This is a genomic window from Acinetobacter sp. YH12069 (assembly GCF_013419675.1).
Taxonomy (GTDB): domain Bacteria; phylum Pseudomonadota; class Gammaproteobacteria; order Pseudomonadales; family Moraxellaceae; genus Acinetobacter; species Acinetobacter amyesii.
In genome coordinates this window covers 1-57,671 of record NZ_VOZS01000009.1, presented here as the reverse complement: position 1 = coordinate 57,671, position 57,671 = coordinate 1, and the positions used below count along the sequence as shown (strand labels likewise).

At 42.0% G+C, this 57,671-nt stretch carries 48 protein-coding genes and 1 riboswitch (1 of these 49 running past the window's edge); of the genes, 31 read left to right on the top strand and 17 right to left on the bottom strand.

Annotated features, from left to right (window positions below):
* Both aceE and FTU16_RS08230 read left to right on the top strand, forming a co-directional pair.
* Positions 1–631, top strand: partial view of a pyruvate dehydrogenase (acetyl-transferring), homodimeric type gene (gene aceE, locus FTU16_RS08235; protein ID WP_180163070.1) — the 3' end only. 2,072 nt of this gene lie to the left of the window's left edge; the window shows 631 of its 2,703 coding nt (coding positions 2,073–2,703); its start codon lies off the left edge, out of view; it ends in the stop codon at positions 629–631.
* Between the two features lie 2 nt (positions 632–633).
* Positions 634–2,631 (top strand): 2-oxo acid dehydrogenase subunit E2, encoded by a 1,998-nt coding sequence (locus FTU16_RS08230; RefSeq protein WP_180163069.1) that lies wholly within the window; start codon positions 634–636, stop codon positions 2,629–2,631.
* Between the two features lie 48 nt (positions 2,632–2,679).
* On the opposite strand, the gene FTU16_RS08225 is transcribed toward FTU16_RS08230, so the two are convergent.
* The gene (locus FTU16_RS08225) at positions 2,680–3,390 is read right to left on the bottom strand and encodes a methyltransferase type 11 (protein WP_180163068.1); all 711 of its coding nucleotides are present in this window, start codon (positions 3,388–3,390) and stop codon (positions 2,680–2,682) included.
* A 58-nt stretch (positions 3,391–3,448) separates the two neighbouring features.
* Positions 3,449–3,591: riboswitch (yybP-ykoY riboswitch) on the top strand.
* A 74-nt stretch (positions 3,592–3,665) separates the two neighbouring features.
* On the opposite strand from FTU16_RS08225, the gene FTU16_RS08220 reads away from it, so the two are divergent.
* The 7 genes from FTU16_RS08220 (at position 3,666) to recJ (ending at position 11,216) form a co-directional block, all read left to right on the top strand.
* The gene (locus FTU16_RS08220; protein WP_078190565.1) at positions 3,666–4,244 is read left to right on the top strand and encodes a TMEM165/GDT1 family protein; all 579 of its coding nucleotides are present in this window, start codon (positions 3,666–3,668) and stop codon (positions 4,242–4,244) included.
* A gap of 194 nt (positions 4,245–4,438) precedes the next feature.
* Positions 4,439–5,236 (top strand): MBL fold metallo-hydrolase, encoded by a 798-nt coding sequence (locus FTU16_RS08215; protein WP_078190564.1) that lies wholly within the window; start codon positions 4,439–4,441, stop codon positions 5,234–5,236.
* A gap of 99 nt (positions 5,237–5,335) precedes the next feature.
* Positions 5,336–5,701: a YkgJ family cysteine cluster protein gene (locus tag FTU16_RS08210; protein WP_168379406.1), complete on the top strand. Its 366-nt coding sequence runs from the start codon at positions 5,336–5,338 to the stop codon at positions 5,699–5,701.
* Positions 5,702–5,920: 219 nt separating this feature from the next.
* Positions 5,921–7,387 (top strand): IMP dehydrogenase, encoded by a 1,467-nt coding sequence (gene guaB, locus FTU16_RS08205; protein ID WP_078190562.1) that lies wholly within the window; start codon positions 5,921–5,923, stop codon positions 7,385–7,387.
* A gap of 118 nt (positions 7,388–7,505) precedes the next feature.
* Entirely contained in the window at positions 7,506–8,837 is a 1,332-nt protein-coding gene (glmM, locus tag FTU16_RS08200) for a phosphoglucosamine mutase (RefSeq protein ID WP_180163067.1), read from the top strand.
* A gap of 18 nt (positions 8,838–8,855) precedes the next feature.
* Positions 8,856–9,512, top strand: a complete 657-nt coding sequence (gene pdxH, locus FTU16_RS08195) for a pyridoxamine 5'-phosphate oxidase (RefSeq protein WP_180163066.1) — start codon at positions 8,856–8,858, stop codon at positions 9,510–9,512.
* The gene (gene recJ / locus FTU16_RS08190; RefSeq protein WP_180163065.1) at positions 9,513–11,216 is read left to right on the top strand and encodes a single-stranded-DNA-specific exonuclease RecJ; all 1,704 of its coding nucleotides are present in this window, start codon (positions 9,513–9,515) and stop codon (positions 11,214–11,216) included.
* Positions 11,217–11,287: 71 nt separating this feature from the next.
* Here recJ and FTU16_RS08185 read toward each other — a convergent pair whose 3' ends face one another.
* Both FTU16_RS08185 and FTU16_RS08180 read right to left on the bottom strand, forming a co-directional pair.
* Complete coding sequence (locus FTU16_RS08185) at positions 11,288–12,073, bottom strand: putative porin (protein ID WP_168379409.1); 786 nt, start codon at positions 12,071–12,073, stop codon at positions 11,288–11,290.
* A gap of 326 nt (positions 12,074–12,399) precedes the next feature.
* Positions 12,400–13,254 (bottom strand): putative porin, encoded by an 855-nt coding sequence (locus tag FTU16_RS08180; protein WP_180163064.1) that lies wholly within the window; start codon positions 13,252–13,254, stop codon positions 12,400–12,402.
* A gap of 181 nt (positions 13,255–13,435) precedes the next feature.
* Here FTU16_RS08180 and prfB point away from each other — a divergent pair.
* From prfB to FTU16_RS08155, 5 genes are all read left to right on the top strand, one after another.
* A protein-coding gene (gene prfB / locus FTU16_RS08175; RefSeq protein ID WP_111884474.1) for a peptide chain release factor 2 occupies positions 13,436–14,531 on the top strand; the annotation gives its coding sequence in 2 pieces (ribosomal slippage) (positions 13,436–13,507 and positions 13,509–14,531; 1,095 coding nt in all).
* Between the two features lie 154 nt (positions 14,532–14,685).
* On the top strand, positions 14,686–14,985 hold the full coding sequence (locus FTU16_RS08170; protein WP_078190555.1) for a helix-turn-helix transcriptional regulator: 300 nt from the start codon (positions 14,686–14,688) through the stop codon (positions 14,983–14,985).
* 37 nt (positions 14,986–15,022) lie between these two features.
* The gene (locus FTU16_RS08165; RefSeq protein WP_111884475.1) at positions 15,023–16,111 is read left to right on the top strand and encodes an alkene reductase; all 1,089 of its coding nucleotides are present in this window, start codon (positions 15,023–15,025) and stop codon (positions 16,109–16,111) included.
* A gap of 87 nt (positions 16,112–16,198) precedes the next feature.
* On the top strand, positions 16,199–17,479 hold the full coding sequence (locus FTU16_RS08160; protein ID WP_180041698.1) for a 3-deoxy-D-manno-octulosonic acid transferase: 1,281 nt from the start codon (positions 16,199–16,201) through the stop codon (positions 17,477–17,479).
* A gap of 324 nt (positions 17,480–17,803) precedes the next feature.
* Positions 17,804–18,514 (top strand): 16S rRNA (uracil(1498)-N(3))-methyltransferase, encoded by a 711-nt coding sequence (locus FTU16_RS08155; protein WP_180008785.1) that lies wholly within the window; start codon positions 17,804–17,806, stop codon positions 18,512–18,514.
* Here the strand turns inward: FTU16_RS08155 and FTU16_RS08150 are convergent.
* Positions 18,500–19,471, bottom strand: coding sequence for a mechanosensitive ion channel family protein (locus FTU16_RS08150; RefSeq protein WP_078190551.1), 972 nt, complete (start codon positions 19,469–19,471; stop codon positions 18,500–18,502). The genes FTU16_RS08155 and FTU16_RS08150 overlap by 15 nt on opposite strands.
* Before the next feature lie 123 nt (positions 19,472–19,594).
* Positions 19,595–20,173 (bottom strand): DUF805 domain-containing protein, encoded by a 579-nt coding sequence (locus FTU16_RS08145; protein WP_180163063.1) that lies wholly within the window; start codon positions 20,171–20,173, stop codon positions 19,595–19,597.
* A gap of 284 nt (positions 20,174–20,457) precedes the next feature.
* Between FTU16_RS08145 and acs the strand changes: the two genes are divergently transcribed.
* A complete protein-coding gene (gene acs / locus FTU16_RS08140; protein ID WP_180163062.1) occupies positions 20,458–22,401 on the top strand; it encodes an acetate--CoA ligase in 1,944 nt (647 codons plus the stop codon).
* 305 nt (positions 22,402–22,706) lie between these two features.
* Entirely contained in the window at positions 22,707–23,885 is a 1,179-nt protein-coding gene (locus tag FTU16_RS08135; protein ID WP_180163061.1) for an acyl-CoA dehydrogenase family protein, read from the top strand.
* Between the two features lie 72 nt (positions 23,886–23,957).
* Here FTU16_RS08135 and FTU16_RS08130 read toward each other — a convergent pair whose 3' ends face one another.
* The 4 genes from FTU16_RS08130 to msuE form a co-directional block, all read right to left on the bottom strand.
* The gene (locus tag FTU16_RS08130) at positions 23,958–24,572 is read right to left on the bottom strand and encodes a riboflavin synthase subunit alpha (RefSeq protein ID WP_180022763.1); all 615 of its coding nucleotides are present in this window, start codon (positions 24,570–24,572) and stop codon (positions 23,958–23,960) included.
* A gap of 125 nt (positions 24,573–24,697) precedes the next feature.
* On the bottom strand, positions 24,698–26,116 hold the full coding sequence (locus tag FTU16_RS08125; protein ID WP_180163060.1) for a deoxyribodipyrimidine photo-lyase: 1,419 nt from the start codon (positions 26,114–26,116) through the stop codon (positions 24,698–24,700).
* A 493-nt stretch (positions 26,117–26,609) separates the two neighbouring features.
* Positions 26,610–27,716 (bottom strand): dimethylsulfone monooxygenase SfnG, encoded by a 1,107-nt coding sequence (gene sfnG / locus FTU16_RS08120; RefSeq protein WP_180163059.1) that lies wholly within the window; start codon positions 27,714–27,716, stop codon positions 26,610–26,612.
* Positions 27,717–27,755: 39 nt separating this feature from the next.
* A complete protein-coding gene (gene msuE, locus FTU16_RS08115) occupies positions 27,756–28,487 on the bottom strand; it encodes an FMN reductase (RefSeq protein ID WP_180163058.1) in 732 nt (243 codons plus the stop codon).
* 374 nt (positions 28,488–28,861) lie between these two features.
* On the opposite strand from msuE, the gene FTU16_RS08110 reads away from it, so the two are divergent.
* Positions 28,862–29,512: a response regulator transcription factor gene (locus FTU16_RS08110; RefSeq protein ID WP_078190543.1), complete on the top strand. Its 651-nt coding sequence runs from the start codon at positions 28,862–28,864 to the stop codon at positions 29,510–29,512.
* A 425-nt stretch (positions 29,513–29,937) separates the two neighbouring features.
* Here FTU16_RS08110 and FTU16_RS08105 read toward each other — a convergent pair whose 3' ends face one another.
* Both FTU16_RS08105 and FTU16_RS08100 read right to left on the bottom strand, forming a co-directional pair.
* A complete protein-coding gene (locus FTU16_RS08105) occupies positions 29,938–30,687 on the bottom strand; it encodes a hypothetical protein (protein ID WP_218955634.1) in 750 nt (249 codons plus the stop codon).
* Between the two features lie 447 nt (positions 30,688–31,134).
* The gene (locus tag FTU16_RS08100; protein ID WP_180022766.1) at positions 31,135–34,623 is read right to left on the bottom strand and encodes a PAS domain-containing hybrid sensor histidine kinase/response regulator; all 3,489 of its coding nucleotides are present in this window, start codon (positions 34,621–34,623) and stop codon (positions 31,135–31,137) included.
* Positions 34,624–34,804: 181 nt separating this feature from the next.
* Between FTU16_RS08100 and FTU16_RS08095 the strand changes: the two genes are divergently transcribed.
* Positions 34,805–35,137: a DUF485 domain-containing protein gene (locus FTU16_RS08095; protein WP_078190540.1), complete on the top strand. Its 333-nt coding sequence runs from the start codon at positions 34,805–34,807 to the stop codon at positions 35,135–35,137.
* A gap of 1 nt (position 35,138) precedes the next feature.
* On the top strand, positions 35,139–36,854 hold the full coding sequence (locus tag FTU16_RS08090) for a cation acetate symporter (protein ID WP_180002715.1): 1,716 nt from the start codon (positions 35,139–35,141) through the stop codon (positions 36,852–36,854).
* A gap of 88 nt (positions 36,855–36,942) precedes the next feature.
* On the opposite strand, the gene FTU16_RS08085 is transcribed toward FTU16_RS08090, so the two are convergent.
* A complete protein-coding gene (locus FTU16_RS08085) occupies positions 36,943–37,317 on the bottom strand; it encodes a hypothetical protein (protein ID WP_180008801.1) in 375 nt (124 codons plus the stop codon).
* Between the two features lie 254 nt (positions 37,318–37,571).
* Here FTU16_RS08085 and FTU16_RS08080 point away from each other — a divergent pair, with 254 nt between their 5' ends.
* A complete protein-coding gene (locus FTU16_RS08080) occupies positions 37,572–38,267 on the top strand; it encodes an ion channel (RefSeq protein ID WP_180008803.1) in 696 nt (231 codons plus the stop codon).
* 58 nt (positions 38,268–38,325) lie between these two features.
* Here FTU16_RS08080 and omp33-36 read toward each other — a convergent pair whose 3' ends face one another.
* The gene (omp33-36, locus tag FTU16_RS08075) at positions 38,326–39,222 is read right to left on the bottom strand and encodes a porin Omp33-36 (RefSeq protein WP_180049776.1); all 897 of its coding nucleotides are present in this window, start codon (positions 39,220–39,222) and stop codon (positions 38,326–38,328) included.
* A gap of 1,099 nt (positions 39,223–40,321) precedes the next feature.
* On the opposite strand from omp33-36, the gene FTU16_RS08070 reads away from it, so the two are divergent.
* A complete protein-coding gene (locus tag FTU16_RS08070; protein WP_180163056.1) occupies positions 40,322–42,028 on the top strand; it encodes a diguanylate cyclase in 1,707 nt (568 codons plus the stop codon).
* A gap of 41 nt (positions 42,029–42,069) precedes the next feature.
* Here FTU16_RS08070 and FTU16_RS08065 read toward each other — a convergent pair whose 3' ends face one another.
* Entirely contained in the window at positions 42,070–42,879 is an 810-nt protein-coding gene (locus FTU16_RS08065) for a toxin-antitoxin system YwqK family antitoxin (RefSeq protein WP_180063013.1), read from the bottom strand.
* A gap of 202 nt (positions 42,880–43,081) precedes the next feature.
* On the opposite strand from FTU16_RS08065, the gene blaOXA reads away from it, so the two are divergent.
* Entirely contained in the window at positions 43,082–43,933 is an 852-nt protein-coding gene (blaOXA, locus tag FTU16_RS08060; protein WP_373683895.1) for a class D beta-lactamase, read from the top strand.
* Positions 43,934–44,898: 965 nt separating this feature from the next.
* On the opposite strand, the gene FTU16_RS08055 is transcribed toward blaOXA, so the two are convergent.
* Positions 44,899–45,411, bottom strand: a complete 513-nt coding sequence (locus FTU16_RS08055) for a hypothetical protein (RefSeq protein ID WP_180163055.1) — start codon at positions 45,409–45,411, stop codon at positions 44,899–44,901.
* Positions 45,412–45,470: 59 nt separating this feature from the next.
* Positions 45,471–48,302: an excinuclease ABC subunit UvrA gene (uvrA, locus tag FTU16_RS08050; RefSeq protein WP_180101625.1), complete on the bottom strand. Its 2,832-nt coding sequence runs from the start codon at positions 48,300–48,302 to the stop codon at positions 45,471–45,473.
* Positions 48,303–48,481: 179 nt separating this feature from the next.
* On the opposite strand from uvrA, the gene FTU16_RS08045 reads away from it, so the two are divergent.
* The 3 genes from FTU16_RS08045 to FTU16_RS08035 all read left to right on the top strand — a co-directional run bounded on the left by FTU16_RS08045 (position 48,482) and on the right by FTU16_RS08035 (position 50,249).
* Positions 48,482–48,865: a hypothetical protein gene (locus tag FTU16_RS08045; RefSeq protein WP_180035452.1), complete on the top strand. Its 384-nt coding sequence runs from the start codon at positions 48,482–48,484 to the stop codon at positions 48,863–48,865.
* 134 nt (positions 48,866–48,999) lie between these two features.
* Positions 49,000–49,338, top strand: coding sequence for a GlpM family protein (locus FTU16_RS08040; RefSeq protein WP_111884495.1), 339 nt, complete (start codon positions 49,000–49,002; stop codon positions 49,336–49,338).
* Between the two features lie 188 nt (positions 49,339–49,526).
* Entirely contained in the window at positions 49,527–50,249 is a 723-nt protein-coding gene (locus tag FTU16_RS08035) for a hypothetical protein (RefSeq protein WP_180163054.1), read from the top strand.
* Positions 50,250–50,360: 111 nt separating this feature from the next.
* Here the strand turns inward: FTU16_RS08035 and tenA are convergent, their stop codons facing one another.
* Positions 50,361–51,026, bottom strand: a complete 666-nt coding sequence (gene tenA / locus FTU16_RS08030; RefSeq protein WP_078193179.1) for a thiaminase II — start codon at positions 51,024–51,026, stop codon at positions 50,361–50,363.
* Positions 51,027–51,233: 207 nt separating this feature from the next.
* Between tenA and FTU16_RS08025 the strand changes: the two genes are divergently transcribed.
* From FTU16_RS08025 to FTU16_RS08000, 6 genes are all read left to right on the top strand, one after another.
* Positions 51,234–52,319 (top strand): DUF475 domain-containing protein, encoded by a 1,086-nt coding sequence (locus FTU16_RS08025; protein WP_078190525.1) that lies wholly within the window; start codon positions 51,234–51,236, stop codon positions 52,317–52,319.
* 155 nt (positions 52,320–52,474) lie between these two features.
* Positions 52,475–53,839 (top strand): MFS transporter, encoded by a 1,365-nt coding sequence (locus FTU16_RS08020; protein WP_180002751.1) that lies wholly within the window; start codon positions 52,475–52,477, stop codon positions 53,837–53,839.
* Positions 53,840–53,890: 51 nt separating this feature from the next.
* Complete coding sequence (gene ssb / locus FTU16_RS08015) at positions 53,891–54,478, top strand: single-stranded DNA-binding protein (RefSeq protein ID WP_078193176.1); 588 nt, start codon at positions 53,891–53,893, stop codon at positions 54,476–54,478.
* 152 nt (positions 54,479–54,630) lie between these two features.
* Positions 54,631–55,851, top strand: a complete 1,221-nt coding sequence (locus tag FTU16_RS08010) for a site-specific integrase (RefSeq protein WP_180163053.1) — start codon at positions 54,631–54,633, stop codon at positions 55,849–55,851.
* A complete protein-coding gene (locus tag FTU16_RS08005) occupies positions 55,844–57,397 on the top strand; it encodes a site-specific integrase (RefSeq protein WP_180163052.1) in 1,554 nt (517 codons plus the stop codon). Before FTU16_RS08010 ends, FTU16_RS08005 begins: the two co-directional genes overlap by 8 nt.
* Positions 57,390–57,557, top strand: a complete 168-nt coding sequence (locus tag FTU16_RS08000; protein ID WP_180163051.1) for a hypothetical protein — start codon at positions 57,390–57,392, stop codon at positions 57,555–57,557. The genes FTU16_RS08005 and FTU16_RS08000 overlap by 8 nt, the downstream gene beginning before the upstream one ends.
* The last annotated feature ends 114 nt before the right edge of the window (positions 57,558–57,671 follow it).

Genomic DNA, 57,671 nt, shown 5'->3' with positions numbered 1-57,671 from the left:
CTACGAACACCCTGCTATTCCTGAAGGTGCTGAAGAAGGCATTAAACGTGGTATGTATCTCTTCGAAGAAGATGAGAAAGCAACGGTTCAGTTGATGGGTTCAGGTGTGATTCTGCGTGAAGTGATTAAAGCGGCGAAAATCCTTCGTGATGAATATCAAATTCATTCAAACGTGTGGAGCGTCACTAGCTTTAACGAATTAGCTCGTGATGGTATGGCGTGTGAAGAATACAACCGCCTACATCCATTGGCTGAAGATACGAAAGAAGCTTGGATCTCTCAATTACTTCGTGAAAAAGACGGTATTGTGGTATCGGCAACCGATCACATGCGTGCTTATAGCGAACAAATCCGTGCTTATCTTCCAGACAATCGTCCGTTCGTTGCATTAGGTACAGATGGTTATGGTCGTTCAGATACACGTGGCAACTTACGTAGCTACTTTGGTGTCGATGCCGCACATATTGTGGTAGCAACATTGAAAAAACTCGCGGATGAAGGCGAAGTTGATGCGCGTTTAGTCAAAGATGCTATCTCAAGCTTTGAACTAGATACTGACCGTCCAGTGGCATGGGCTCCGCAGGAAACGCCGGAACTGCATGCTGTGGCTGACTACAAAGAGGAGAACTAATCATGCAAATTACGACTCCTGATATTGGTGTAGATAAAGCAACGGTCGCTGAGATTTTAGTGAAAGTCGGCGACAGCATTAGCGTCGATGACAGCATTGTGTTGTTAGAGTCTGATAAAGCCTCTGTTGAAGTGCCCAGCACTTCGGCAGGCGTGGTGAAAAGCATTGCAGTTAATCTGGGTGACAGTGTTGCTGAAGGTGCTGTGCTGATCGAGTTGGAAGCAGAAGGTCAAAGTACTGCTACAGCTGAGCCAGTACAAAATGCAAGTGAAGACGAAGCAGCAGAACCAACTCCGGTTGTGGAAGCAGAACAAGCTGCAGCAGCACCTGTTGCAGCCAATGCTACTCAGTCGCAAAGTATCGATGTGCAAGTCCCTGATATTGGCGTAGAGAAAGCTACGGTGAGTGAGATTTTGGTCTCTGTTGGTGATGAGATTGATGTCGATCAAAGTATTATCGTGGTGGAATCAGACAAAGCGACAGTCGAAGTTCCAAGTACTGTATCAGGCCGTATCGAATCGATCACGATCAGTGCTGGCGATGTAGTGAAAGAAGGCGTAGTGATTTTAACTGTGAAAACGGCGGCTTCGTCTGCTGCGGTTGCATCGGCTGCTGTGCAAGAAACTGCACAGCCTGTTGCTGCACCCATTGTCGCAGAAGCAACACCAACGCCGTCTACGGCTGCGGCGTCTGGGCCTGTAGAAATTGCAGTGCCTGACTTAGGTGTTGATAAAGCAGCAGTGGCTGAAATTTTAGTCGCTGTGGGTGATGTGGTTGAAAAAGACCAAAGTATCATCGTGGTGGAATCAGACAAAGCAACGGTAGAAGTACCAAGCTCTACCGCTGGTAAAATCACCGCGATTCATGTTCAGTTAGGGCAAAGTGTCTCTGAAGGCGTCGCTTTAGTGACGATTGAAGCCGAAGGTCAAGCTGTTGCAGCACCTGCACCTGCACCAGCGCCAGCAGCGAAACCTGCACCAGCTGTAGCACAGCCTGCGACAGTTGCACCTAAAGCTGAAAGCAAAGTTGAAGCAGCAGCACCGCAACCACAAGGCGCAGATAAGCTCACCAAAGAGCAAAATGCTGCCAATGCCAAAGTGTATGCAGGTCCGGCCGTTCGTAAGCTTGCACGTGAATTAGGTGTGGTTTTGGCAGAAGTCAAAGCATCTGGCCCGCATGAGCGTTTAATGAAAGAAGATTTATTCGCTTATGTAAAAACCCGTTTGACCACTCCGCAAGTTGCACCTGCAGCGCAAGCTGTGGCACAGGTTTCAGGCTTACCGAAATTGCCAAGCTTTGATGCTTTTGGTGGTGTCGAAGAGAAAGTTTTGACACGTTTACAACAAGTGTCGATTCCGCAATTGTCTTTAAACAATTTTATCCCGCAAGTGACGCAGTTCGATGCTGCGGATATTACCGATCTTGAAGCTTGGCGTAATGACTTAAAAGCCAACTTTAAGAAAGAAGGTATTGGCTTAACCATTATGGCCTTCATCATCAAAGCAGTGGCTTACTTGTTGAAAGAAGAGCGTGAATTTGCAGGTCATTTGTCTGATGATGGCAAGTCAGTATTGTTACGCAATGAAATCCACATGGGGATTGCCGTGGCAACGCCTGATGGTTTGACCGTACCTGTACTGCGTAATCCAGATCAAAAATCGATTAAGCAGATTGCAATTGAGCTGGGTGAACTGAGTCAAAAAGCACGTGACAAAAAACTGTCGCCGAAAGATCTACAAGGTGCGAACTTTACCATTACCAGTCTGGGTTCAATTGGTGGTACGGCATTTACACCGCTGGTTAATTGGCCACAGGTGGCGATTTTAGGTATTTCACCTGCAACTATGCAGCCGGTGTGGAATGGTGAAGGCTTTGATCCACGTTTGATGCTGCCGCTGTCATTGTCATACGATCACCGTGTAATTAATGGTGCGGATGCTGCACGTTTTGCCAATAAGCTGACGAAGCTGCTCAAAGATATCCGAACTTTATTGATCTAATCTGACCTGTTTAAGTTTCAAAATGAACCCTGCTTTGGCAGGGTTTTTTTATGGCGTCGTGGTGGTGGACTGACAAAGCCAATCAGGAAGTTCAATGGGTGAAGGGTAGAGCTTTAATGCTGAGTTTGCATTGAGGTTATAAGTGAGTGGAAGCGTACGATGTGGGTGCGCCGTCGACCAAAGCTTATGTCGTAAATGTTCAAAGCGTTGGAAGTCTTTTAAAAATAAACCCCAAAACTTTTCATAATGCCCCAGTTCTTGCACATGTTGATGTTGATACGCATGTGTTTGGCCCTGTTGGTGCTGGAAGTCATAGCCCATCAGCCAAATACGCTGCGGTTGAAAGAGATGTGCGAGTGAATAGGCTTGAAGGCCGCAATTATTACCATACACAAAGTACGGTGAATGAAATAAATCCGCTTGCGTATCGATGCGCACGGTTTTGAAGTTAATCACTTCATGTTCAGGATATGGGCGGTTGTGACCTAAACCACATCCGCTAATGATGTCACCTTGAAAGCAGGCTTTGAGCATGGGTTGATAGTGTAACCACCACGCATAATCTGAATGATGGGCAATTTGAGCCTGAGGAAGTTGAAGAAAACTTTGATTACAGCAAATGATTAGCAGCTTTTTTGAGGGCTGAATGGTGGTTAAGTCAAAACTGAGCTGAGACGGGCCGCCTGCAATGATTAATACATCCTGCACATGCATATAGTGTTGAATAAATTCTTGAAATTTTTGATTATTGTTTTGCATATCAAATTGAGTCATCGAAAATTAAAATTGCGAAAACATGCATTCCTCGCTAGAATAGCATTACTTCATTGGGGAGTAGCCGCTTTTTACGCAAAGTAAAAAGGTGATGGTCAACATATTTGCTCTAAAACGAGCATGGTCATCATAGCAAAGAACCAAATGAGCTCTTCGTAGCTTTCTTTTGTTGGCAAGACCTTTGATTTATCACTCTGCACATTGGCTAGCAGGAGGGATAAGTCATCGGTATATGTTATTGCTAGCCAGAGAAATGCACCATGTTAACCGCTTTCTTCATTTCCCTTGCTGTTGTTGCCCTGTCAGAAATGGGCGATAAAACACAATTACTTGCCTTACTGCTTGCTGCACGTTTTCGTAAACCCGTTCCGATCTTAATTGCAATTTTCCTCGCGACTGTGGTGAACCACGGGGTTTCTGCTGTGCTGGGTCAATGGATTACCACTGTTTTAAGTCCAACCGTTTTATTGTGGATCGTTTCTCTGGGCTTTATTGCTATGGCGGTGTGGATGTTGATCCCCGATCAATTGGATGATGAATCTGAAAGTATCAATAAGTGGCAAAAATATGGGGTTTTCGGCGCCACTTTCGTTTTGTTCTTCTTGGCTGAAATTGGAGATAAAACCCAAATTGCCACTGTTGCACTGGCTGCACGCTTTGACAGTATTGGCTGGGTGACTTTGGGGACGACATTAGGCATCATGTTGGTTAATGCGCCTGCGGTATTTATTGGGAACAAGCTAGCTGAAAAACTACCGATTTCACTGATTCATAAAATTGGCGCCTTGGTATTCTTGGTGATTGGTTTGGCTGCGTTGGCACAACACTATTTATTTTAAATAATGATCTCACCATATTAAAAATACATGAAATCCTGAGTTAAAAACTCAGGATTCTTTGCCAATAAATGAGACCCAATTCACTGATATTTCAGATAATATTGACTTAATATTTATTGTAAGTTTCCCTAAATAAATATATGTTATTCACCTATAGAATATATTTTTTTTGATAAAAAAATTGGGGAATGGGAATGGCTTTCGAACGCACAACATCACAGGTACTTTATGATGATGGAAAGCATAAATGTATTAGCTTTACCAGCTTGGTAAAAGGCGAGGGCGTACAGGCGAACCAGTTCCTGATTTTGGATAATGAGCGCGCAGCGGTGCTCGATCCGGGTGGTGACTTGACCTATGTCCCACTGACTATGGAACTGAATAAATATACCCGTTTGACCAATCTTGACTATGTGATGGCCTCACATCAGGACCCAGACATTATTACCTCGATGCCACGTTGGTTGGTTTATACTGACGCCAAAGTGGTAGCATCTAAGCTGTGGGCGCGTTTCTTACCGCATTTAAACTCTGCATTTATGAGTGACCGGATGAAAGGCAACTGGTTGGATCGTCTGATCGAACTGCCAGATCATGGTCAGGTGATTCCATTAGGCAACAGCCATTTGGTGGCTGTTCCTGCACACTTCCTACATTCGGTTGGTAACTTCCAATTTTATGACCCGATTGCCAAAATTTTATTCTCAGGGGATATGGGCGCATCTATGGTGGACGACGCCTCTAAACCTTTAGAAAATTTTGCCGCTCATATTCCTAAAATGAAAGGCTTCCATCAGCGCTATATGTGTTCGAACAAAGTGATCCGTCTGTGGGTCAACATGGTACGGACGATGGATGTGGAAATGATCGTACCGCAGCACGGCACGCCATTTATTGGTAAAGAACAGATCAACCAATTCTTAGATTGGATCGAAACCTTGCAGTGTGGTGTCGATTTAATGGATGAAACAGTCTTTACTTGCCCAGTATAATGACTTGAAAATTCAGAAAAAATAATTGAGTTTGCAGATAACATTTTTTAGTATTTTTCGTCCATAAAATAAGCTTTTAGATGACGAGAATAGATAAAAATGTTGTCTCAAATACCGACTCAGGATGCATGTTTAACCTGTGGAGCATGTTGTGCCCACTATCGCGTTTCTTTTTATTGGGCAGAAGGGCTGAATATGCCCGAACATTATACTGAGCCGGTTAATGCCGTGTATTCATGTATGGCGGGCACCAATCAAACACAGTCTCGTTGTATCGCTTTGGGTGGGAAAATTGGGCAAGCAGTGAGTTGTAGGGTGTACGAGGCTCGGAGTTCCACATGTAAAAGTGTGCAGATAGCTGATGAGCAATGTAATAAAGCACGCATCGCGCATCAAATGATTCCATTGATCAGTATTCCACTGCATGACGCTGAAAATGATGAAGATTTCGATCAAGTCAGTTAAGGCTTTAGTTCCAGAATAAATTTATTGAAATTAAGCGGTAGAGTCTTCGGATTCTGCCTGTATTGAACAAGTTGCTGACTAACCCTCAGTGTATTCTTGCTGAAAACAGCATATTCGATGGTTAATATTGAAAACTCTGTAAAGAATTGCCGCAATTAAAATGAAAATTGAACGGAAATTTGTATATAATGGCTCACGGAAATTACCAGCGAGACTGTTATGTTGACCATCGTTCAAGAAGCCCTAACCTTTGATGATGTCTTATTACTCCCTGCCTATTCTACTGTTCTCCCAAAAGATGTCTCTCTTAAGACACGTTTCACACGTGGCATCAATTTGAATATTCCACTTGTTTCTGCTGCGATGGATACTGTGACTGAATCACGTATGGCGATTGCAATGGCGCAAAACGGTGGTATCGGTATCCTGCATAAAAACATGGATATTGCTGCACAAGCTGCAGAAGTTCGCCGCGTGAAAAAATTTGAAGCAGGTATGGTGAAAGACCCAATTACCGTTACACCAGAAACGACTGTACGTGAGTTGATTGCTTTAACTCAAGCAAATAACATCAGCGGTGTACCAGTGGTGAAAGACGGTCAAGTGGTGGGTATTGTTACTGGTCGTGACACTCGTTTTGAAACCAATCTTGAGCAACCTGTTAGTAACATCATGACAGGCCATGATCGTTTGGTGACTGTTCGTGAAAACGAATCAAAAGAAAACATCCAAGCATTACTTCAAAAACACCGTATTGAAAAAGTCCTTGTTGTAAATGACAACAACGAACTGAAAGGTTTAATCACGGTTACTGATTTCCGTAAAGCTGAAAACTATCCAAACAGCTGCAAAGATGACTTAGGTCGTTTACGCGTTGGCGCTGCAGTAGGTACAGGTGCAGAAACACCAAGCCGTGTAGAAGCATTGGTGGAAGCAGGTGTTGATGCGATTGTTGTTGATACAGCACATGGTCACTCTGCAGGTGTAATTGAACGTGTACGTTGGGTAAAAGCCAACTATCCACAAGTTCAAGTGATTGGCGGTAACATCGCGACTGGTGATGCAGCTCTTGCATTATTAGATGCTGGTGCAGATGCAGTGAAAGTGGGTATTGGCCCAGGTTCAATCTGTACTACACGTATCGTTGCTGGTATTGGTATGCCGCAAATCTCTGCGATTGACAGCGTTGCCAATGCACTAAAAGACCAAATTCCATTGATTGCAGACGGTGGTATCCGTTTCTCTGGTGATATGGCAAAAGCGATTGGTGCAGGCGCGAGTACCATCATGGTAGGTTCATTGATGGCGGGTACGGAAGAAGCACCGGGCGAAGTTGAATTCTTCCAAGGTCGTTACTACAAAGCGTATCGTGGTATGGGTTCATTGGGTGCGATGGCAGGTGCAACAGGTTCTGCTGACCGTTATTTCCAAGACTCAAAAGCAGGCGCTGAAAAACTTGTACCAGAAGGTATTGAAGGTCGCGTACCTTACAAAGGCCCAATGGGTAACATCGTTCATCAAATGATGGGTGGTTTACGTTCATCTATGGGTTATACCGGTTCTGCGGTGATCGATGACTTACGTAAAAATGCACAGTTTGTCAAAATTACTGCGGCAGGTATGTCTGAATCTCACGTACATGACGTGACTATTACTAAAGAAGCACCAAACTACCGTGTTGGTTGATATTTAGTAGCTTTTAGCCGAAAAGGCCGTCATTAATATGACGGCCTTTTTGTTTTTGGTGTAAAGTATTTGCAGTAAAAAGTGATGATTAAGATCACCATTAAGAAGTGAGTACAACATGAGTTATTTTGGTACAGATGGCATTCGTGGCAAATTCGGTGAATTGCCTATTACCCCTGAATTTGCATTAAAACTAGGATTTGCCGCAGGTAAAGTATTAAAACAATACAGTAAAAAAGCAAAGCCCATCGTTGTACTAGGTAAAGATACCCGATTATCGGGCTATATTTTAGAGTCAGCATTACAAGCCGGTTTAAACGCAGCAGGTGTTTATGTTCATTTGTTGGGTCCATTACCTACACCCGCAATTGCCCATTTAACCCGTGCATTACATGCCAGCTTAGGCATCGTGATCTCGGCGTCGCATAATCCGTATTTTGATAATGGCATTAAGTTTTTCTCGAGCGAAGGTAAAAAATTGCCGGATGAAATTCAAGAAGCCATAAACAAAGAACTTGAAAATGACTTGGTGATCGAAGACCCTGCAAACTTAGGTAAAAGTGTGCGTGTAAAAGATGCTAATGGTCGTTATATCGAGTTTTGTAAATCAACCTTCCCGTACCATTTTGACCTGACAGGCTTAAAAATTGTGGTGGACTGTGCCAATGGTGCAGCCTATAGCGTTGGTCCTTCGGTGTATCGTGAACTGGGTGCAAAAGTGATTGCGCTGTTTAACGAACCGGATGGTTTAAACATCAATAAAGACTGTGGTTCGACGCATCCTGAGTTTTTACAAAAAGCAGTTGTTGAACATCAGGCGGATTTAGGGATTGCCTTTGACGGTGATGCTGACCGCGTGATTATGGTCGATAAAAACGGTCAGCAAATTACTGGTGACCATATTCTCTATATTTTAGCCACTCAAGCGAGTCAAAAACCTGCGGGTATCGTGGGTACCGTGATGAGCAATATGGCGCTTGAAATTGCTTTAGATCAAGCGAAAGTGCCGTTGCTTCGTGCCAAAGTTGGTGACCGCTATGTATTACAAGGCCTCGAAGAAAAGGGTTGGGTAACGGGTGGTGAGCCATCAGGTCATATCTTGACTTTGGACAAGAGCACCACAGGTGATGCGATCATTGCTTCACTTCAGGTGTTAACAGTGATGGTTGAGCAAGGTAAAGCTTTACATGAATTAGTGGAAGGTTTTAGGTTATTACCTAACGTCTTGGTGAATGTTCGCTTGGCTGAGATGTTTGATCCCTACGCCGTACCTGCACTGGTGAACGAGTTTGAAAAAGCTGAAGCTCAGCTTAAAGGGCGTGGTCGCATCTTGATTCGTAAATCAGGCACAGAACCGGTCATTCGTGTCATGGTTGAAGGTAATGACCTTGAAGAAGTCACCGCTTTGGCAAATCATTTGGCTGATGCTGTTCGCGCCAATGCAGCTTAAATCAAGAGGGGAAATTGCATGAATGATGTGATTAAGGACTTAAGTGAACTGCGTTTAACTTATCAAAAAGGTGAGTTGCATGAAGATCAGGTGAACCGTGATCCACATGAGCAGTTTTTATTATGGTTTAACCATGCCTTAGCAGCACAACTGCATGAACCCTATGCTATGTCTTTGGCTACGGCAAATGCCCAAGGTCGTCCGCACGTGCGGACGGTCTTGTTGCGCGGTGCGACCCATGCAGGTTATGACTTCTACACCAACTATGACAGTCAAAAAGGCAATGATCTGCTCGATAATCCTTATGCAGAATTATTGTTTTATTGGCAAGAGCAGGAACGTCAAATTCGGGTCAGTGGTCGTGTGGAAAAGATTTCTCTTGAAGAATCGACGGATTATTACCATAAACGACCGCGTGACAGCCAAATCGCAGCACACATTAGCACTCCACAAAGTGGTGTTATCGCCAGTCGTGAAGAATTACAACAGCGATTCCAAAATTTGCATGATCAAGTGGAAAGCAAAGACATTTTGGAGAAACCTGAGTTTTGGGGCGGCTATCGTTTAGTTCCGGATTATTATGAATTTTGGCAAGGCCGTCCGAATCGTTTACATGACCGCTTGAGTTATGAACAACAGGATGGTCAATGGGTTTTACAGCGACTGATGCCATAAATGTCTAAACTTTTAATTCAACAAAGACCCTATTTGACGCGCCCTGAAGATATTCAGGGCGTTGCCCCGTTTATTGCTGACTTATTGGCACGTCGCGGGGTTTCTTCCGCACAAGAGCTGGAATTGAAGCTTAAGCACTTACATGCGCCAAACTTAAAGGGTTTAGAGCAAGCGATTGAAATAATCGATCAAGCAATTGATACTCAAAAGAAAATCGTCATTATTGGTGATTATGATGCCGACGGTGCGACCAGTACTGCATTGATGGTCCTGGCACTACGTGATATGGGCGCTGATGTTGAATATCTGGTTCCAGATCGTTTCAAATATGGTTATGGTCTGACACCTGCCATTGCTGATTTGGCCTTCGTGAGCTTTACTCCAGATGTGCTGATTACGGTCGATAATGGTATTTCGAGTCATGCTGGTGTAGCGCAGGCACAGGCGCATGGTATGCAGGTGATCATTACCGACCATCACCTGACCACAAAGGAAACACCACAAGCAGAAGCGGTGGTAAATCCGAATCAGTTGGGATGTGAATTTCCAAGTAAAGCCTTGGCTGGCGTGGGTGTTGCATTTTATGTGTTGGCAAATTTGGCCAGTATGCGTAAAAAAAATGCTAAATCCACAGCCAACCTCAGCCAATATTTGGACTTGGTGGCCTTAGGCACTTATGCCGATGTTGCAAGTCTAGATCTGAATAATCGAATTTTGATCGATGCTGGTTTGAAGCGGATACAGCAAGGATTATGTCGTCCAGGGATCAGTGCATTATTGGATATTGCCGGTCGTGATCCTGCACAGTTAAAAGCACAGGACTTGGGCTTTGTGGTCGGCCCACGACTCAATGCAGCTGGGCGTATGGAGACTATGGATATTGGGATTGAGTGTCTGATTGCGGCAGATTTAAGTACGGCTTATCCGATTGCGCAGCAGTTGAATCAACTCAATATTGAAAGACGCCAAGTCGAAGGGCAGATTAAACAGGAAGCTCTGGCTGAGTTAGAACATATTCAGCTTGATCAGGATAACTTACCTGCAGCCTTGATCATGTTTGAACAGCATTGGCATCAAGGGGTGATTGGGATTGTTGCAGGGCGTTTGAAAGAACAATTTCATAGACCTGCAATCGTCTTTGCCGCAGATGAGGATGGCGTACATATTAAAGGCTCTGCGCGTTCTATCGAAGGTATTCATATTCGAGACAGTATTGAGCGTATTGCTGAATTACATCCGCATTTAGTGAGTCATTTTGGTGGACATGCTGCCGCAGCAGGACTAACCATTCAAAAGCAGCATTTTTCTGAATTTAAAACCGCTTTTGAAGCACTCATCGCTGAGCAAGATGAAAGTTTATTTCAGGCGACTATTTGGACAGATGGTGAATTGCCTGATTCGGCCATTAATGTCGAAACCGTCGATCTTTTGCAAAATTTAAGTCCATGGGGACAAAAATTTCCTGCACCGGTCTATGAAGGCCTATTTAAAGTTTTAGATTATCGTTGGTTGAAAGATGTGCATCTGAAATTAAAACTTGCTTTAGATAATGGCTTAATGGTGGACGCAATTGCATTTAATGCGGCAGAAAAATATGAATTTAATCCTATGCAAGATCAAATCCGCTTGGTCTACGAACTCGATAAAAATGAATTTAGAGGAAATGTCAGTGTTCAATTGAGAGTTCTACACTTGGCTCAATAAATTCTATTTTTACAGGCAAATAAAAAAACCGCTCAGAAGAGCGGTTTTTTTATGGTTTTGACTTCAATGGATTAGAAGCGGTATTTCGCTGCTACACCAAATGAATTGTAGTCATTGTTGCCAACTTCACCGAAACCAACACGACCTTCAAGGCTTACTTGTTGGTTGAAGAATTTACGTGCATTGATCCCTACTTCGTTACGATCAGTGACATCGTTGTTGTAGTAGTCAGCACCAACACTGAATGTTTTGTCGATGAAGTAATCCGCTGCTAGATTGAATTCATCTAGATCACCGAATGCTGCACCCGCTTCAAGGTTAATGTCTTTACCATTGCTTAAAGTTGTTACGTATTTAGCACGTAAAGTTGGATCTACACCATCATCATCATCGTTATCCCAACCTTTCACACCAACTGCAACTAAGAAGCCTGGTGCAGGAAGATAACCGACTTCAGCACCGTAGTAAGTTGTATCGTTGTCTACTGTGCCAAATGGAGTGTCAACTTCGACATTATTACGGCTTACATCACCAGATACATAGAAATCTGAGTTTGGTACGAAGTATTCGATACCAACGCCATAAGTATTGTCGTCAACATTGCCACGATCAGCGAAAGTTGCGTGTGCATTTACGTTACTTGCACGGTTTAAGAATGCAGCTTCTGCAAGAGGAGCGTTACGCGTTTGAACAGGGTTGAAGTAATAAGTACCGTTTACACCAAATTCACTGCCAGAGCTTCCATTATCTGGGTCGATGTAACCAGCTGAAGCGCCTACTTCTGCTTGATAAGCATGAGCTGTACCTGTAATAGCAAGTGCAGAAAGAAGTGCTGAAGCAATTGCGAGTTTTTTCATGGAAACTACCCCTCTAAATTGTTTGGCTAAATTTAATACATTTTTTGTTACAAGTTTTAGTCTAGAGAATTTTTAAAGATGGTCAATCGCTGCAAAGTTGCAGAACTGTGTATTCGGTAATTTTATGTAATTTTAATTATTTAAGATATTGAAAAATATATAATTATTATTAATGTTTTGTTTTATTAAAACTGTGTAGATATTATGAATTTGTAGATTATTTGGTCAACAACTGGACTTTTTTTAAAGTAAATATTACATCGAAAAGAAAAAAGCACCTCAAATTTGAGGTGCTTTTTTAATGCACATTCCTAATTCAAACGAAATTAGAAACGTAAAGTTGCATTGATGTTGAACGCTTGAACGTCATCACCAAAACCAACTTGACCACCGATTGCTAGGTTCGGGTTAAGGAAGTATTTTGAACGGATAGCGAAGTAATCCGTGTCTTCATCACCATCATCTTTGATGTTGTAAGATGCACCTACGCTAAAAGCTTGGTCGAAATAGTAGTCTGCACCAATCGTAACAGCATCTACATCACCAAAAGCGCCATCGGCTTCAAGGTTGATGTATTGGCCATTGTTCAAAGGTGCAACATATTTTGCTTTTACAGCAAAACGGTTATCGTCATCACCATCTTCAATTTTAGCGCCGTCAACACCAGCAGCTAAAAGTAAATTAGAAACAGGTAAGAAACCAACCAATGCACGGTAAGTTGTTATATTATAGTCGTCTTTATAAGAACCTGACCAACTAGGGAATTTATAATTTTCTTGGTATTTAACTCGAGAAGTACCAATTTCACCATTTACATAAAATTGTTGATAGTAGTATTCGATACCCGCCGAAATCGAATGTGTATCTTGTTCATCTTTGCCTGAACCAAATTCTGAAATAGACTCATCAAATGCAATATAATCAACGCTTTCTTTACGATTAAAAGCATATTGCGCATAGACGTTGCTGTTATGTCCAAGGAATGCGGCTTCATTTAACGGACCATTACCAGTTTTTACTGACTCAAAGTACAATGTACCTTTTACATCAACAGAATGATCTGAATCTGTATAGTCATCATCCCAATCAGTATATGTATAGCCACCATCAATTTGCGCATCATAAGCAAAAGTTGATGAAGTGATAACAGCTAATCCTAGTGCAAGTAATGTCTTTTTCATAAAACCCTCGAAACATTATTGTTGTAAATAAAATGTAATAAATAGTAACGCGAGCGTATTGTTCATATTATGTGCATTGAAGTCAATGATTTGGATGATCAATCTGGCTGAATCTGTGCAAATTCTCTGTGATATAATAGGCGGCTATTTAAGCCAAATTTTTTGATTGAGAGTAATTCACGTGGAAATTAATCCGTATCTATTACAGCTAAAAGACTTAAACGACCGTGGTCAAACATTACGGGGGTATCTTTGACTACGATCTGAAAAAAGAGCGTTTAGAAGAGGTTCTACGTGAGCTGGAAGACCCAGCAATTTGGAATGATCAAAGCCGTGCGCAAGCAATGGCAAAAGAAAAAGGTGAACTCGAAAACGTCATTAACGTGCTCGAAGGGCTTTCAACTCAACTAGAAGATGCCCAAGCGATGTTGGATCTTGCGGTTGAAGCAGAAGAAGAAAGCTTACTTGCAGATGTGCAAGCAGAGTTAACTTCAGCGGAAGCAGAACTTGCGAAATTAGAATTCCGTCGTATGTTCAGTAATCCGATGGACCCGAACCCATGCTATGTCGAAATTCAAGCAGGTTCAGGTGGTACTGAAGCACAGGACTGGGCATCGATGTTACTACGTATGTATCTACGTTGGATTGAACGTCATGGTTTTAAAGCAGAAGTGATGGAAGAGTCTGATGGTGATGTGGCAGGGATCAAGTCTGCAACGATCCGTGTAGAAGGTGAGTATGCATATGGTTGGTTACGTACAGAATCTGGCGTACACCGTTTAGTCCGTAAGTCACCTTTTGACTCGGGTAACCGTCGCCATACTTCATTCTCAGCGGTTTTTGTATCGCCTGAAATTGATGACAATATTGAAATTGAAATCAATCCTGCTGATGTTCGTACTGATACCTATCGTGCATCTGGTGCGGGTGGTCAGCACATTAACAAAACAGACTCTGCAGTACGTTTAACTCACGCTCCAACAGGGATTGTGGTGGCATGTCAGAACCAACGTTCACAGCACGCCAACCGTGACCATGCTTGGAAACAGTTACGTGCAAAATTGTACGAACTTGAGATGCAAAAACGTAATGATGCGGCACAAGCGTTGGAAGACACCAAGTCCGATATCGGTTGGGGCAGCCAAATTCGTTCATACGTTTTAGATGACTCGCGTATTAAAGACTTACGTACCAGTGTGGAAAGTTCAAACACCGGCGCGGTACTTGATGGTGATTTAGATAAGTTTATTGAAGCCAGCCTCAAACAAGGTTTGTAATTTAAATTTATATAGAAAACAAAGTTCTATCTGTTTTTGATCATCATATCTAAAAAAATCGATATAAAAATCGAAAAAATACGATATAGTGTATTCAAGATGCTGAATAGAACTTTGTTGTCCAAATTTTTATTTAATTAAACCCGTTTAAATTATGGATATTGATTTAATTTTTAAAGCACTTGCCAATCCGACTCGACGTCAAATCTTGGAATGGTTGAAAACACCTGAACAATTTTTGTCAGAAGAACAATGTGGCGGCTTTAATCGTGGTGTATGCGCTGGCAATATCGAAAAACTCGGTAATGTTTCGCAGTCTACGATGTCTAATCATTTGTCTGTGTTACAACAGGCGGGCTTAATTCAAGCCGAGAAATATGGTCAATGGTCGTATTTTTCGCGCAATGAAGAACTCATTCAGCAATATATTGATTATCTGCAGAACTCACTTTAAATCATTTTTCGCATTTGAAGTGTTAGGCGAGACATATATGGCTGAACTTAATACTCCTCTCATTTTGGGTGATTTACACCTCAAAAATCGCGTTGTAATGGCGCCACTAACCCGTAGTCGTGCAACCATTGACCGTGTTCCAACGCCGATGATGGCTGAATATTATGCACAGCGTGCAAGTGCTGGATTAATCATTTCAGAAGCAACAGTCATTTCAGAAGCCGCTAATGGCTATTTGCAGACGCCGGGTTTATTTACCGATGCTCAAGTTCAGGGCTGGAAATTGGTGACCCAAGCCGTACATGAACAGCAAGGTTTAATTGTGGCACAATTGTGGCATGTCGGACGTGTCTCACATCCCGACCTTTTGAATGGTGATACACCAGTTTCTGCCAGTGCGGTACAACAGGCGGGTTATGTCAGTCTGCTTCGCCCAAAACGCGAATATGTCGTGCCACGTCCATTAGAGATTGCAGAAATCAAAAGCATTGTAGAACAATACAAACAGTCTGCGATCAAAGCCAAAGAAGCCGGTTTTGATGGTGTGGAATTGCATGCGGCCAATGGTTATTTGATCGATCAATTCCTACAAAGCAAAACCAATTTACGTGAAGATGAGTATGGTGGTTCTGTCGAAAACCGCGCACGTTTATTGCTTGAAGTGGTGGATGCGCTGATCGAAGTGTGGGGTGCAGGTCGTGTAGGTGTACATCTTGCGCCGCGTGGTGATGAACACGATATGGGCGATCATGATCCACGTGAAACCTTTGGCTATGCCTTAGAGCAGTTGGGGCAGAGGAAGATTGCATTTTTCTTTACCCGTGAATATCTGGCAGATGACAGTATTAGTGACTATCTGAAACAGCGCTCAAATGGAGTGCCGTACATTGCCAATATGCGTTTAAGCCGTGAAGATGCTGTTGATTTATTGGCCTCAGGTAAAGCCGATGCGGTGTCTTTTGGTAAAGCTTATATTGCCAATCCAGATTTGTTTGAACGTTTGCTAGCGAATGCTGCACTGAATGAATTGCAGTTGGAAAATATGATTGGAACAGATGTTGCCGAAGGCTATATTGATTATCCAAGCATGAAAAATAAATTTGGTTCAGGTCGTTCAACCTATTAATCGACACTTGAATACGCATTATCCATTAACATGTGGATAATGCTCTGATATATTCTGCCGATTCAAACCGTTTTTGAGCGTAATAATTTGACTACTCCTTTTTGGTATAACGCAGCTTTGGCGCTGATTAAGCCGCTATATCAATGGCGCATCAAAAAACGTGCTGAAGATTTCCAACTATATCAGCAAGAGTGTATTGAGCGCTTTGGGCCATTTCAGCCAGTTAAAAACCGTAATGCAATTTGGTTTCATGTGGTTTCCGTCGGAGAAACTAACGCTGCGCAGCCGCTGATTGAACATTATCTCAAAGCAGGTCATCCGGTCTTAGTTACCAATACCACCAAAACCGGACAAGCGCGTGCGAAACAATTATTTTTAAAAGCACCGTATGAATCGCTGTTTCAGGCCGTGTATTTGCCGGCAGATCAAAAAAAATTAGTCCGTCGTTTTATCGAAAAATATCAACCGAAAATGTTGGCTCTAGTCGAAACTGAACTCTGGCCAAATTTGATGATTGAAGCCGATCAGGCTAACGTTCCGAGTTTATTAATTAATGCCAGATTATCTGAAAAATCGGCGAAGGGTTATGGCAAAGTCCCGAGTTTGACGCAGCCGATGCTAAAGAGTTTAAAACAATTATTAGCGCAAGATCAGGCAACTTTAACGCGATTTATTGGGTTGGGTGCAAACCCGCATACCAGTCAGGTCGTCGGTAGTATCAAGTTTGATATTCATGCGCCTGATAGCTTTGTGCAACAAGCAGCGCAGTTGCGTCAAGATTGGGCTTTGCAAGATCGTAAAATCATCACCATTGCCAGTACGCATGCGCCCGAGGAACAAAAACTACTCGCAGCGCTGCAGCCGATTTTGCAACAACAGCCTGAGCTGTTATGTATCGTCGTACCACGGCATCCTGAACGCTTTGATGAGGTTTTTGTAGAAGCGCAGAAACTGAATTTACGTACACAGCGCCGCAGTTTAAAGCAAACGATTCAGCCTGAAACGCAAGTGTATTTGGCAGATAGTATGGGTGAATTATGGCTTTGGCTGGCACTGAGTCAGGCGTGCTTTGTCGGCGGGTCTTTAAATGAACCTGGTGGTGGGCATAATATTTTGGAGCCCATTACGTTACATGTCCCGACAGTATTAGGTCAGCATTATTTTAATTTTCAAACCATTGTGGATGAATTTGTAGCGGCCCATGCGGTTGTGGTTGTGCGGGATTTTGAGCAGGCGGCCAGTGCATTGGTTGACATCATTCAAAATACTGCGAAAGCTCAGGCTTTAAATGATGCAGCTCAGCTGATTATGCAAAAGAATACTGGGTCGCTGCAAAAGCATATTCAGGTGATTGATCAGTACCTTTGATTTTTCAACTATGATTTAAATTGGTTGATGCTTCAAATAGATGAATGAATAGGCTTGGCGGAGCCTTACATCTAAGGTTTGAAGAAAGGGCTTAGCCTTCGGCTGGAGGTACTCTTACGAAACGTTGTTTCTCATTCGGTAAAATGAGATGCTAAGCTTCGCATGGAAGCCATCTTGCGGTGCAATGCAGCTCACGACAAAACGCGTCGAATTTTTATGTCTAACAAATAATCGCTGAAATTTGAGTGATTCTATTGAGTGTTGCCTCGAACAGTTGTGGATGACGTTTTCGCGTATCCAATTGAACTGGGTAAGAGAATTTTTATGAACATCGTCCTGCTTGACCCACGTCAAACTGAATCTGAACTGTGGAGTATCAGTGCTAAACGCCAAATTGAGCATTTAAAAACCCATGTTGATGTACAGGTGGGCGATACCCTCAAAGTCGGGATTCGGGAAGGAAAGCGTTATTTAACCCAAATCGTCAGTATTGCGGATCACGGCATTCAACTTAAACCCTTACAAGAAGAAGAAGTACCAGCAAAGCATCCGGTGACTTTAATTGTGGCAATGCCTCGTCCGAAAGTGTTGCGCCGTCTGATCATGGATGCCGTCACCTTAGGCGTAGAAAAAATCATTTTGCTGCACAGTTATCGCGTGGATAAAAGCTATTGGCAGACCCCATTTTTACAGCAGCTCGATCACTATGTGACCTTAGGTTTGGAGCAGGCTAGTGACACTATTGCGCCCAAAATTGAACTGTATAAACGCTTTAAACCCTTTGTGGAGGATGTTTTACCGAGCGTGATTTCATCGGACTATCCCGCTTATGTTGCGCATCCTTATGTTGAAGATGTGATGCCCGCAGGGATTCAACATGGATGTACGATCATTATTGGACCTGAAGGTGGATTTATCCCTTATGAGGTGGATTTACTCATAAAAAACGGCTGCCAAGCAGTCAGCTTAGGCAACCGAATTATCCGTACAGAAACTGTGATTCCGTACGTTTTAGGGCGATTATTTAGCTGTTGAAGCTTCTGCCTCAGCTTGATCACCACGGTAAACTTTCACTTCCTGTACAGGGTACGGAATTGAAATACCATTTTGATTGAATGCTTGGATAACGTGTTCTTGCACTTCACTGATCGAGTTCGCAGTGGTGGTTTCAGTGGTATCAACCCACCAACGGACATTCAGATTGACCGAGAAATCAGCCAAAGCATTCACGTTTACGGTAAACGCAGGTTGGCTCAAAATGGTCGGGTCTTTGTCTAAAATGGCCAAAACAATGTTTTTAGCTTTTTGAATGTCATCTTCATAACCAATACCCACCACAAATTCACAACGACGACGTTGATAAGCGGTATTCACCGTTACCGCACTGGTGTAAACCGTCGCGTTTGGAATCACGATACGACGACCATCTGGAGAGCGTAGAAAGGTTGCGCGGATCTGAATATCTTCAACCGTACCTTCCATTCCTGACACAATAATATCATCACCGATTTTGAAAGGTTCACCGAGGAGAATCAAAATACCCGACAGTAAGTTCTGGAAAATATCTTTAAACGCGAAACCGATTGCGACCGAACCAATCCCCAATGCACTCATGAGCTGACCCGGTGTGAACCCAGGAATCGCAATGACCATTGCAATTAGGAAACCGAAGAACATAATGGCTGAGCTACCCACACGGTTCAGGACCAAAACTAGATTTTGTTTTGAATAAGAACGGTCAGTGAGCGCTTTACGAACAAAGAATCTAAAGAGTTTTGACAGTAGATAGAAGATCGTAAAAACAATTAATGCGATACAAATATAAGGCAGGCGTTCCCAAAATCCATCGACAAATTTATCGATCGTTGAGTATGCGTCATTATATTTAGAGGTATGTTCCAGCACGGTTTGTGCGGTTTTTTCTGTTGCCTCTTGCAAAAGTTGAGTCGTGCCTTGAGTGACATCACTCAAGGCATTTTCTTTTTCAGCCACGAGTTTTCCAAATGTTCAGATTTTTCGCTATTTTGCCTGAAATTAGTGGCGAAAATAACCCTCATTTACAGGCTTGCGAACAGATGTATCAAAATTCAGACAGGCTCAAATTCGGTCAGTGGCTTAGAAGTATTCAGTACCTTGTTGAATGATTTCTGTAGGCGATTCAATTTCTCCGCTACCCATCATATACGAGGTGATGCTACCTGTAGCCAAGAGCGACAAGACACTGATTAAAATCATCAACCATGCCAGAATTTTTTCCCAAACCGCAGCAGGGCGTGGCGCGCCGTATTGATTTACGGTCGGTGTGCCTGAGGCCAATAATAAATACAGGATAAAGAACAGATTGATCACGGGGATAAATAATAATAGTAGCAACCAACCGGCTTTATTGAGGTCATGCAGCCGACGCACGACAAAGACACAATAAAAATAAATGTAAAGAATCATAATCGCCAAATAGGCGAGGCCAGATATCCCAGTGAATATGCCAACAAATTGCTCATTTAACGTCATGGTATTGATGTTGAAAATACCCACGGCAAGGCTTAAAGCGATCAAGGCAAAAAAGCTGATGATATTGAGAAAGCCATACCAACCAATCATGCTCAGTCGACCAAAACGTCCATCAGGTTTCAGGGGATTATCCGATGTAGTGGTCGTCTGACGGGAAAAGAAAGAAGAGTCATTGGTGTTCATGATCGGATTAACTCAACGTATATGAAAGAATAAAAAAGTGGAGTGCTGAGTAAAATTACCTTTGCATTATAGGTTCAAATGAACTGATCAGATACTGAATTAAAACATGTTTTTGTTGAAATTTTGCTTATAGATGTGCTTTAAATGGGAAAGAATAATACGACCAAAGCATGATTGCTGCGATTAAAAATTAATCGTCATACTGCTGTGATGCAGGAATTATAAAAGTAGAAATGTGGCATGGCATCTCGTGATGAGATGAATCAGATCAAGGAAAATACAATATGAAAGAGATCTATCCAGTACCTGAAAGTTTCAAAAAAACCGCACGCATCAACGAGTCGGAGTACTTTGAGCGTTATCAAAAATCAATTGAACAACCAGATGAGTTTTGGGCGGAGCAAGCGCAAAAGATCGATTGGATCAAACCGTTTACCCAAGTTAAAAATACAAATTTTAAGCAAGATGATTTTAAGATCGAGTGGTTTTCTGACGGTGAACTGAATGTCAGTGCCAACTGTCTCGATCGACATTTAAAAGAACATCCACATAAACCGGCCATTATTTGGGAAGGTGATCATCCTTCACGGCATAAAATTATTTCTTTTGAAGAACTGCATGATGAAACCTGCCGTTTTGCCAATGTGCTGAAAAAACATGGCGTGGGCAAAGGCGACCGTGTGGTGCTGTATATGCCAATGGTGCCAGAAGCGGCTATTGCGATGTTGGCCTGTACCCGAATTGGAGCAGTACACTGCGTGGTTTTTGGCGGGTTCTCACCAGACTCATTGGCAAGTCGTATCGATGATAGTCAGGCGAAAGTCGTGATTACTGCGGATTGTGGGATGCGTGGTGGCAAGCCCATTCCACTCAAAGAAAATGTCGATCTTGCACTCGACATCGAAGGCACATCTTCGGTTCAAAATGTCATTGTGGTACACCGTACAGGTAATCCGATCGAAATGAAAGCGGACCGTGATTTGTGGTATCACATGGAAATCATGTCGGTCAATGATCTCTGCCCACCTGAACCTATGAATGCCGAGGACCCGCTATTTATTTTGTATACATCAGGTTCGACAGGAAAACCGAAAGGTGTATTGCATACCACAGGCGGCTATTTAACCTATGTGAATTGTACCTTCCGTGAAGTTTTTGACCTTAAACAAGATGATGTGTTTTGGTGTACTGCCGATGTTGGTTGGATTACGGGACATTCTTATGTGTTGTATGGGCCATTGTCGAATGGCACCACGACCGTGATGTTTGAAGGTGTACCACAATATCCAAGTTGGGCTCGGACCGGACATATTGTTGATAAACATAACGTCACTATTTTATATACGGCACCGACTGCAATTCGCGCCATGATGCGAGAAGGGGATGCCTTTGTCCGAGAAAGTGACCGCAGTAGTCTGCGTTTACTAGGTTCGGTGGGTGAACCCATTAACCCAGAGGCATGGAATTGGTACTACACCGTGGTAGGTGAAAGCCGCTGCCCAGTGGTGGATACATGGTGGCAAACAGAGACGGGTGGTTTCATGATTACGCCATTGCCGGGAGCAACCGATTTAAAACCGGGTTCGGCGACGCGCCCATTCTTTGGTGTTCAACCTGCGATTGTCGATGCTGAAGGCAATGAGCTTGAAGGTGCCGTAGAAGGCAATTTGGTGATTAAGGATTCTTGGCCGGGACAAATGCGAACCATTTGGGGTGATCCTGAGCGCTTTATTGAAGCCTATTTCTCCACTTATCCGGGGACGTATTTTACAGGTGATGGCGCACGTCGTGACGAGTCTGGCTATTATTGGATTACGGGTCGTGTGGATGACGTCTTGAACGTTTCAGGGCATCGATTGGGAACGGCTGAAATTGAAAGTGCGCTGGTTGCACATGATGCTGTGGCAGAGTCTGCTGTGGTGGGGATGCCACATGATATTAAAGGACAAGGGATTTGCGCCTTTGTGACCTTACAAGCAGGGACAGCAGAGACGGATGAGTTACGTCAGGAACTGGTGGCTTGGGTACGCAAAGTCCTTGGACCAGTGGCAACGCCAGATGCATTGCATTGGGCGCCGGCCTTACCGAAAACCCGTTCTGGTAAAATCATGCGCCGTATTTTAAGAAAAATTGCGGCCAATGAGTTGGACTCTTTAGGTGATACCTCGACCTTGGCAGAACCTCAAGTGGTTGAACATTTGATTGCTACGGTTTATCCGAAGTCATAAGAACAATTTGAGCGTCAGTGATCACGTTCTGATGAAAGTTCACTATGGCTTATATGAAGGATTATTAAAGCAATAATGAACGTCCTTTCTCCTATAAAAGTTGATTAGGATGAAGGGACGTTCATGATGCATTTTATCCATCCTAAATACGACGTATAAAATGATCAAATTATAAGTCGCCTGAATCTTGGTGACTTAGATTTCATGAGATATAGATTTTACAGATATAGACTGCAGGCATTGAGATAAGCTGAATGCCTCTACTTTGTTAAGCTAAAACGGTAACAGAATAATCAGACAGACATATGAATGCTTCAACTCCATTGACTCAAGATCCGATCGATATTGCCCAAAAACTGGCGACAGAATTTGCCACGACGGCTGCTCAGCGTGATAAGCAGGGGGGAAATCCCAAAGCTGAACGTGATTTGATTCGTCAAAGTGGTTTGCTTGCACTTTCCATTGGAAAACAATACGGTGGACAGGGTGCAGATTGGCTGACGATTTTTAAAACCATTCAAACCATTGCTCAAGTAGATAGCTCATTGGCGCATGTTTATGGTTTCCATCATTTATTGATTGCAACGGTACAGTTGTTCGCGCAGCCAGAGCAATATGGCCCGTGGTTTGAACAGACTGCACGTGAGCATTTATTTTGGGGCAACACCCTAAACCCTTTAGACCGCCGTACTACAGCGACGCAACTGTCTGAACATGAATATGTGTTTCATGGCGATAAAAGTTTTTGTTCGGGTTCCATGGATTCAGACATTTTGCTGTGTTCTGGCTTCAATGAAGATGGAAAATTATTGATCGGGGTGATTCCTACAGCACGTGAAGGCGTCAGTTTTCTCGGCGATTGGGACAATATGGGACAACGTCAAACCGACAGTGGAAGTAGCCATTTTGAACAAGTTAAAATTTCTAAAGATGAATTACTACTGAACCCGGGGCCTTTGAGTACACCGTATTCGAGTTTACGCCCTTTGATTGCACAGTTGATCTTTGTGCATATGTTCTTGGGGGTAGCCGAAGGGGCATTTGAAACAGCAAAACAGACGGTACAAAGCCAAAAAGCATGGTCAAAATCATTGGTTGAAAATGCTGTGAATGACCCATTTATTCAAAAGCATTTTGCTGAGTTTTATGTGCAATTAGAAAGTGTACGTTTATTGGCAGATAAAGCGGTTCAGCGTTTGCAATGGGCTTGGGAGATTGGTGAAGCTTTGATGGCGGAACAACGTGGAGAAGTCTCTATTGCGATTGCAACAGCCAAAATCGCAGCCACCAATAGCTCGCTATACATTACGCAAAATATTTTCCAAGTGATGGGCGCACGTGCCACAACTGCCAAACTAAATTTAGATCGCTTCTGGCGCAATGTACGTACCCAAACCTTACACGATCCGATTGATTATAAATATCAGGAGGTCGGTGAATGGGTGCTCACAGCGAAAGTGCCAGATCCAAGTTTTTATTCTTAAACGTATATTGCACATGAGCCAATAAAAAGCCTCCGAAAGAGAGGCTTTTTTGCAATGTAATTTCAGTCGATCTTAACGCTGATGAATATTTTCTAAGGTATCAACTAAGGTTCGCGTTGTTTGATCAATTTCATAATTCACGGCATCACCGACTTGGACATCTTTCCATGTAGTGAGGCGCAGTGTTTCAGGAATAAGATCGATTGAAATTTCACTATTGGCACGATCAACACGGTTCACAGTCAAACTACAACCATTGAGCCCAATAAAACCTTTGAGAAAGAAATATTTAATATTGCCTGCCGGAATGTGAATATCGAGATGAAAGGTTTCCCCGCGATGCTCTAAGTTTTTGATCGTGGCTGTGCCTTCGATATGACCATACAGATTATGACCACCATTTTCTGCCCCAACTTTGGCTGAGCGTTCGACATTGACCTCATCACCGGCCTTGAGAGCTTTTAGCGTGGTGAGTTGATTGGTCAAATCTGAGACATCAAAATGTACTTGGTTGGCTGCCAAATCAATATGTGTGGCCGTTAAACACACGCCATTAATCGCCACACTTGCCCCGATAAAGACATCATGAAAAAAATTCTGATGATTTGAAATCACCAAGGTTGTGAAGCCATTGCCTTGACGAATGTCTAAGACTTTTTCTAAACCTTGCACGATGCCTGTATACATGTGAGCGTCTCTAAAATGATTTGCGTTTTCTGTATTGTAGGGACAAAACGACCGATCGGCTATGCCTTAGAGTGACCATTTCAGTACAGCGTTTTGATCCCTAGCAGTTCGATCTTGGCAATGGCCTACAATGCTCGGAAAGTTTCAATTGCAGCTAAGCGAGACTGCTTTAAATCGACGATCGGTTGAGGGTAGTTCAATTCTAGTTGAGGATTTTTGGCAAAGGGTTGGTGAATTTGCTTTGCATCCAAATCTGCCAGTTCAGGTAGCCATTGACGTAAATAATCCCCGTTCGGATCAAATTTCTGAGATTGGCTGATCGGGTTAAAAATCCGAAAATAAGGTACAGCATCTGTACCCGTCGAGGCGCACCATTGCCAACCGCCATTATTGGCTGCTAAGTCACCATCGACAAGGTGCTGCATAAACCATTGCTCCCCCAACCGCCAATCGATCAGTAGATTCTTACTGAGGAACATGGCACAAATCATCCGCACCCGATTATGCATCCAACCCGTAGCCAGTAGTTGACGCATCCCTGCATCGACAATTGGAATGCCTGTCTGACCTTGCTGCCATGCAGCCAAGTCTTGTGGTGCATGGCGCCATTTTATTTTTAAGGTTTTGGTTTGAAACGGCTGGTGCTGAGATACCTGCGGGTAGTCAAATAAAATGTGTTGGTAAAATTCACGCCAAAGTAGCTCATCGAGCCACGTTTGTTGCCCTCTGTGGTCGATCTGGAAATAGCCACCTTGTTCACGAAACAGGGCTTGCAGACATTGGCGAATAGACAAGATGCCCAAGTTGAGATACATGCCAATTCGACTGGTAGCATTGAGCGCTGGATAGTCCCGATCATCAGCATAACGACTCAGATGTTGTTCTATAAATTCATCTAAGCACTGCTGTGCATGATTTTCCCCAATCGGCCAAAGCTCGATTTGAGCTGCTAACAGCCCTGCGGGATAAAAAGGACGAAGATCGAATTCGGTTTGCCACAGAGGATGCTGGGCGAGAGCCGTTTGGGCTTCGATCGCAGGATAACAACTGGGCACACTGATGCTCAATTTCTCGTAGCAATTTTTCTTAAATGCACCGAAAACTTGATAAGGATGTCCAGATTGATTGCGAATACTGCCAACAGGAAACAGGGTGCGGTCATGGTACAGCTCAACAGAGATGTGCTGCTGTTCTAATAACTGTTGTACTTCGCGATCTCGTTTAAGCTCATTCACACCATGTTCAATATGTGCATGAACAGTGTGTATATTGAGCTGAGTGCATAGGGTTAATAGCTCATTGGCGATGTCTGACCAATGGGGAATATGCTGAATAATCAGTGGAATATTTAGTTCAGCCAATTGCTGTCGCAAAAGTTCCAGTTGGGCAAGATAGCGATGGATTTTAATGGGGGCATCGTCATGCCTTGCCCATTGTTCAGGAGAAAGCGCAATAAAGGCAATCGTTGGACCAGACTGTGTCGCCTGCCACAGTGCGCTATGGTCATGTCGTCTTAAATCTTGTCGAAACCAAACCAGTTGCATGTTTATTGCCTCGTTTGTGTTGGAAATATCACTGGAATTACGGGGGTATCTAGTGGTAATGAAATTATCTAAAAAATCGATTTCTATAAAAAACCATATAATATCTATGGTTTAAGTTAACCGATTGCGCACAATGCTGTCAGCTTAAGCGTACAAGCAACGAAGTTTTTGACGCTAGGCGCACTTTTAAATTTTACCTAAGATGAACTCATACAGGAACAGGATGTTCCGGAACATAAAACAATAACAAAGTGTTCACCATCAGGACTGTGAAGCAAGACAGGAGTCATGCTTAAGTATCCATATAGAAAAAGCCCGACAGGATGTCGGGCTTTTTCTTTGTCTATAGGTTAGCTCATTTTCTAGAATCAAAGCATATCTTTAAATGGGACTCGAGATAAAAAATCCCCTAAGCCGAGCCTTAGGGGAGGAAAGTGAAGTGAGCCGATTGTGATTATTATGCTGATTTTATGAGCTGTGACTGCATCAACAATTATGCTGATTTAGCCTGCACAACTTGCTGCTGTTGAGCTTCCAGTTCACGAACCAGTGGCAACACTTTTTCGCCAAAGTATTCCACTTCTTCAATGAAGTGGAGAAAACCTGAGAGAACCAAATCGACGCCTACACTTTTGAGTTCCACAATGCGTTCTGCAATTTGTTGTGGCGTGCCAATCAGATTGGTTTTAAAGCCGTCGTTATATTGAACCAAATCTTCAAAATTTGATTTTGCCCAGTTACCTTCGCCTTCTTTGGTGGATGCACCTGCTTCACGAGTTGCATCGCCAAAAGCATTGACCGCTTCGGTATTGGCATTGTCGATAATAGCTTGAAGCACCGCTTGGGCTTCTTCCTCCGTATCTCGGGCAATGATGAAGGCATTCACCCCGATTTTGACCTGATGGTTGTTGGCTTTGGCTTTTTTACGAATATCATCGATCTGCTTTTTCAACTCAGCAGGGGTATTGCCGTTGGTGAAGTACCAATCGGAAACACGGGATGCCATGTCACGTGCTGCACGTGAACTGCCACCTTGGAAGATTTCGATATGCGGTTTTTGCACCGGTTTTGGAGATAGGGTGTAGTCTTTAAATTGATAGTATTTACCATCAAAACTAAAGTTATCCTGCGTCCACACGCCTTTTAGGCTACGAATGAATTCTTCAGAGCGCGCATAACGTTGATCATGCTCGGGCCATTCTTCACCAATCGCATCAAACTCTCCACGGAACCAACCACTCACGACATTAATCGCAATACGGCCATTGGTAAGATGATCGATGGTCGCCAATTGTTTTGCAGCCAGAGCCGGTTTCCAAGGGCCGGGTAAAATCGCTGCAATGACTTTGAGCTTTTCGGTTTTGGCCAAAATACCATGACTGAAACTAACCGATTCATGTTGATTTTCCGCGTTATAGCCTGCGGTAAAACGAATTTGAGTCAGCGCATAATTAAAGCCACTTTTTTCTGCAGCTTGTGCCAAACGCACGTTATAGTCATAGCTCCAATCGGTACGCTGTTCAATATTACTGACCACCAAACCACCACTGACGTTTGGTACCCAATACGCAAATGTAATGTTTTTTTCTTGTACTGACATTTTGCAAACCCTCGGGATCGAATTGTTATGCTGTGGTGTTTAGGCCACTTGCGTTTTTGGCTTTTTACTATGCAGTCGAGCTTCAGCGGCATCCAAACTTGGAACAGCTGCAGAAGGAAGGACTTCTTCTTGCTCGATTTGCTTATTAATGCCCAAGTTTTGGTTGGCTTGTTGAGACTTGGCTTTCACCACTTCAGCACGCTGACCTTTGGCTGGAGCCCATTCCAAAATCGGCAGCGCACGTGCTACAGCTAAAGTAATGCGGTCACGGAGTAATTCACTATGAATGGTGTATTCAGGGGTGAAATCACGATCTGTTGCATAGACTCCGATTGGTAATGTTTGCGATTGAAAGAAACTGAACAATGGACGCAGTTGATGTTCAAGCACTAAAGCATGGCGTTCAGAACCACCCGAAGCTGCAAGCAAGACAGGTACATCCACCAAGGCAGTTTGTTCGACAAAGTCAAAGAAGTGTTTAAACAGGCCTGTAAATGAAGCACGGTAAACTGGTGTTCCAACAATCAGTGCATCAGCAGCTTCAACGGCAGCAAGGTCATCTTGTACACGTTGCGGCAATTGGTTACGGTAAATCGCCCCACCTAATAAATTGCCAATTTCGCTAAACTTAATAAAATGCACATTGATTGGAGTCGCATCACCGAGTTCATCAACAATGGCTTGTACCATAGCTTCAGTTTTAGATGGATTGTTTAGACCACCTGACACAGCAACAATATTCAGGGGTTTTTGTAGATTAACTTGAGACATTTTTTAAACCTAAAAGTGTGGTTTCTCGGAATGCCTTTTATTAATCCCGATGGGTGGATCACTGTAAAATAACGAAAATCAGAAAAGTTATCTGATTTTTAGATATGTTGGAAAAACCAGAAGATTCGTGAAATTTCAAATTTTAAACTATTGATATTTCAACATATAATGCTTAGATATAAGCATTTTTACTGTGTTGATAAAATTTATATGAAAATATGATTAGATTTAAAGATTTATAGAAAATGCGAAAAAAGACGCATTTTAGGTGAAAATCTACATTTTAAATGCAAAAAAATAAGTTCTTGCATATCCTTCACATAGCATGTGTGGTTAGAATAGGGTCATTGTGCACAAGATCTCTCACGTTGCTTATGAATATTTTAATCGTTGATGATCACCCGCTGTTTCGTCATGCTTTAATTCAGGCGGTTCGTTATAGTTTGCCTCAGGCGCAAATTCATGAGACTGCAGCAGTCAATGAATGCTATGAACGTCTTGAAAATGGCCCTGAGCCTGATCTTGTGTTATTGGATTTAAACTTGCCGGGTGCTTCAGGCTTTTCTGCCTTGGTGCATATACGCGCACAATATCCATCGATTCCAATCATTGTGGTCTCTGCGCATGAAGAAGCGTCGATTATTCAACGTGCGATTGCACATGGCGCGATGGGTTATATTCCAAAATCTGCGCATCCAAGTCACATTGGTGAAGCGATTCGTCAAGTCTTAGAAGGCGAGATTTGGTTACCACCAAATTTACCAGCCAACATGAACTTTGACCCACGTGCTGCAGATGAAACGGCATTGGCAGAACGTATTCAGTCTTTAACACCGCAACAATTCCGCGTGTTAATGATGGTGGCGGAAGGTTTGTTGAATAAACAAATTGCCTATGAGTTGGATGTGTCTGAAGCAACCATCAAAGCACATGTGACGGCGATTTTCCGTAAGTTGGGCGTACAAAACCGAACTCAAGCTGTTTTGGCAATTAATGCATTGAATATTGAAGAAAAGAAAATCTAAGGATTTTTTCAAAAAAAAGACCTCCATCGTGGAGGTCTTTTTTTATGCTGTTTAAGCGATAGAACAATGCGAATTAAACCAATAACTGATATTACGCACCTAAAAGTAATTTCGCATTTTTAAAATGATTTTTAAGTCAGTTCGACGGAGTCTTACATCTAGGGATTAAATAAAGGGATCAGCCTTCGGCTGGAGGTACTTTTGTTTCGGCAAAAGTACCCAAAACCATTGTCATCCGCAAAACTCGTTCACTTGCGCCAAATTATTCAAAGTATCGCAAAAACATTTGTGATTAGAAGTCGTCCTGTCTCAAACACTTGCGGATGACGTTACCGCGTATCGTTCTTTTATTTGAATCAAATTGTGCTTCTGATGTTACTGCGTAACATCAGTTAATACCTTATATAAACAACTTCAACAATAACTTAAGCAATATAGTCTTGCTTAGGCGTCAGATCGGTACAATACAAAGGATTGAGCGCACATTGCAGTTCATCAATTTGTTCATCGGACACATAGCCGCGCGCTTTGAGATAATCCGCGACACGGTCATCACGTAAACTTAGAAAAGTAGCATCATAAACACCCAAATCCACAAATAGGGCTGCAGTTTCTAAGCTGTTAAAACGGTCCAGATAGACATCATTGTCGTACATCAGGAAGATATGGTCTTGCTTGGAGTTGGCATCAACATTTAAACGTTGTGCCAATTCAAATGGCGCTGTTTTAATAAACAGTAAATCAGATAATTCATCAAACTGTGTTTTATCCAGCTGGTTTTTGTCGGTTTTGACTTTACCGAGCCAAGCTTTAAATACTAAGACCGCACCACCACGCAGTAGCATGCTCCAAATCTGATGACGGGTGTCCAAACCCAAGCCATTGGATTCTGCTTCTAAATTTTGCAGCAGTAGGTCTTCTTGCTCTGCCAGTCGATCGAATAAGCCAAGGCCTTGAGGTTTGTAGGCATTCGGCGCAAAGACATCAAAATTCAGTTCATCAAACACTTGTAACGCGAGAGGAACGGCACTGCGATAGAGCGTTTCCAGCGCTTCGACTTGCACATCACTTAATTTGCTGAACTTAAATAGCTGACGCCAATCGATCTCTGGCAAAATGGCATTGGCACCATACTGACGATGAAACTGTAGATTTTGATCAAAACCATGCGGCATTGTTTCTGAAATATTCACAAGATCACTCCTAATATGCGGGGGAGATCAGCTTCTCAAGTGTTGAGTTATGACGCTTCTTGAATTGGCTTGAAACTGATCAACTTCTTATGAATATTTTTAAAACGAACGGCCGCAGCTAAATATACGACTAAAGTTTTAGTTTTTATTTTTGGTTATAAAAATATGATTTAAATCAAATAGATTTTTAATTGTAACTAAGTGTGCAAGTGTTCACTCACGCATTCGATATCTTTTGCCATAGGCAATCTTAATTTGATATTTATGGCTAATAAATAGACGAAATATCGGGGCTATTTTGAATGGTCTTGCCGTTGAGACAAATTTTTTTGCCAGTTAGGTAAGTTTAAGTAAAAGCAAGGTAAACAAAAGCCCATTTCATGTGAATGAAATGGGCTACTTTTCACAGAGCGATGTCCTGTAACAACGCTACTGATTTGAAATTTTTAAACCAGATAACCATGAACGCAGTGAAGCCGGTTTCAATGGTTTTTTCAGTAAGACGATGTTTAACTCTTTTAGACGTTGCGGTAGTTCAGGATCAGAATCTGCGGTAATCAGCGCCACAGGGACATTTTCCTGACGGTTATCTAAAATAAAGTCGAGACCGATCTTGTTGTTATTCAAGTGTTGGTCAACCAACCAAACTTGAATATTTTCTTGTTGAATCAACTCCATGGCCTGTTCAGGTTCAGTGGCTTTAAAGACTTGATAGCCCCATTTGGTCAGTAAGGTCGACATCCCTTCCAAAATGGTTTCATCATTGTCTAAGCACAGAATCTTATAGGCTTTGGTCTTCAGCGGAACCGCTTGAGTCGGTGCAGCGACCACTTTTGGCGCAGCGACCACAGGCACTTCAATCATAAAACACGAACCATGACCAAGTTCTGAGAACACATGCACTGGGTAGTCGAGTAGGCTGGTCATGCGTTGCACGATGGCTAAACCTAAGCCCAGACCCTGTTCGCCCCAAGGAGAGGTATGTCCACAGCGTTCGAACTCTTGGAACAACTTAATGCGCTGTTCTTCCGCGATTCCAGGACCCGTATCCCAAACGCCAATACGAATATGTCCTGGACGTGCTGAACGTAGCACACCCACCACAACACGACCACGCGCCGTATAGCGTAGGGCATTGCTGACGAAGTTTTGAATAATACGACGAATCCACTGTGGGTCGGTGTCAATCCAGAACTGAGCATCATGTACGGTCAGTTTGATATTACGCTGTGCTGCAATCGATTTAAATTGCAGTTCAAGATCGCTGAGTAAGTCATGCAGCGGATAAGGTTGACGTTTCGGTTGAATGGTTCCGCCTTCGAGTCGTGCAATATCCAAGAGGGCAGAGAGCATACTTTCCGCACCATGCAGCGCACGATCTAGTTGCTGAAGCGTTTTACGATCATCGTCATTTTGTACGCTTTGCTCGAGGGCGGTACTGAACAGGCGAGCAGCATGCATCGGTTGCAATAAGTCATGGCTTGCGGCAGCAATAAAGCGGCTTTTCGACATATTGGCTTTATCGGCTTGCTCACGTGCCAATTGTTGTTCAGACAGGGCATCTGCCAACTGTTGGGTACGGTCTTGTACACGTCCTTCAAGCAAGGCTTCATTTTCACGGAATGCAGTAATATCGGCAAAGGTCGTCACGAAACCGCCGCCTTCGATTGGGTTCCCGCGCATCTGAATTACACGGCCATCTTTACGGATCCGTTCAAATTCGTGTGCGCTGCCGACTTGCATCCAATGCATACGTTTACGCACATGTTCTTCGACTGAACCGGGACCACATTCGCCGCGTTCAGCGTTATAACGAATCAAGTCTGAAATTGGACAACCGACATAGACAATGTCTTTTGGATAATCAAACAGTTTGAGATATTGATTATTCCATGCCACCAAACACATATTTTCATCAACCACGGACACACCTTGAGTCATATGGTCGATCATGGTCATGATCAGGTTTTGGTTAAAGCGCTGCCACTGTGAGGCTTGGTCAAGAATATTGGCGACCTGACCGAGTGCTAAACCATTATTGACCATGGCTGTGGTGAGTAAGGTACGGGCAGATGCAGCACCGATGGTGCCGGCAAGATACTGTTCGGTAAAACGCCACCACATGCCGTTGGCGCTGCTATTTTCATTCAAAACGACATTGTTTTGTGCGCAGAATTGGTTGAAGGCGCGCATAGTTGGACCTTCACCGGTAATGCGTTTTGCCAAAGTAATCAGATCACCTACTTTTAAGCGTGCCACATCATGGTGAATATAGCTGATGTCGTTTGATGTACTTTGAGCCGGGAGGGGCTTGGTTTCATAATAAAAGAAACTTTCGGCCTGAATTTGCTCGGCAACACTTGGACGGAAGACGCGGGAAATCCAAATATAGAGGGTGATATTTAAACCGAGTGCCCAAACTACGCCATGGGTAAGTGGATCGAAAGATTCAAACCCTAACAGTGCTTCAGGACGTAACCAACTCAAGCCTAGCGGACCCTGACTTAAAAGATTTTCGGTAAATGTTTTAAATTGTTCAGGCAGGCTACGCAATACGGTTGGTAATAACAGGGTATAAGCCCACATGCCAAAGCCGACCAACAGACCTGCATATACGCCTTGCTTACTTCCGCCGCGCCAATATAAACCACCAATTAACGCCGGTGCAAACTGTGCCACAGCACTGAAGGCCAATAGGCCAAATACTGATAATTGGTCAATGTCATTGAAGAAATGGAAGAACAAGAAGCCCAATAACATGACCGCTAAAATACATACACGACGTGTGAATTTCAGTACGAGTGGTAGGCGTTTGTCATGACGTGACAATAAGCGTGTACGCCACAGTGCAGGCATGATCAAGTCATTACTGAGCATAATCGACAAGGCCACTGACGACACCAACAGCATACCTGTCGATGCTGAAAAACCACCGAGAAACGCAAGTAAGGTCAACCAGTCTTGGTTATAACTCAAAGGCAGTGAGAGCACGGCAACATCGGGGATTGCCAAGTAGGCAGGTGCTGCATGCAGCGCCCAACTGGCAATCGGGATGATCGCGATAATGGTTAAAATCAGATAAATGGCAAACCAACGACGAGCACCACGGATATGCTTTTCATCTCGCAGTTCAACCACCGCGACATGGAACTGACGTGGTAGACAAATAATCGCTAATGCAGCCAATAAAGTTTGAATCCAAAAGCTTTCTGGCACACCTTTGAGCTGAACATCTTTAAAGGTGGTGTTGATGTCATGGCTGATTTGAGCCATGTTTTCAGGTGATTCAAAAACAAAGAAAAATGCGACTGCAAGTAGTGCAAACAGCTTGACGAAAGACTCAAATGCCACAGCCAACATTAAGCCGCCGTGCTGTTCAGTATTGGCAATCTGTCGTGTCCCAAACATCATCGCCAAAATCGCCAATACACCAGTCAAAAACAGCACACTATTGGTGGTGCTGGTCAGACCAGCGGTCGGTTCTAAAATGACCGTTGCACTTAGGGCAATTGCACGTAGTTGCAAGGCTAAATAGGGAATAATGGCAATCACGGCAAGGATCGTGACTAATGACGCTAAGGGGCCACTTTTACCATATCGTGCTGCTACAAAGTCGGCAATCGATGAAATGGCATGATGCTGACGGACACGGCCTAAACGTCGCCAAATATCATAGCCGAGCGCAACAAATAGCAGCGGTCCTAGATAGATCGGCAGGAAAATAATGCCCTCACGAACCGCGGCACCTGTTGCGCCATAAAACGTCCAAGATGAACAGTAAACCCCTAAAGTTAGACTAAAGAGAAGCATTCTGCCGCGAGTACTGAGCCTGCTGGCATGCTTTTCACCAAAGAATGCACATACAAAGAGTAATGCGATGTAAAGGGCCAATACCCCGACGATAAGCCAACTATTCATAGAGCCTGCAGCATATTAATTCTCGCTTAATGATAACGCATCCATAGGCTTAGGGAGGTTATTGCTCAAAATTTAACGACCAAAGTCTAAATTACAAGAGATAAGGAACATTGGTAAGTTTAGCTTCGAAATAATTCGAATTAGAAAATTGCGCGCCAAGGTTCGGCGTAAGGAGAACATTATGGATGAGAGACAGGTAGAACAAATTCTACAGAATCCAAAATTTAAGGAAATGGTTAGCCGTAAAAGTAAGTTGAGCTGGACTTTGACGATCATCATGTTGGTGGTCTATGTCGGCTTCATGCTACTTGTGGGCTATAACAAAGAGTTCTTGATGCAATCCGTGAGTGGTGGTGTAACCACGATTGGTATGCCATTAGGTTTGAGCATTATTGTATTGTCATTCCTGCTCTGTGGTGTGTATTCGTACATTGCAAATAATAAATTAGATGCATTAAACGAAGAAGCAATGCGTGAAGTAGAAGCAATTACTCAAGAAAAAGGACTTCACTAAGATGAAATGGAATTCATTGAAAGCAACAGCACTGGCGGCTCCCGCTCTGCTCATGTCAAGCATGGCAATGGCAGGACCAGATTTAGGTGAAGCACAGCAGCAAGCGACCAACTGGCACGCAATTATCATGTTTGCCATCTTTGTAGGTTTTACGCTGCTAATTACTAAATGGGCTGCAAAACAAACTACCAACACTGCAGATTTCTATACTGCTGGTGGTGGTATTTCAGGTTTCCAAAATGGTCTAGCGATTGCCGGTGACTATATGTCAGCAGCATCGTTCCTCGGTATTTCCGCAATGGTATTCAGTTCAGGCTTTGATGGCTTGCTGTATTCATTGGGCTTTATGGTGGGTTGGCCAATTGTATTGTTCTTAGTAGCAGAGCGTCTGCGTAACTTAGGTAAATTCAACTTATCTGACGTTGTATCGTTCCGTTTGGCTGAAAAACCAGTACGTACATTGGCAGCAATGAGCTCGCTGGTGGTTGTAGCGTTCTACCTAATCGCACAGATGGTAGGTGCAGGCCAGTTAATCAAATTGTTATTCGGTCTAAACTACAACATTGCGGTTGTGATTGTTGGCTTGCTGATGATGGCGTATGTAATCTTCGGCGGTATGTTGGCAACGACTTGGGTACAGATCATTAAAGCAGTGATGCTACTTTCTGGCGCAACGTTCATGGCATTCATGGTCATGAAGGGCGTGGGCTTCAGCTTCTCTGAAATGTTCTCACAATCTATTCAAGTTTTCTCTAAAGTTCACGAAGTGACTTTGGCAGAAGCGGGCAATATTATGGGGCCTGGTAAATTGGCTGCGAACCCAATTGATGCGATCTCTCTAGGTCTGGCATTAATGTTCGGTACAGCAGGTTTACCACACATCTTAATGCGTTTCTTCACGGTTAAAGATGCCAAAGAAGCGCGTAAATCAGTGGTTGTAGCAACAGGTTTCATTGGTTACTTCTACCTACTGACTTTCATCATTGGTTTTGGTGCGATCCTTTACGTTTCAAACAACCCACAATTCCTTGATGTTGCAAAAATGGCGGTAACTGGCAAGCTAGAGCTTGTTGGTGGTAACAACATGGCTGCGGTGCATTTATCTGATGCATTAGGCGGTGATTTGTTCATGGGCTTCATTTCAGCGGTGGCATTCGCAACGATTCTTGCAGTTGTTGCAGGTCTAACATTGTCTGGTGCTTCAGCTATTTCACATGACTTGTATGCAAACGTATTCAAGAAAGGTCAAACAACGCCAGAATCTGAACTTCGTATGTCTAAAATCGCGACTTTAGGTCTTGCGATCTTCGCGATGATTTTAGGTATCTTGTTCGAGAAACAAAACGTTGCATTCATGGTTGGCTTGGCGTTCTCTGTAGCAGCATGTGCAAACTTCCCAGTACTTGTATTGTCTATGTTCTGGAGAGGCTTGACCACTCGCGGCGCAGTGATTGGCGGTTTAGTAGGTCTGCTTACAGCAGTGACCCTAATTATCTTATCTAAAGCAGTTTGGGTAGATACATTCGCAATCTCTGAAACACCAATTAACCCATTCAATGGTCCTGCTATCTTTGCAATGCCATTGGCATTCATCTGCTGCTGGTTGTTCTCTGTGACTGATAATTCAGCACAAGCACAAGCTGAGCGTAAAGCATTCGATGCACAGTATGTACGTTCACAAACTGGTATTGGTATCTCTGGTGCTTCAGATCACTAATCTGAATCGCCTAAAAAGCCCCTAATAAGGGGCTTTTTTTATATTTAGTGAATGATATGACGCAGAGGTTTGTAGACAAATCTCTGTCCTATTTGCGTGTATAATTTTCTCCATTGATCGACATTTTCCAATGGCCTTGATCATCTTGATAAGGCGAGCGCTGAATGGTGAATTGTTGAGAGAAATTATCCTGACCGATGCTAAAGCTCTGATCACCAAAACTGCTCAAATGGGCTTTTATTCGCGACTGTTCAGCACCACTGAAGGTTTGGTTGGCAATACTTTTTTCAGTATGTTCTTGATGGTAATACGTCACTTCGCCCGACGATTTGATCACTAATTCACTGTGGTTGTTTTGCCAAGTCCCCACATAATTTTCATGGCCTTTGAGGAGCGGACTGTTTTGTGTACAGGCAGAGAGCATGAGCAGACAGAGGGGAGCAAATACGAGATGTTTTTTCATAATGAAATCTACCACGCAAGAGATTTCTTTAAATGTGCGCCTGAATGCTGAAACTTACAATAGGCTTTTTGAGGCTCATAGGTGATAAAAAAACTGAGGCAGAACAGTAGGCATATGTGATGTTTTTCAGGACACGCTCAACAAATCTTTGCAGTAGAAGAAACTTGCTTCATGCTAATTTAAAATCAATCAGTTGATGATGCTTCAGATTGATCATTTCAGCGCATGATAAAAAAATATAGAGATTGAACATAATGCAAGGATTCGTGGATTTTTGGAAAAGCTTTAGACTTTTACCCTCAGCATGGCTGTTACTGGTGCAGTTTCTGATCTTGGTTTTAACCGCGATTACCCGAGAAAGTCTGTCTTTTCGTGCGCTAATTTGGGTACTTGGGGTGTCGGTACTATTGATCATTGCCAAAGTGATTCGCCAAACTCCAATGTTTACGATTCTAGGACTGAGTTTTGTTGGCTGCGCCGTATTGTTTTCTACTTTGATTATGCTCGGTGTAAATCATCCGAATATTCAAATTATTGCGCATGGTTTTGAAGCCTGTGCGTATTTTAGTGCAGCCTATGGCTTATTACGCTATATGTTTGCCGATCGCTATTTAACCAAAGATGAACTTTTTGCAGCAGGGGCAGTATTTACCCTCATCGCATGGGGTTTTGCTTTTCTCTATAGTATTTGTCAGCTGATTTATCCGGATAGTTTTGTAAATCCTGCAGAGCCGGGCATGCAGTCGTGGTTAGATTTATTATTTTTAAGTTTTAGTTTGCAGTCTGCCACGGGCTTGTCGGATCTCATGCCTGTGAGTGCGCCTGCACGGGTCTTGGCTATGCTTCAAATGTTCTGTGGGGTGATGTATTTGGCTCTCATCGTTTCACGCTTAATTGCATTGCAATATATTGCCCATTTACCGGAACGCCATGAGCCCAAAGACAAATAATGGCAGGAAAAAAAAGGACGCAAATGCGTCCTTTTTGGTATTCAGTATCTAATATGAATTAGAAACGGAATTTAGCGTTTACGCCAACAGTTTGAGTGTCGCCGATAAAGCTTGTTTCAGTCGCTTTAGCTGCTTCATAGTTAGCATTTACATAGCTAGCACCAACTGCAACAGCAGGAGTGATGAAGTAGTTTACGTTCGCGCCCCAAGCTGAGTCTGGAGTACCAGCAAAGCTAGATTCAGCGTAAGAAGCACCAACGCTTAATTTAGGAGTTACGAAAAGATCAGTTTTGAATTGGTAAGCAGTGTCATCACCGTAGATGATGCCTGATTCGAAACCAATTGCCATGTTAGTGTCGTCGATTGCGCCAACATATTTAGCACGTGCAGTGATAGCGTCTTGGTCTTGACCAATAGTCGCAGCTTCTGCAGCAGCTTTAGCAACACCGTTGCCCATAACGTTGAACGCGTCAACAGCAGCTTGGTCAGCAACGCTAGTGTAACCAACAGCAACTAAGAAGTTTTGAGTTGGAAGCGCACCAACTTCTAATGCATAACGGTCGCCGTTGTCATCAGTGTTGTTTGCATTTTTGCTGTCAAGGATAGTGTGGCTGTAAGAAGCACTAGCGTATACAGGAACAACTTTAGTTGGAACATAAGCTTCAGCTTTAGCACCAAAGTTATGAGCAACTACGTCAACACCTTGTGAACCAACTTCGCCGTAGTTGTAAGCAACAGCTACGTTAGAAGCTTGGTTTAAGAATGCAGCTTCTGCTAAAGGACCTTTTGTAGAGTCAACATTTTTGAAGTAGTAAGTACCTTGAACACCACCAATGAAATCTTTGTCATTTGTAGTTGTGTCGATGTATTCTGCTTGGCCTTGAACTTCAAATTGGTAAGCTTGAGCACCGGTCATGGCTAATAATAAAGCAGTGGCTAAACCGAGTTTTTTCATGATTTTCTACCAGTTGTTACAAATGGATTAAACATTGAGCATTGTATTGTAACAATATATTAAGTCAATGATCCTAAAGGTTATTATTCAGTCTCTGACTCAGATCTTTATTTCATAATAAGAAATTCAGTTTTTACTCTAACTAATAAGTCACTGAAAAAAAATCATTGAGAACAATTAAGTAAGTTTGATTAAATTCTTAATTAAAAAAATACACTTGAAAAAATACACAACTTTTCAATCTGAAATAACAATTATTATTGTTATTTTAATTCAAAATAACATTTATTGTAGTGGGTAAATTCTAACGCTTTTCACGCATTTGAAGCGATAAATTGCGGCTTTGACTGCCGAATTGTTGGGCAAAAACTGTTTATTTGCATAGTAAATGGACGTTTTTGTTTTAAATCTGAGGTCTACTTCACTTAAATGAATATCTTAGTGATAAATTTAATATCCTTGTGAAATACTTGGCTTTACATCAGGTTTTATTTGATTCATAATTTGCCAATCGAGTCGTCACACAGTTTAAAAGTGTGACTTTGACCCTGATTCTCCATCATTTGTTTTTTATTCGCCCAGCTTTCCCCAAGGTTGGGCTTTTTTTTTGTCTAAAAATGGAACTTTACCGCAAAGATTATAGATAAAACGGAGATGGAATAAAAATAAATGCCCTTTTATGGTGCATATATTATTGAATTTATCATCGAGTTCAGTAGGTCCAGACAAAAAAAATCCTGATTTTCATGGAAAATCAGGATTTTTTAGCCAAAATTTTCGGGAAACTAAAATATTCTGCTGAGGAAGAAATTTAGTGTGCCCTAATACGGTGCATTCTGCACCAATTTATTGCAATTGTAAATATTTATTTAAGCAAGTTCATAAAAAAATTTATTCCTTTCAAATATGTTGCTGTTTTTTAGCAAATTATCTCGTTTTAAAATGATAAAAATGTGACAGATTCAACACATTTGTATAGAATTTAGCTGTATAAATGTTCATTTTATAAATTAATAAATTATTGATCATTAATTTAAATATTCCCGCGTTTAGTTGATAAGTGGGTTGGGGTATGCAACAAGTGTGGGGCATAAAATAGATGGAAACATTACGAACAGAGCATATTAGTAAGCGCTTGCAACTTGCGATGCTAGTAATCGTCTTGTCTATCGTATTTATTAGTGTTCCACTGATTGTGAGCAGTTATCAAAACTACCTCAAAAATGCTCAAGCGCTGAAAGAAATTCAGATGCTAAAAATGGTGGCAGATTTAACCAACCAAATTTCTCGTGAACGTGCGCCAGCTAACAGTGCAATGTCGAGTCAAGGTGAACAGCGCGAGCAAAAAATTATTGAGTTGGCTGAATATCGTCAAGGCGTTGATCGGCAATATCAAGATACACTGAAAGTTTTAAAAGAAACGGGCTTTGCACCGATCGCCCAGCAGTTAGAGTCCAATTTATATCCATATTTGTTGCAGGGTCGCAAAACGGTCGATCAATATATTGCGCTGCCGACACAACAGCGTGAAGCTAAAAAATTGGATCATGCCATTTTGGCGATGTTCCAAGCTTGGGATCAAAGCTATATTGCCATGCAGAAATTGGTCAATCATTCACATGGTAAAGATACCCGTGTATCGAATTATTACACGCTGATTTTATTACTGGCAGAATTACGTGATCAGGCGGGACGAGTCGCATCAAATATTATGGCTGCGGTATCATTTCAACAGGAAATTCCAGAGCAAAATTTAGCGCGGAGTTTACAAACCCAGCGTCAAACACGCTATCTATGGGAATTGATCAATGTCGTGCAGTCCGAACATGACAAAACACCCGAGTTTAAACAGTTACATCATGCGGTACGAACGGAATTTTTAGATAAAGGTTTGCCAATTATTGATGGTTTGGCTCAAAAAAGTCTTCAACATCAGCGTTATCACATGGATGGCACCCAGCTCACTGATGCAATGGTCAATAAATTTGTCACAGTGGTGGAATTGCAAAGTTATATTTTAGATTACAGTCTCAAAGTAGCTGCGGATGAACAACGTGAAGCGCGAAATAAATTGATTTTCACGCTTTTTGTCTCGCTCGTGTCATTACTGACTGCATTATTAACGATGTTCTATGCCAAGAAATGGGTGTTTGAACCTTTAATTCGTGCTCGTAATCAGTTATTTAAACTGGCTCGGCACCGACAAATGGATCAAGGCGTGATTGAACCTGCCAAAGTAGGTTATCTCAGTTTATTTGATGCCATTCAGTATATTGAAAACATGTTGGAACAACGTGATGCCTTTGAATTTCAGCTTAAACATATTGCCAATACTGACTCACTCACCAATGTCGCCAATCGTTTTGCCTTAGATGAATATATTAAATTTCGCGACAGCCAAAATTCAGGCTTTTTACATACAGCACTGATCGTGATTGATATTGATCACTTTAAACAGGTGAATGATCGCTATGGGCATATTGTCGGCGATTTGGTGATTCAACATGTTGCCAATCAATTACGACAACATATTCGTTCATCCGACTTGGTGGTGCGATATGGTGGAGATGAGTTTTTAGTCCTGATCGAGGGGATTGATATGCTCAAAGCCCAGCACATTGCCGAAACCATACGGCATGATATTCAGCATGTGAATTTCAATTTGGCAGAAGACGAAGCAGATCTCATCGTGACGGTGAGTATTGGTGTTGCAGTGGGTGCCAAAAGCTGGATCGATTTATTAGAGCGAGCAGACCAAGCATTGTTTAAAGCCAAAGCTGCGGGGCGTGATCGTGTTTCAGCCTAAACGCAGCTTGGCAGATTCATATAGTTAGCCAGAAAAATCAATTAATCTTCATCTTTATATAATTTATTGCAGGCTTGTTGGTTCATTTGGCTGCCGTCTTCATTCCAACACTGGGCTTGGGTAATTTTGCCTAAATCGTACTGAAGCACCGCTTCAGGTTGCCCATTGTCATACCAAATTTTATAACTGTTATGACGAACGCCATTACGATAATAACCTTGGCGTTCTAGTTTGCCGTTTTCAAACCACATTTTCAGCTCGCCAATCAGTTTATTGTTTTGAAAATTGGCATAGGTCCACGGTTTACCATTACTGTACCAGCGTTGGCGCAGGCCATTTTCGATCCCATTTTTATAATTTTGAGAAAAAGCCAGTTGCCCATTTGGATGCCAAATTTTGTAATCCCCCTGTGATTCGCCATTGATGATGCTACTTTCTTGTTCTTTTATCCCATTGGCAAACCAAAACTCAAGTTTGCCCTCGTACTCCCCATTTTTATAGGCAATGCGGCTACGGGGTTTGCCGTTGGGGAAGAAGCTTTCAAATACGCCTGAGCCTTGAATGCCATCTGGAAAGTGAATTAAATGTTCACATTCACCGTTTTTAATTTTGCTGTTGCTCAGAAAGATGGTGGTCAGGGCATTGCCATTGGCATAGACATATTGATTTTCAAAGATTCCTTTGTGTTGAGTCGGGGTACTGAGGGCTTTACACTGCGGCTTATCTTTCCATGGGCTAAGATCGGGGTCTTCTTGTGAGACAAACAGCACCATGTATTCGTTTAGATAGCCATCGGCAAAGCTATATATTGGACATAATAAGAGGCTGAAACTTAAGATAAATTTATTCATTGTTAGTATGCTTTTATATTTTAAAAAATTAAAAATTATTCGTTGTTGAGTCCACGATATGCGTCATCATAAGGATGTTTTGTTTAAAAATAAATAGTGGTTACGCTAAGTTCTCAACAGATAGAAGACTGTTGAAAAGTAAACAATTCAGGTTTGAACTTCATCTTATACTATGGACTTTAAACACCATAAAAATAGTGCAATGAAAAAAATATATCTATCGTTGATGACTGTCCTGAGTTTGACAGCATGTACAGCAAATGAAGGCATGTTGGATTCATCTCAACACTTAAAACAAACCGCTCAAGCCAATTTAGCAAATTCACGGGTGAGTGAAATTCCGTCTTTATTTAATCAAGCACAGACACAGGCGGTATTTGTCACATTTGATGGTCAGCGTTTGAGCTATTATGGCAATGACTTACAGCGTGCTCAGACAGCATACATTCCTGCATCTACCTTTAAAATGTTAAATGCTTTAATTGGTTTGCAGCATCAGAAGGTGACAACCACTGAAGTTTTTAAATGGAAAGGTGAAAAACGTGCTTTCCCGTCATGGGAAAAAGACCTGACTTTGGGTGAAGCGATGCAAGCGTCTGCGGTTCCTGTATATCAGGAACTGGCAAGGCGAATAGGCTTGGCGCTAATGCAACAAGAAGTCAAACGGGTCGGTTTTGGTAATGCCAATATTGGTAAACAGGTGGATAATTTTTGGTTGGTTGGACCGTTAAAGATTACGCCTGAACAAGAAGCTCAATTTACGTATCAGCTTGCGACAGAGAAATTACCGTTTGATGTCGCGGTACAAAAGCAAGTCAAAGACATGCTTTATATTGAAAGTCGTGGTGATGCAAAGTTGTATGCCAAGAGCGGTTGGGGCATGGATGTGGAACCTCAAGTCGGTTGGTATACCGGTTGGGTGGATGATGGTCATGGCAAGATCATGTCGTTTAGTTTGAATATGCAGATGGCAGCAGGGGATGATGTGGCAGAGCGTAAGCAGTTAACTTTGAATGTGTTGGATAAGTTGGGTGTGTTTCATTATTTACGTTAATTTTTTGAATTTGTATGTCCTCGCTTTGCATTGGGTTTGAGTTTCCATTGCGCAGGAGATTCATATTTTTGAAAGTACAAAAGTAGGCAAAATACTTTTGTTTGGTTGAAGGTACGTCCGAACGATTCCAGTTGAATGTTTAAAATGATGGCACGAATTTTGTGGATGGATTTAGTTCAGGTTATTTTCAAAAAAATATGCTTTTCTAAACGTCCTCGCTTAGCATTGGGTTTGAGTTTCCATTGTGTAGGAGATTCCTACTTTTGAAAGCACAAAAGTAGGCAAAATGCTTTTGTTTGGCTGAAAGTACGTCCGAACAGTTCCAGTTGAATGTATAAAAGGATGGCGCAAATTTTGTGGATGAATTTAGTTCAGGTTATTTTCAAAAAATATATTTTCTAAACGTCCTCGCTTTGCATTGGGTTTGAGTTTCCATTGCGCAGGAGATTCATATTTTTGAAAGTACAAAAGTAGGCAAAATACTTTTGTTTGGTTGAAGGTACGTCCGAACGATTCCAGTTGAATGTTTAAAATGATGGCACGAATTTTGTGGATGGATTTAGTTCAGGTTATTTTCAAAAAAATATGCTTTTCTAAACATCCTCGCTTAGCATTGGGTTTGAGTTTCCATTGTGTAGGAGATTCCTATTTTTGAAAGCACAAAAGTAGGCAAAATGCTTTTGTTTGGCTGAAAGTACGTCCGAACAGTTCCAGTTGAATGTATAAAAGGATGGCGCAAATTTTGTGGATGAATTTAGTTCAGGTTATTTTCAAAAAATATATTTTCTAAACGTCCTTACTTTGCATTGGGTTTGAGTTTCCATTGCGTAGGAGATTCCTACTTTTGAAAGCACAAAAGTAGGCAAAATGCTTTTGTTTGACTAAGGGCACATCCGTGCTGCCCCAGTCAAACAGGCGACATCCATGTCGCCGTCATGTGATTGAATGTTGTGAAGAACAAGAATTTATTTAGAAATGGCTTTGTTTAAGCTCGTATAAAGTGATTTTCTAGCTTCTAAAATTTCAAATCTATATTGAGCAGTTGTTTCAACATTGATAGCTCCATTTTTACAAAGTGTATAAGCGTTAAATTTTCCGAGTAATTCGCCATAAATTCTTAGCTTTTCTTGTTGTTCAATATATCCATGTAAAAGAAGTAAACCTTCATTTTTGCTAAGCAAATTAAAGTCATTAAAAAGTGTGTGTCTTAGAGGTTTAAGTCTATCTGAAATCTCATTAAGAGCTGGTTGAGATTGTTTTGTTTCAAATTCAAAAATTGCCCAAATTTTTAAAACGAGATGATTTATTTCCTCGAGATCTTTGGAAATATTGGTCAATAAATTACGATTATATAGAAGGTTATCTTTTGCTACTGATGCTGAAATATTTGCCTTTTGATTTAAGTAGGTAATTACGCCAGTTATCAGTGCTCCTAAACCAATTTTTACGGCTGTATCAATTATCTCTAATAAAGTCATATAAATAAAAAACGGTGAATGAATCACCGTTTTATCATGCACTTAAAGGAAAGTGAATCTTATTTCAACATCGGCTTTAAGAACTTCGCTGTATGCGACACTTTATTCTTCGCCACTTGTTCTGGCGTACCTTCGGCAATAATCATACCGCCGCCCGCACCACCTTCAGGGCCTAAGTCTACAATCCAATCGGCGGTTTTAATCACATCCAAGTTATGCTCAATCACTACAATGGTATTGCCCTTATTACGCAGCTCATGCAGGATGTCGAGCAACTTGGCAATATCATGGAAGTGTAGACCAGTTGTTGGTTCATCAAGCACATACAAGGTTTTGCCTGTATCGCGCTTCGCCAACTCACGAGCCAATTTGACACGCTGCGCTTCACCACCTGAAAGTGTGGTTGCAGACTGACCCAAACGGATATAGCCCAAGCCCACTTGGTTCAAGGTTTCCAAACGACGGTGAATCACAGGAATGGCATCGAAGAAATGCATCGCATCTTCAACCGTCATTTCTAAGACATCAGAAATGTTACGACCTTTATAGCCAACTTCTAACGTTTCGCGGTTATAGCGCTTGCCGTGGCAGGCATCACAAGGCACATACATATCAGGTAAGAAGTGCATTGCAACCTTAATCATACCGTCGCCTTCACAGGCCTCACAGCGACCGCCTTTCACGTTAAACGAGAATCGACCTGCAGCATAGCCACGTGCTTTGGCTTCAGGGGTTTGCGCAAACAGTTCACGAATTGGGGTAAACAAACCTGTGTAAGTTGCAGGGTTAGAACGCGGTGTACGTCCAATCGGGCTTTGGTCAATATCCACGACTTTATCAAGGAATTGTAAGCCATCAATTGAGTCAAATTTTTCCGCAGTGAGCGTGGTTGCACCATTCAACTGAGTTGCTGCAAGCGGCAATAATGTCCGGTTAATCAGCGTCGATTTGCCTGAACCTGATACACCTGTCACACAGGTCATCACACCTAAAGGAATAGTCAAATCGACATTTTTCAGGTTATGGCCCGCAGCACCCATCAACTTGATTTGTTCTTCAGGTTTGGGTGGTTGTACACGTTGTTTTGGAACTTCGATTTTTAACTTGCCTGATAAATACTGACCTGTCAGTGAGTCAGGGTTTGCCAAAATTTCATCATACGTCCCTTCGGCAATCACATGACCGCCATGCACACCTGCACCGGGGCCAATATCAATAATATGGTCGGCGGCACGGATCGCATCTTCATCATGTTCTACAACTAATACGGTATTACCTAAGTCACGCAAACGTACTAGGGTTTCCAATAGGCGGTCATTATCACGCTGATGCAAACCAATAGAGGGTTCATCGAGGACATACATCACGCCCATGAGGCCCGCGCCAATTTGCGAAGCCAAACGAATACGCTGAGCTTCACCACCCGACAGTGTTTCTGCCGAACGCGATAAACTTAAATAGTTCAAACCGACAGAGACTAGGAAGTGCAAACGTTCACGAATCTCTTTGAAAATCTTGTCAGCAATTTCGCCTTTGGCACCACTTAAGTTGAGGTCTTGATAATAGCTTTCAGCATCGCCAATCGACATCTTGGTGATTTGCGCGATGGTTTTATCTTTAACTCGGACATGACGTGAAATTTCATTGAGACGTGAGCCACCGCAAGCATCACATGCGGCATTGGATAAATACTGTGCTAAATCTTCACGTACATAGTTGGATTCGGTTTCACGGTAGCGACGCTCTAGGTGAGGTAGAATCCCTTCAAAGGCTTGCACACGTTTGTGCGAACGACCACGTTCATCAATATAGCTGAGGTCAACTTTTTCCTTGCCTGTACCATAAAGGAATTTCTTTTTGGTCTCGGCATCGAGTTCATTCCACGGTGTGTCTAGAGAATAACCAAAATGATCGGCAACTTTTTGGATCATGCTGTAGTAATACGGACGTTGACGGTCCCAACCACGGATTGCCCCTTGGCTAATCGAAACTTCATTATTGGGAATCAATTTGTCAGCACTAAAATGGCTGCGTGTGCCTAAACCATCACAAACAGGGCAGGCACCGAATGGATTGTTGAAGGAAAATAGACGCGGTTCCAGTTCACCTACGGCACGTTCACATTCAGGGCAGGAGTGTTTGGCTGAAAATACGCGGTCTTCTTGTTCGCCTTTCATCCACGACAAAATGGCAATGTCGCCGCCCATGCGTAAAGCCGTTTCAAAACTTTCTGCAATCCGGTTGCCAAGATCATCACGAACCTTAAAACGGTCGACCACCACTTCAATGGTGTGCTTTTTCTTTTTGTCTAATTCGGGTGGCGTGTCAATATCAATGACTTCACCATCGACACGGGCTCGGACGAAACCCTGACCTTGTAATTGTTCAAATAAGTTGGTGTATTCACCCTTACGGTCACGGACCACAGGGGCAAGCAACATAAGCGCCGTACCTTCTTCTAGACCTTTGACCGTATCGACCATTTCAGACACAGTCTGAGCCACCATTGGGAGGTCATGTTCAGGACAGTATGGCGTGCCGACACGGGCATAGAGTAGACGTAAATAGTCGTAAATTTCGGTGATCGTTCCCACCGTCGAGCGTGGGTTGTGACTGGTTGATTTTTGTTCGATGGCAATCGCGGGACTTAAGCCTTCAATCGAGTCGACTTCGGGCTTTTCCATTTGCGAAAGGAATTGACGCGCATAGGCAGATAAGGACTCAACATAGCGACGTTGACCTTCAGCATACAAGGTATCAAAAGCCAAAGAGGACTTCCCTGAACCAGAAAGACCCGTAATGACCACAAACTTGTCGCGTGGAATATCGAGTGACACATTTTTTAAGTTATGGGTACGTGCGCCTCGAATACGGATATGGCTTTGGCTCATGCAAGGGGTCCTAAAATATTCATCGAAAAACCTATATATGATAGCGCATGAAAAATGTTCAAGTGTAATTTAAACCTAGATTTATGCGTGACTTTGTGAGAAAAATGGCCGAATCAAAATATAGCTGTCTGTGCCGATGCCCTAAAACATCCGCAAATCAGCAATCTAGGACTTTTAACATGAAATGGCAACTTCATCTCAATCCAACATTAGGTGTGATGGGTTTATTGATGTGTAGTGTGTTTTTGAGTGCATGTACCCCGAACCACACACCGAAAGCGCAAAAATATGACAGCTTAGAACAAGCAACTTTGGCGCTGAATACCGAAAGTGAAAAAATTGATCTGTATATTGCGAAATTAGGTCAAGCCAAAACAGAAGCTGAAAAAAAGCATCTGGCTTGCGAAAAAATTCCTCAACAGTTTGATTTGGTTTTGGCAATTGTTGAAAACAATCAACATTTGATGAGTGCTGAAGATTTAAAAGTTCAAGCACAGTTTAAGCACATGGCTGAGCAACAAAAGGCGCGCTTTACATCTAGCCTGTGGTGTAAAGGTGCATAAAGATCACGGCACTATGACTGTTTTGAGTTCATCGTTTAAATCTCCTGTGTCATGCGCATAACAATCCATTGGAAAATCTCAGGACTATCGCAGAAAAGGCGTAAAATGCAGTTTTCTCGAAACCATAGAATGCCATGTTGTCCTTATTTCTCAAAAGCTTAATGGGTGCCTTTGTTGTGGTATTAATTGCTTTGCTGTCTAAAAGTAAGGCGTTTTATATTGCAGGTTTGGTTCCATTGTTTCCGACTTTTGCGTTGATTGCTCATGTAATTGTGGCAAATGATCAGGGTGCAGCCGCATTACAAAAAACTGCACTGTTTGGACTCTGGTCTCTCATCCCCTATTTCATTTATTTATTGATGGTGTACCTGCTCGCAACACGTGTAAGTTTAACGGCATGTTTGAGTGTAGCAACGTTGAGTTGGGTGCTTGCTGCGGCTGTTTTGATTTATGCATGGCAGAGTTTTCAGTAAGCATCAAAAGCCTATATCGATGCTGATTTAGATCAATTTTTATGGGTTCTAGATCATTTATAAAACTATAGATTTGGCTAAAATTATGATGAATTTCCAATCGTTAAATGTGTGATTTTAAATGTAAGTATTTGAATAATTAATTATAATTCTGCCAGAACAGAAAATAATCATGATAAGAGCAAATAATGTTAAAACAATTTTGGGTGATCATCAGCCTCATGTTTTTAAGCCAAATCCTGTGGGCTGAAGACAGTCAAATCCTCGCGTTTGAACAGTTTATTGACCCTGCAGAAGAGCAGCGCTATAGCGTGAGCGTGCCTGCGGTCGGGCAAAATGAACAGCTATGGTCTGTGGTCTATATGGTGCTGCAAACCAACCAAGTCCCTGACAATACTGTTCTGGACTTTAAAGTCGTTCCCCAAGGTTTATTATCGAAAAATAATCCTGCACAAAAAATACAAGAGTATGCTTTTGATGGTGTACAGTTGGCACAGAAAAAAGACTATGTACTGTCCCAATTCTCCGATTTGAGTGAACAACTGGAAGATCAAACGGGCAAGAAAGTGCAGGATGCATCAATCTTTGATATTAGTCGTGCCCATGTATATGCCCGCGTAGAAGATTGGGTGCCTGACTATAATGCACAAGCTACTCAACTGAATATTGAACTGGGAAAACTCAATGAAATGCAAGTCAAAGGGCTTTATTTCATTTTAGGCAAAGGTGAAAAGCCCAAAGATTTATTGGCTATTGCTCAACTAGATCCGATGGTCAAATCACAATTTCATTCAGAAGAGATGCAGGAACGCAAAGCAGCACGCAGTGAGTTGCGTGAAGCACGTTTTGCGATTTTTTTGGTGATTATCGCGATGGGGATTTTTCTCGAATGGTATCGTTTTAAACGCTAATGCCTGAAATGATCGTGCATGGTCATTCTAAAAACCGAATCTAACCATATTAAAAAAGGATCTAAAAGCAATTTTAGATCCTTAATTTTTTATACAGTTTAAATCAAAGGTTTATTCTACAGGCCATGTCCGCTGTTGATACGCGCTGTCCCAGAACATCCATTCTAATTTTGCGCCGTTCGTATAAGCCGCATGCATTTTTTCACGTGTATCTGCATCGCAGCGAGCCGCCACTCGATCAATAGTTTGAATCACGTTTTGCACAGCAGTATTGAAGTCTTCACCTGAGTAGGTATCGATCCATGCTTGGTAAGGGTTATTCGGTACAGATTGGCTGACAATGGCTTTGCCGACTTCAGCATAGATCCAAAAGCAAGGCAGGAGTGAGGCAAGGACCACAGGGTAACTTTCTGACCATGCTGTCGCTGTTAGAAACGAAGTGTAATGATGGCAGGCAAGGGTTAATGGGGTATTTTCAAACTGTTCTTTGCTGATGTTGAAACCTTGCATAAAGTCATTGTGCAGACTGCGTTCCACCACGATGGCAATTTTTGCGGCTTCAGAAAACTGAATCACATCGTCGGCATCAAACGCCTTGGCTGCACACACCGCAAGCGCACGACCATAGGCCAATAAATAATGGGCATCCTGAATGACATAGTGGCAAAAGGCGTCGCGGCTTAAACTGCCCTGAGCCAATTCCTGATTAAACGGTAGATGGAGAATCTGCTGATATAACGCGGTATTACGTTGCCAAACTTCTTCAGAAAAACGCATTGAACATTCCTGTCGTTAAAAATGAAAGACGGGTCTACACCATGATGCGATGTAATTGAGAGCCTCCATCTTAGAGTGTTTATTCAAAATGTAACGAATAATTTTTGGTTTCAATTCTGAAAAGCGGCATAATTGCGCCATAAACTTAGCTTCAAACTGGGTATTCCCTCATTTTGAAATCTTATTGAATGAATAGGTCGATCTATCATGATGAAACATTTTGGTTTCTCAATCGTCTTTACGATCGTGTGTCTTGCTATTTCTGCATATTGGGGTCTGAATCATGGCCCAAATGCAGGCGTGCAAGCCATGCTGACAGCACTGACCATTACTGCCATTTTAGCGGTGATGGAAGTGTCTTTGTCTTTTGACAATGCCGTTGTCAATGCATCTGTACTCCGTGGTTGGGATCATTTTTGGAAAATGATTTTCTTAACCGTCGGGATCGTGATTGCTGTCTTTGGTATGCGTCTGATTTTCCCAATTGTGATCGTGGCTGTAACTGCAGACATGGGTGCAATGGAAGTGGTTCAAATGGCGTTGAATGATCCAATTCAGTATTCAGCTAAATTGATGGCACATCATGCAGAAATTGCGGCCTTTGGTGGTGCTTTCTTATTATTGGTGTTCCTGAACTTCTTCTTAGATGAAGGGAAAGATACCCATTGGTTCCGTTGGTTAGAGCGCCGTTTGGCCAATCTTGCAAACGTTCCTGCAATGTCCGTGTTTATTGCTCTAATTGCGTTATTGGTGATGGCGGCAAACGTGGCTGAAGCCTCTCGTTTAGCAGTTGTGATGGCGGGTATTTGGGGAATCGTGGTGTATATCGGTGTCCAAGTACTGAGTCATTTATTGGGTGGTGAACCTGAAGTCGATGAAAACGGTAATGCGGTTGGACATGACGCAAATGGTGTACCGACAGGCGTGATCAAAGCCGGTTTTGGTGGTTTTCTTTATCTTGAAGTACTCGATGCCTCATTCAGTTTTGATGGTGTGATTGGTGCATTTGCGATTACTTCTGATGTGGTAATCATTATGCTTGGTCTTGCCATTGGTGCCATGTTCGTGCGTTCGATGACCATATACTTAGTGGATAAAGGCACCTTAGATGCTTATATCTTCCTTGAACATGGTGCGCATTATGCGATTGGTGCTTTGGCCTTCATTATGTTGGCGAGTGGCACAGGTCTGCATGTCCCTGAAGTGGTAACGGGCCTGATTGGTGTGGCATTTATTGTTTGGGCGGTGATTGCCTCAATTCAATATAAAAAGCGCCAAGAAAGTCTAGGCTAATTTAAATTTGCCTGAAATCTCCCAAAAAGCGCAGCATTAGCTGCGCTTTTTATTTGTCCAATTATCAGGATATTTAAAATCAATAAAAATCCTGCTTCGTTTTAAGCTGAATGTCCTATAATCCCATTCCAAGATTAATGAATTTTTAACCAGCTATGATGAATGCTCTTGAACGACGCTCAACTTTTGCTTTGAGTAGTATTTTTGCCTTACGTATGCTGGGGCTGTTCATGATTATTCCTGTTTTCTCTGTGGCAGGTCAGCAATATGCAGGGGCTACACCGGCACTCATTGGTTTAGCGGTTGGTGTTTATGGTTTGACCCAAGCGATTTTACAGATCCCGTTTAGTTTGATTGCAGACCGTTATAGCCGGAAACCGTTGGTGGTGATCGGGCTGCTGTTGTTCGCTTTAGGCGGTGCAATTGCGGCGATGTCCGATAGTATCTATGGCGTAATTATCGGGCGTGCGATTGCTGGTGGTGGCGCTGTATCTGCGGTGGTGATGGCTTTGTTAGCCGATGTCACACGTGAAGAACAGCGTACTAAAGCCATGGCGATGATGGGGATGAGTATCGGTTTGTCCTTTGTGGTGGCATTTAGCCTTGGACCTTGGCTCACAGGTTTAGTCGGTATCTCGGGTTTATTTTGGGTGACCACCATCATGGGACTTGCCGCGATTGCAATGTTGCTGTTGGTGCCGAAAGTGACACGTCATCACCGAAATTTCCAACAAGGTTATCTGACGCAGTTGAAGCAAGTGCTGAAAATGCCTGATCTAAATCGTTTGCACGTTTCAGTCTTTGCATTGCATTTACTACTCACAGCGATGTTTATTTATGTGCCATCTCAGTTGATTGACTTCGCCAATATTCCCTTGCATTCGCATGGTCTGGTATATTTGCCGCTTTTGGTCGTGAGCCTGTTTTTTGCCTTTCCGAGCATTATTCTGGCGGAAAAATATCGCAAAATGCGCGGCATTTTCTTGACCGCCATTGGTGGCATTATTCTAGGATTGGGCATCTTAATTTTTGGTTTCGAATCTAAATATATTCTGCTTACTGGCTTAGGATTATTCTTTATTGCATTTAATGTGATGGAAGCATTATTACCGTCATGGTTATCGAAAGCGGCTCCAATTCAGTCTAAAGCGACAGCCATGGGCGTGAACGCCAGCAGTCAGTTTCTGGGGGCATTTTTTGGTGGTATGATTGGCGGGCAACTTTTGTTGCTAAATGATACGGCAATGGGATGGGGCATCCTGACAGGTCTAGCTATTTTATGGTTGATCATTAGTTTTGGATTGGCTCAGCCGCGTTATTTATCGTCTATGGTGTTTAGTTTGCCTGAAGATAAAGAAACGGATGAATGGACTTCTCAGCTTTTAGCAATTCGTGGTATTGAAGAAGTTGTGGTGATGTCTGACCAGCAAGTGGCTTATGTAAAAGTGGATAAGCAGCAGATGGATGAATCTGCGCGACAACATTTAACGCACTTGTTAGGGAAAGAGGTAGCCATTTAAGCATAACTCTTATAAAGTAAATAATAGAAACAAATAGGAAGAATACGTCTGATGCGTGGTGTAAATAAGGTCATTTTAGTTGGTACTTTAGGTCGTGACCCTGAAACAAAAACTTTCCCAAATGGTGGTTCTCTCACTCAGTTCTCAATTGCAACGAGTGATTCATGGACTGATAAAAATACAGGTGAGCGTAAAGAGCAAACAGAATGGCACCGTATTGTGTTGCATAACCGTTTAGGTGAAATTGCACAGCAATATTTGCGCAAAGGTTCTAAAGTTTATATTGAAGGTTCATTACGTACTCGTCAGTGGACAGATCAAGGCGGTCAAGAGCGTTACACGACTGAAATTCGTGGTGAACAAATGCAAATGCTTGACAATAATCGCCAACAAGGCGAACAAGGTCAAGGCGGTGATTTTGGTCAGCCTCGTTTTAATAATCAACAAGGTGGTTATAACAATAACCAAAACCAAGGTGGCTACGGTAATAGCTCAAACCAAGGCGGTTATGGCAATAACCAACCGGCTCAAGGCAATAGCTATGGCAATAACAACCCAGGTGGTTTTGCGCCAAAACAACAGCCTGCACCGACACCGGCTCCTGCAGCAGCAGATTTAGATGATGACTTACCGTTCTGACACACTCTAAAGATATAGTTTTGTAAAGTTTATAAAATTATTCTTTAGATATAGTTATTTAAAAGAAAGTTTATGGATATTAGAAATAATTCTGTAAACTTTTTTTTATTGTGATATATGTATATTTAATATTTAGAGTTTCTGTAAATTTTATGGTGTCTGTTAAAAGATTTATAGGTAGTAGTGGAGAAAGATTTGCTGTCTTAATTGATAGTGAAGGTATTCCTTTAACTTACCCAAATCTTTATACAACGATCAATTTTAGAAATCGTGGACATTCAGTTAATACAATTGTTTCAGTACTTGAAGATATTGAATTGCTGTATTACCTTTTAAATAAATTACAGATTAATATTGAGCAAAGAATCAAAGAAAAACTTTTTTTACAATTACATGAAATTGAAGCTTTAGTGAATTTGGCAAATTTTAAACGTAATTATTTACTCAATAAAAAGACTGATCGGAAAATTGTTAGTTTTCCTGAGAAAAGAAGAGAAGCTGTTAGAGCTAAAATAGTAATAAAAAATGACAATGTTTCAAAAAATCTTATCTATCGTAGATTAACTAATTTTGCTGATTATCTACATTGGCTCGAAACTTACCTGTGCAAGGCATCAGCTACAAATACGGCTAAAATAATGAAGGCTCGTAGACCGAGGAAAACTATAGATCATTCTGCTGACTATAAATCCTTTGAACAAGATCAAATAAATTTAATTTTAGAGACTATTGATCCTAGCAATCAAAAAAATATTTGGAGTTCTGATTTTTTAAATTATCGGAATGAATTAATTATTTATCTTCTTTTATATTTAGGTTGTCGAAAAGGTGAGCTGTTAAATATAAAACTTTCTGACTTTGTTCAAAGTAATGGGTCTTTTTATCTCAATATTAAACGGAATCATGATGATGATAGTGATACACGATTATATCAGCCTTTAGTAAAAACTAGGAGTCGAGGATTAGCATTAAACTTAAATTTAAAGAAAAAAATAGACCAATATATTTTGAATTATAGAAGTCACATTGCTAATGCTGAATCTTCAGACTTTTTGCTTATATCAAATCAAGCTACTCCATTGTCTATCAATGCACTAGATAAAATTTTCACTCAAATATCCTCTAGATTCCAGTTTAGAGTACACGCACATGCCTTTAGACATACTTGGAATGATAAATTTACAGATAAAGTGCAACCGTTGATTGATTCTGGAAGGCTAACAGAAGATAAAGCTGAGAATGATCGAGCTTATTTAATGGGATGGATTCCTGGGTCACAAAGTGCTCGAAGATATGCTAAACGTGCGGAAGATCGGAGAGCGATTGAAGTCGGCTTAGGGATACAAAATAAATTCGAGGAAAATGATGAGTAATTTAGCTCAGCAAAATCTTTTTGACATAGATCAAGATACTTTTATTTCATTCAAAGGTTATGAATTTAATCGGAATGATCAAAAATGGGTTCTTGATATTAATAAAACTATGGATATTACTCGAATATGGAATTTTGATTCATCTACACAAATGGATGTGATACAGGTTTTAATTCATTTCGCTAGATTTAGCTCAAGTTCTCATACTGTAAATATGTGTGAATATGTAGGTAAGTACTGGGAAATTACAAGTCTAAAAAGATTTACATTAGAAGGATTGTTAAATTATAAGAACTTCTATTCATCAAAAAATGATGAGTATAAAGTGGCGATGCTACGTGTTTTTTTGAAGAAGATATACGATCTTGGTTATTCTGCTGTAGATGATCAAGTATATGATTTAATCGATTCGTGGCGCTTGAGTGGAAATGAAAAGGGAGCAGCAGTTTTATCGCTAGATCCTGATGAGGGGCCTTTTAGCCCGTTCGAGTTTCAAGCAATTGTAACTAGAACTAATGAGTATTTAGCAGAAAATAAATTATCTTTATATGAAGCAGCCTTAATAAAGGTTTTCTGTGCTACAGGTAGACGACCTATTCAAATTGCTTCACTAAAAGTAAAAGACCTTTATCTTTCAAATAAATATAAGCTGAATAATGGGGAATACCCTTCAGTTTTAAATATTCCTAAAGCGAAGATGAGAGGAAATAGCTTTTTTCGTGCTGCTTTCAGTGAAGTTGGTATTCGTGAAAATCTTGCGGAAATACTGTATGAGCATATTAAAATTTTAAGAATGAAGGTAGCTAAATTATCAAATCGGGAACTATCAGAACTTGAGTTTAAAGAGCTACCACTATTTTATAGTGTGGATAAGCTGACTGCTTTAGATTGGAATAGGAGAGATTTATTAGAAATTTTATCCTCAGAAATTGTGCATTTGCCAACTTCAGATGTAACTTATAAATTAAAGGCCGCTGTAGGAAGATTAGGTATACGCTCAAGAGAAACAGGTAAACCAATTCATATTACTGCTTATAGATTTAGATATACATTAGGGACAAATGCTGCTCGTCAAAAAGCAGGAATTAATGTGATTGCTAAATTACTTGATCATAGTGATACGCAGAATGCATCTTGCTATGTAGAAAGTGTTCCTGAGTTGGCAGAACAGATATCTGTGATTATGGACGAAAGTCTGCGTAAATATGCTGATGCTTTTCAAGGCAAGATTGTTAAAGATGAAATTGAGGCTCAGATAAAAGTTAAAGATGCGAATAGGATTTCTTGTGTAGAACAGGATTGTAGTGTCGGATCATGCGGGACGCACAACGTATGTCGTGATCATGCACCTATTGCGTGTTATGTGTGTAATAAATTTATGCCTTGGGCTAATGCACCACATCATTTAATTTTAACTCAGCTAATTGAAGAACGAGAGTATCTTGTCCAGATCGGTGTAAGCGTAGAAATATTGGCTATTAATGATAGGGTTATTTTAGCTGTACAGCAGGTTATAGATGCTTGTAAGGAGCTCAATCATGGATAACTTGATCTATTTTACAGCAGATAGTCGTAAATCAGCGCAGCAGAATATAAACGCGTTTATTGCATTTTCTAAGCAATTAACTGAATTAAATACAGATATAGTATTTGAAGATAACTATTGGAAAAAGGAAGTCAACTTTGTAAAGATTGATGTGTGCTGAATTAGCAGGAGACTTTCACTTGGGAGATTCTAGGCAGCTAACCGATAAAAGTCTTCTGCCATTTGATTTGGTGTCTTAAAATCCAAGCCTTTTTGAATTCTTCGCTGATTATAA

What these genes read in the sequence shown, in the direction of transcription:
- FTU16_RS08010 (WP_180163053.1), top strand. Translation starts at nt 54,631, where the DNA reads ATGGTGTCTGTTAAAAGATTTATAGGTAGTAGTGGAGAAAGATTTGCT.
- FTU16_RS08065 (WP_180063013.1), bottom strand. Translation starts at nt 42,879, where the DNA reads ATGAATAAATTTATCTTAAGTTTCAGCCTCTTATTATGTCCAATATAT.
- FTU16_RS08210 (WP_168379406.1), top strand. Translation starts at nt 5,336, where the DNA reads ATGTTGTCTCAAATACCGACTCAGGATGCATGTTTAACCTGTGGAGCA.
- FTU16_RS08125 (WP_180163060.1), bottom strand. Translation starts at nt 26,116, where the DNA reads ATGCAACTGGTTTGGTTTCGACAAGATTTAAGACGACATGACCATAGC.
- FTU16_RS08135 (WP_180163061.1), top strand. Translation starts at nt 22,707, where the DNA reads ATGAATGCTTCAACTCCATTGACTCAAGATCCGATCGATATTGCCCAA.
- FTU16_RS08040 (WP_111884495.1), top strand. Translation starts at nt 49,000, where the DNA reads ATGTTGTCCTTATTTCTCAAAAGCTTAATGGGTGCCTTTGTTGTGGTA.
- FTU16_RS08180 (WP_180163064.1), bottom strand. Translation starts at nt 13,254, where the DNA reads ATGAAAAAGACATTACTTGCACTAGGATTAGCTGTTATCACTTCATCA.
- FTU16_RS08215 (WP_078190564.1), top strand. Translation starts at nt 4,439, where the DNA reads ATGGCTTTCGAACGCACAACATCACAGGTACTTTATGATGATGGAAAG.
- pdxH (WP_180163066.1), top strand. Translation starts at nt 8,856, where the DNA reads ATGAATGATGTGATTAAGGACTTAAGTGAACTGCGTTTAACTTATCAA.
- tenA (WP_078193179.1), bottom strand. Translation starts at nt 51,026, where the DNA reads ATGCGTTTTTCTGAAGAAGTTTGGCAACGTAATACCGCGTTATATCAG.
- FTU16_RS08185 (WP_168379409.1), bottom strand. Translation starts at nt 12,073, where the DNA reads ATGAAAAAACTCGCAATTGCTTCAGCACTTCTTTCTGCACTTGCTATT.
- FTU16_RS08025 (WP_078190525.1), top strand. Translation starts at nt 51,234, where the DNA reads ATGATGAAACATTTTGGTTTCTCAATCGTCTTTACGATCGTGTGTCTT.
- glmM (WP_180163067.1), top strand. Translation starts at nt 7,506, where the DNA reads ATGAGTTATTTTGGTACAGATGGCATTCGTGGCAAATTCGGTGAATTG.
- sfnG (WP_180163059.1), bottom strand. Translation starts at nt 27,716, where the DNA reads ATGTCAGTACAAGAAAAAAACATTACATTTGCGTATTGGGTACCAAAC.
- msuE (WP_180163058.1), bottom strand. Translation starts at nt 28,487, where the DNA reads ATGTCTCAAGTTAATCTACAAAAACCCCTGAATATTGTTGCTGTGTCA.
- FTU16_RS08000 (WP_180163051.1), top strand. Translation starts at nt 57,390, where the DNA reads ATGGATAACTTGATCTATTTTACAGCAGATAGTCGTAAATCAGCGCAG.
- ssb (WP_078193176.1), top strand. Translation starts at nt 53,891, where the DNA reads ATGCGTGGTGTAAATAAGGTCATTTTAGTTGGTACTTTAGGTCGTGAC.
- FTU16_RS08095 (WP_078190540.1), top strand. Translation starts at nt 34,805, where the DNA reads ATGGATGAGAGACAGGTAGAACAAATTCTACAGAATCCAAAATTTAAG.
- FTU16_RS08230 (WP_180163069.1), top strand. Translation starts at nt 634, where the DNA reads ATGCAAATTACGACTCCTGATATTGGTGTAGATAAAGCAACGGTCGCT.
- recJ (WP_180163065.1), top strand. Translation starts at nt 9,513, where the DNA reads ATGTCTAAACTTTTAATTCAACAAAGACCCTATTTGACGCGCCCTGAA.
- FTU16_RS08155 (WP_180008785.1), top strand. Translation starts at nt 17,804, where the DNA reads ATGAACATCGTCCTGCTTGACCCACGTCAAACTGAATCTGAACTGTGG.
- blaOXA (WP_373683895.1), top strand. Translation starts at nt 43,082, where the DNA reads ATGAAAAAAATATATCTATCGTTGATGACTGTCCTGAGTTTGACAGCA.
- FTU16_RS08035 (WP_180163054.1), top strand. Translation starts at nt 49,527, where the DNA reads ATGTTAAAACAATTTTGGGTGATCATCAGCCTCATGTTTTTAAGCCAA.
- FTU16_RS08055 (WP_180163055.1), bottom strand. Translation starts at nt 45,411, where the DNA reads ATGACTTTATTAGAGATAATTGATACAGCCGTAAAAATTGGTTTAGGA.
- omp33-36 (WP_180049776.1), bottom strand. Translation starts at nt 39,222, where the DNA reads ATGAAAAAACTCGGTTTAGCCACTGCTTTATTATTAGCCATGACCGGT.
- FTU16_RS08220 (WP_078190565.1), top strand. Translation starts at nt 3,666, where the DNA reads ATGTTAACCGCTTTCTTCATTTCCCTTGCTGTTGTTGCCCTGTCAGAA.
- uvrA (WP_180101625.1), bottom strand. Translation starts at nt 48,302, where the DNA reads ATGAGCCAAAGCCATATCCGTATTCGAGGCGCACGTACCCATAACTTA.
- FTU16_RS08165 (WP_111884475.1), top strand. Translation starts at nt 15,023, where the DNA reads ATGGCTGAACTTAATACTCCTCTCATTTTGGGTGATTTACACCTCAAA.
- FTU16_RS08020 (WP_180002751.1), top strand. Translation starts at nt 52,475, where the DNA reads ATGATGAATGCTCTTGAACGACGCTCAACTTTTGCTTTGAGTAGTATT.
- FTU16_RS08100 (WP_180022766.1), bottom strand. Translation starts at nt 34,623, where the DNA reads ATGAATAGTTGGCTTATCGTCGGGGTATTGGCCCTTTACATCGCATTA.
- FTU16_RS08045 (WP_180035452.1), top strand. Translation starts at nt 48,482, where the DNA reads ATGAAATGGCAACTTCATCTCAATCCAACATTAGGTGTGATGGGTTTA.
- FTU16_RS08145 (WP_180163063.1), bottom strand. Translation starts at nt 20,173, where the DNA reads ATGAACACCAATGACTCTTCTTTCTTTTCCCGTCAGACGACCACTACA.
- FTU16_RS08170 (WP_078190555.1), top strand. Translation starts at nt 14,686, where the DNA reads ATGGATATTGATTTAATTTTTAAAGCACTTGCCAATCCGACTCGACGT.
- FTU16_RS08110 (WP_078190543.1), top strand. Translation starts at nt 28,862, where the DNA reads ATGAATATTTTAATCGTTGATGATCACCCGCTGTTTCGTCATGCTTTA.
- FTU16_RS08085 (WP_180008801.1), bottom strand. Translation starts at nt 37,317, where the DNA reads ATGAAAAAACATCTCGTATTTGCTCCCCTCTGTCTGCTCATGCTCTCT.
- FTU16_RS08070 (WP_180163056.1), top strand. Translation starts at nt 40,322, where the DNA reads ATGGAAACATTACGAACAGAGCATATTAGTAAGCGCTTGCAACTTGCG.
- FTU16_RS08105 (WP_218955634.1), bottom strand. Translation starts at nt 30,687, where the DNA reads ATGCCGCATGGTTTTGATCAAAATCTACAGTTTCATCGTCAGTATGGT.
- FTU16_RS08225 (WP_180163068.1), bottom strand. Translation starts at nt 3,390, where the DNA reads ATGCAAAACAATAATCAAAAATTTCAAGAATTTATTCAACACTATATG.
- FTU16_RS08090 (WP_180002715.1), top strand. Translation starts at nt 35,139, where the DNA reads ATGAAATGGAATTCATTGAAAGCAACAGCACTGGCGGCTCCCGCTCTG.
- FTU16_RS08005 (WP_180163052.1), top strand. Translation starts at nt 55,844, where the DNA reads ATGAGTAATTTAGCTCAGCAAAATCTTTTTGACATAGATCAAGATACT.
- guaB (WP_078190562.1), top strand. Translation starts at nt 5,921, where the DNA reads ATGTTGACCATCGTTCAAGAAGCCCTAACCTTTGATGATGTCTTATTA.
- FTU16_RS08130 (WP_180022763.1), bottom strand. Translation starts at nt 24,572, where the DNA reads ATGTATACAGGCATCGTGCAAGGTTTAGAAAAAGTCTTAGACATTCGT.
- acs (WP_180163062.1), top strand. Translation starts at nt 20,458, where the DNA reads ATGAAAGAGATCTATCCAGTACCTGAAAGTTTCAAAAAAACCGCACGC.
- FTU16_RS08080 (WP_180008803.1), top strand. Translation starts at nt 37,572, where the DNA reads ATGCAAGGATTCGTGGATTTTTGGAAAAGCTTTAGACTTTTACCCTCA.